At 51.1% G+C, this 57671-nt stretch carries 54 protein-coding genes (1 of these 54 cut by a window edge); 36 read left to right on the top strand and 18 right to left on the bottom strand.

Annotated elements, in window-relative coordinates; all coding sequences use genetic code 11:
* The first annotated feature begins 145 nt into the window (after positions 1–145).
* From AC0VZ8_RS21130 to AC0VZ8_RS21120, 3 genes are all read left to right on the top strand, one after another.
* On the top strand, positions 146–931 hold the full coding sequence (locus tag AC0VZ8_RS21130) for an NUDIX hydrolase (protein WP_475484310.1): 786 nt from the start codon (positions 146–148) through the stop codon (positions 929–931).
* Positions 932–993: 62 nt separating this feature from the next.
* Positions 994–1551: a cysteine hydrolase family protein gene (locus tag AC0VZ8_RS21125; protein ID WP_475484309.1), complete on the top strand. Its 558-nt coding sequence runs from the start codon at positions 994–996 to the stop codon at positions 1549–1551.
* A gap of 57 nt (positions 1552–1608) precedes the next feature.
* Positions 1609–3063 carry a nicotinate phosphoribosyltransferase gene (locus tag AC0VZ8_RS21120; protein WP_475487733.1) on the top strand — a complete coding sequence of 485 codons (1455 nt, stop codon included), beginning with the start codon at positions 1609–1611 and terminating at the stop codon, positions 3061–3063.
* Positions 3064–3143: 80 nt separating this feature from the next.
* Here the strand turns inward: AC0VZ8_RS21120 and AC0VZ8_RS21115 are convergent, their stop codons facing one another.
* Entirely contained in the window at positions 3144–3944 is an 801-nt protein-coding gene (locus AC0VZ8_RS21115) for a hypothetical protein (RefSeq protein WP_475484308.1), read from the bottom strand.
* A gap of 209 nt (positions 3945–4153) precedes the next feature.
* Here AC0VZ8_RS21115 and AC0VZ8_RS21110 point away from each other — a divergent pair, with 209 nt between their 5' ends.
* A complete protein-coding gene (locus AC0VZ8_RS21110) occupies positions 4154–5152 on the top strand; it encodes an NADPH:quinone oxidoreductase family protein (RefSeq protein WP_475484307.1) in 999 nt (332 codons plus the stop codon).
* Between the two features lie 92 nt (positions 5153–5244).
* The gene (locus AC0VZ8_RS21105) at positions 5245–5772 is read left to right on the top strand and encodes a hypothetical protein (RefSeq protein ID WP_475484306.1); all 528 of its coding nucleotides are present in this window, start codon (positions 5245–5247) and stop codon (positions 5770–5772) included.
* A 60-nt stretch (positions 5773–5832) separates the two neighbouring features.
* Here the strand turns inward: AC0VZ8_RS21105 and AC0VZ8_RS21100 are convergent, their stop codons facing one another.
* A complete protein-coding gene (locus AC0VZ8_RS21100; RefSeq protein WP_475484305.1) occupies positions 5833–6351 on the bottom strand; it encodes a MogA/MoaB family molybdenum cofactor biosynthesis protein in 519 nt (172 codons plus the stop codon).
* A gap of 107 nt (positions 6352–6458) precedes the next feature.
* Here AC0VZ8_RS21100 and AC0VZ8_RS21095 point away from each other — a divergent pair, with 107 nt between their 5' ends.
* The 25 genes from AC0VZ8_RS21095 to AC0VZ8_RS20975 all read left to right on the top strand — a co-directional run bounded on the left by AC0VZ8_RS21095 (position 6459) and on the right by AC0VZ8_RS20975 (position 38981).
* Entirely contained in the window at positions 6459–7514 is a 1056-nt protein-coding gene (locus AC0VZ8_RS21095; protein ID WP_475484304.1) for a CobW family GTP-binding protein, read from the top strand.
* Positions 7515–7640: 126 nt separating this feature from the next.
* Positions 7641–7979 (top strand): four-helix bundle copper-binding protein, encoded by a 339-nt coding sequence (locus AC0VZ8_RS21090; RefSeq protein ID WP_071220165.1) that lies wholly within the window; start codon positions 7641–7643, stop codon positions 7977–7979.
* A 166-nt stretch (positions 7980–8145) separates the two neighbouring features.
* The gene (locus AC0VZ8_RS21085; RefSeq protein ID WP_071220166.1) at positions 8146–9366 is read left to right on the top strand and encodes an ROK family protein; all 1221 of its coding nucleotides are present in this window, start codon (positions 8146–8148) and stop codon (positions 9364–9366) included.
* A 195-nt stretch (positions 9367–9561) separates the two neighbouring features.
* The gene (locus tag AC0VZ8_RS21080) at positions 9562–10881 is read left to right on the top strand and encodes an ABC transporter substrate-binding protein (RefSeq protein ID WP_260065211.1); all 1320 of its coding nucleotides are present in this window, start codon (positions 9562–9564) and stop codon (positions 10879–10881) included.
* Between the two features lie 85 nt (positions 10882–10966).
* Positions 10967–11884 (top strand): carbohydrate ABC transporter permease, encoded by a 918-nt coding sequence (locus AC0VZ8_RS21075; RefSeq protein WP_475484303.1) that lies wholly within the window; start codon positions 10967–10969, stop codon positions 11882–11884.
* The gene (locus AC0VZ8_RS21070; RefSeq protein ID WP_083397596.1) at positions 11881–12780 is read left to right on the top strand and encodes a carbohydrate ABC transporter permease; all 900 of its coding nucleotides are present in this window, start codon (positions 11881–11883) and stop codon (positions 12778–12780) included. Before AC0VZ8_RS21075 ends, AC0VZ8_RS21070 begins: the two co-directional genes overlap by 4 nt.
* Before the next feature lie 155 nt (positions 12781–12935).
* The gene (locus AC0VZ8_RS21065) at positions 12936–13595 is read left to right on the top strand and encodes an aspartate/glutamate racemase family protein (RefSeq protein WP_475484302.1); all 660 of its coding nucleotides are present in this window, start codon (positions 12936–12938) and stop codon (positions 13593–13595) included.
* 27 nt (positions 13596–13622) lie between these two features.
* Complete coding sequence (locus AC0VZ8_RS21060; protein WP_071220169.1) at positions 13623–14537, top strand: class II fructose-bisphosphate aldolase; 915 nt, start codon at positions 13623–13625, stop codon at positions 14535–14537.
* A gap of 81 nt (positions 14538–14618) precedes the next feature.
* Positions 14619–17072 carry an alpha-mannosidase gene (locus AC0VZ8_RS21055; RefSeq protein WP_475484301.1) on the top strand — a complete coding sequence of 818 codons (2454 nt, stop codon included), beginning with the start codon at positions 14619–14621 and terminating at the stop codon, positions 17070–17072.
* 46 nt (positions 17073–17118) lie between these two features.
* On the top strand, positions 17119–18606 hold the full coding sequence (locus AC0VZ8_RS21050) for an FGGY-family carbohydrate kinase (RefSeq protein WP_475484300.1): 1488 nt from the start codon (positions 17119–17121) through the stop codon (positions 18604–18606).
* A 24-nt stretch (positions 18607–18630) separates the two neighbouring features.
* Positions 18631–19263 (top strand): D-sedoheptulose-7-phosphate isomerase, encoded by a 633-nt coding sequence (locus tag AC0VZ8_RS21045; RefSeq protein WP_475484299.1) that lies wholly within the window; start codon positions 18631–18633, stop codon positions 19261–19263.
* Positions 19260–20261, top strand: coding sequence for an ROK family protein (locus AC0VZ8_RS21040; RefSeq protein WP_071220173.1), 1002 nt, complete (start codon positions 19260–19262; stop codon positions 20259–20261). The genes AC0VZ8_RS21045 and AC0VZ8_RS21040 overlap by 4 nt, the downstream gene beginning before the upstream one ends.
* A 26-nt stretch (positions 20262–20287) precedes the next feature.
* Positions 20288–22591 carry a Sip1-related alpha-galactosidase gene (locus AC0VZ8_RS21035; protein ID WP_475484298.1) on the top strand — a complete coding sequence of 768 codons (2304 nt, stop codon included), beginning with the start codon at positions 20288–20290 and terminating at the stop codon, positions 22589–22591.
* Positions 22592–22755: 164 nt separating this feature from the next.
* Positions 22756–23757, top strand: a complete 1002-nt coding sequence (locus AC0VZ8_RS21030; RefSeq protein WP_162939115.1) for a LacI family DNA-binding transcriptional regulator — start codon at positions 22756–22758, stop codon at positions 23755–23757.
* Between the two features lie 15 nt (positions 23758–23772).
* Positions 23773–24645 carry a carbohydrate ABC transporter permease gene (locus tag AC0VZ8_RS21025; protein WP_071220176.1) on the top strand — a complete coding sequence of 291 codons (873 nt, stop codon included), beginning with the start codon at positions 23773–23775 and terminating at the stop codon, positions 24643–24645.
* 15 nt (positions 24646–24660) lie between these two features.
* Entirely contained in the window at positions 24661–25512 is an 852-nt protein-coding gene (locus tag AC0VZ8_RS21020) for a carbohydrate ABC transporter permease (protein ID WP_071220177.1), read from the top strand.
* Positions 25513–25642: 130 nt separating this feature from the next.
* Positions 25643–26938 (top strand): ABC transporter substrate-binding protein, encoded by a 1296-nt coding sequence (locus AC0VZ8_RS21015; protein WP_475484297.1) that lies wholly within the window; start codon positions 25643–25645, stop codon positions 26936–26938.
* Between the two features lie 137 nt (positions 26939–27075).
* Entirely contained in the window at positions 27076–28326 is a 1251-nt protein-coding gene (locus tag AC0VZ8_RS21010; protein WP_475484296.1) for an amidohydrolase family protein, read from the top strand.
* Positions 28327–28384: 58 nt separating this feature from the next.
* The gene (locus AC0VZ8_RS21005) at positions 28385–30412 is read left to right on the top strand and encodes a hypothetical protein (protein ID WP_475484295.1); all 2028 of its coding nucleotides are present in this window, start codon (positions 28385–28387) and stop codon (positions 30410–30412) included.
* A 44-nt stretch (positions 30413–30456) separates the two neighbouring features.
* The gene (locus AC0VZ8_RS21000) at positions 30457–33720 is read left to right on the top strand and encodes an FAD-dependent oxidoreductase (RefSeq protein WP_475484294.1); all 3264 of its coding nucleotides are present in this window, start codon (positions 30457–30459) and stop codon (positions 33718–33720) included.
* A 44-nt stretch (positions 33721–33764) separates the two neighbouring features.
* Positions 33765–35132: a sedoheptulokinase gene (locus AC0VZ8_RS20995; RefSeq protein ID WP_475484293.1), complete on the top strand. Its 1368-nt coding sequence runs from the start codon at positions 33765–33767 to the stop codon at positions 35130–35132.
* A gap of 272 nt (positions 35133–35404) precedes the next feature.
* A complete protein-coding gene (locus AC0VZ8_RS20990) occupies positions 35405–36295 on the top strand; it encodes an ATP-binding cassette domain-containing protein (RefSeq protein WP_260065235.1) in 891 nt (296 codons plus the stop codon).
* The gene (locus tag AC0VZ8_RS20985; RefSeq protein WP_244235437.1) at positions 36295–37023 is read left to right on the top strand and encodes a hypothetical protein; all 729 of its coding nucleotides are present in this window, start codon (positions 36295–36297) and stop codon (positions 37021–37023) included. The genes AC0VZ8_RS20990 and AC0VZ8_RS20985 overlap by 1 nt, the downstream gene beginning before the upstream one ends.
* A gap of 79 nt (positions 37024–37102) precedes the next feature.
* On the top strand, positions 37103–37567 hold the full coding sequence (locus AC0VZ8_RS20980) for a hypothetical protein (RefSeq protein ID WP_071220184.1): 465 nt from the start codon (positions 37103–37105) through the stop codon (positions 37565–37567).
* 478 nt (positions 37568–38045) lie between these two features.
* A complete protein-coding gene (locus AC0VZ8_RS20975; protein WP_475484292.1) occupies positions 38046–38981 on the top strand; it encodes an S-layer homology domain-containing protein in 936 nt (311 codons plus the stop codon).
* A 116-nt stretch (positions 38982–39097) separates the two neighbouring features.
* On the opposite strand, the gene AC0VZ8_RS20970 is transcribed toward AC0VZ8_RS20975, so the two are convergent.
* Complete coding sequence (locus AC0VZ8_RS20970) at positions 39098–41203, bottom strand: ABC transporter ATP-binding protein (protein WP_071220186.1); 2106 nt, start codon at positions 41201–41203, stop codon at positions 39098–39100.
* Positions 41204–42961, bottom strand: coding sequence for an ABC transporter ATP-binding protein (locus tag AC0VZ8_RS20965; RefSeq protein WP_475484291.1), 1758 nt, complete (start codon positions 42959–42961; stop codon positions 41204–41206).
* A 584-nt stretch (positions 42962–43545) separates the two neighbouring features.
* Here AC0VZ8_RS20965 and AC0VZ8_RS20960 point away from each other — a divergent pair.
* Both AC0VZ8_RS20960 and AC0VZ8_RS20955 read left to right on the top strand, forming a co-directional pair.
* Positions 43546–43851, top strand: coding sequence for a HesB/YadR/YfhF family protein (locus tag AC0VZ8_RS20960; protein WP_100537990.1), 306 nt, complete (start codon positions 43546–43548; stop codon positions 43849–43851).
* A gap of 46 nt (positions 43852–43897) precedes the next feature.
* A complete protein-coding gene (locus AC0VZ8_RS20955) occupies positions 43898–44347 on the top strand; it encodes an NUDIX domain-containing protein (RefSeq protein ID WP_475484290.1) in 450 nt (149 codons plus the stop codon).
* 142 nt (positions 44348–44489) lie between these two features.
* On the opposite strand, the gene AC0VZ8_RS20950 is transcribed toward AC0VZ8_RS20955, so the two are convergent.
* Positions 44490–45002, bottom strand: coding sequence for an ADP-heptose synthase (locus AC0VZ8_RS20950; protein ID WP_475484289.1), 513 nt, complete (start codon positions 45000–45002; stop codon positions 44490–44492).
* A 249-nt stretch (positions 45003–45251) separates the two neighbouring features.
* Here AC0VZ8_RS20950 and AC0VZ8_RS20945 point away from each other — a divergent pair, with 249 nt between their 5' ends.
* Positions 45252–46997 carry an ABC transporter ATP-binding protein gene (locus AC0VZ8_RS20945; protein ID WP_475484288.1) on the top strand — a complete coding sequence of 582 codons (1746 nt, stop codon included), beginning with the start codon at positions 45252–45254 and terminating at the stop codon, positions 46995–46997.
* A 76-nt stretch (positions 46998–47073) separates the two neighbouring features.
* Here AC0VZ8_RS20945 and AC0VZ8_RS20940 read toward each other — a convergent pair whose 3' ends face one another.
* From AC0VZ8_RS20940 to AC0VZ8_RS20905, 8 genes are all read right to left on the bottom strand, one after another.
* Positions 47074–47685, bottom strand: a complete 612-nt coding sequence (locus AC0VZ8_RS20940; RefSeq protein ID WP_475484287.1) for a DUF6080 domain-containing protein — start codon at positions 47683–47685, stop codon at positions 47074–47076.
* Between the two features lie 34 nt (positions 47686–47719).
* On the bottom strand, positions 47720–48349 hold the full coding sequence (locus tag AC0VZ8_RS20935) for a hypothetical protein (RefSeq protein ID WP_475484286.1): 630 nt from the start codon (positions 48347–48349) through the stop codon (positions 47720–47722).
* Between the two features lie 63 nt (positions 48350–48412).
* Positions 48413–48733: an EamA family transporter gene (locus tag AC0VZ8_RS20930; RefSeq protein ID WP_071220192.1), complete on the bottom strand. Its 321-nt coding sequence runs from the start codon at positions 48731–48733 to the stop codon at positions 48413–48415.
* Positions 48723–49064 (bottom strand): EamA family transporter, encoded by a 342-nt coding sequence (locus AC0VZ8_RS20925; protein ID WP_475484285.1) that lies wholly within the window; start codon positions 49062–49064, stop codon positions 48723–48725. The genes AC0VZ8_RS20930 and AC0VZ8_RS20925 overlap by 11 nt, the downstream gene beginning before the upstream one ends.
* Positions 49052–49684, bottom strand: coding sequence for an HAD family hydrolase (locus AC0VZ8_RS20920; RefSeq protein ID WP_475484284.1), 633 nt, complete (start codon positions 49682–49684; stop codon positions 49052–49054). The genes AC0VZ8_RS20925 and AC0VZ8_RS20920 overlap by 13 nt, the downstream gene beginning before the upstream one ends.
* 29 nt (positions 49685–49713) lie before the next feature.
* A complete protein-coding gene (locus AC0VZ8_RS20915; RefSeq protein WP_071220195.1) occupies positions 49714–50619 on the bottom strand; it encodes a decaprenyl-phosphate phosphoribosyltransferase in 906 nt (301 codons plus the stop codon).
* Between the two features lie 221 nt (positions 50620–50840).
* Positions 50841–51284: a DUF441 domain-containing protein gene (locus AC0VZ8_RS20910; protein WP_071220196.1), complete on the bottom strand. Its 444-nt coding sequence runs from the start codon at positions 51282–51284 to the stop codon at positions 50841–50843.
* Positions 51285–51412: 128 nt separating this feature from the next.
* The gene (locus AC0VZ8_RS20905) at positions 51413–52390 is read right to left on the bottom strand and encodes a YpdA family putative bacillithiol disulfide reductase (RefSeq protein WP_071220197.1); all 978 of its coding nucleotides are present in this window, start codon (positions 52388–52390) and stop codon (positions 51413–51415) included.
* A 217-nt stretch (positions 52391–52607) separates the two neighbouring features.
* On the opposite strand from AC0VZ8_RS20905, the gene AC0VZ8_RS20900 reads away from it, so the two are divergent.
* Positions 52608–52913, top strand: coding sequence for a DUF2087 domain-containing protein (locus AC0VZ8_RS20900; protein WP_475484283.1), 306 nt, complete (start codon positions 52608–52610; stop codon positions 52911–52913).
* 96 nt (positions 52914–53009) lie between these two features.
* Here the strand turns inward: AC0VZ8_RS20900 and AC0VZ8_RS20895 are convergent, their stop codons facing one another.
* The 5 genes from AC0VZ8_RS20895 to AC0VZ8_RS20875 form a co-directional block, all read right to left on the bottom strand.
* Complete coding sequence (locus AC0VZ8_RS20895) at positions 53010–53636, bottom strand: FMN-dependent NADH-azoreductase (RefSeq protein WP_475484282.1); 627 nt, start codon at positions 53634–53636, stop codon at positions 53010–53012.
* A gap of 78 nt (positions 53637–53714) precedes the next feature.
* Positions 53715–54563 (bottom strand): DUF4097 family beta strand repeat-containing protein, encoded by an 849-nt coding sequence (locus tag AC0VZ8_RS20890; protein ID WP_475484281.1) that lies wholly within the window; start codon positions 54561–54563, stop codon positions 53715–53717.
* Positions 54560–55120, bottom strand: a complete 561-nt coding sequence (locus AC0VZ8_RS20885) for a DUF1700 domain-containing protein (RefSeq protein WP_071220201.1) — start codon at positions 55118–55120, stop codon at positions 54560–54562. Before AC0VZ8_RS20885 ends, AC0VZ8_RS20890 begins: the two co-directional genes overlap by 4 nt.
* Positions 55113–55442, bottom strand: a complete 330-nt coding sequence (locus AC0VZ8_RS20880; protein ID WP_071220202.1) for a PadR family transcriptional regulator — start codon at positions 55440–55442, stop codon at positions 55113–55115. Before AC0VZ8_RS20880 ends, AC0VZ8_RS20885 begins: the two co-directional genes overlap by 8 nt.
* A 440-nt stretch (positions 55443–55882) precedes the next feature.
* A complete protein-coding gene (locus AC0VZ8_RS20875) occupies positions 55883–56122 on the bottom strand; it encodes a hypothetical protein (protein ID WP_006211206.1) in 240 nt (79 codons plus the stop codon).
* Between the two features lie 365 nt (positions 56123–56487).
* Here AC0VZ8_RS20875 and AC0VZ8_RS20870 point away from each other — a divergent pair, with 365 nt between their 5' ends.
* A complete protein-coding gene (locus tag AC0VZ8_RS20870; RefSeq protein ID WP_071220203.1) occupies positions 56488–56799 on the top strand; it encodes a hypothetical protein in 312 nt (103 codons plus the stop codon).
* Between the two features lie 89 nt (positions 56800–56888).
* Positions 56889–57671, top strand: the 5' end (the start) of a protein-coding gene (essC, locus tag AC0VZ8_RS20865) for a type VII secretion protein EssC (protein WP_475484280.1). 3207 nt of this gene lie beyond the right edge of the window; the window shows 783 of its 3990 coding nt (coding positions 1–783); its start codon is at positions 56889–56891; its stop codon lies off the right edge, out of view.

The following is a 57671-nucleotide window of genomic DNA, read 5'->3' as shown; positions in this document are numbered from 1 at the left end:
ATGGTTCCGCACCTTTTCTATTCTTGTTATTTCATGTACAGAATGAGAATGAATAGGGCATAGTAAACTTATATAAAGGATGGGGTCAGGAAATCCTTGACATCATTTTTAAATATGTCATAATGAAATTATCAAAATAATAGTTATGGTGATGGAAATGACGGATAGCGAACAGGCTCCAAAGAGCAGTGCCAAGAAATACAGAACACCGGATGGTGTGCCCGCTGATATCGTGATGTTTACCTTAACGAAGCGGGAACGGAAAACCTTCACCAAGACATTGCCCATACGCGAGCTTAAGGTGATGCTGATCAGGCGCAGGTCATGGCCATGTGCGGGTATGTGGGCACTCCCCGGCGGATTTTGCCGTGAGAGTGAGTCGATCTACGATGCCGCCAAACGGGAGCTGAAAGAAGAGACCGGGGTGGATGGCGGCCATTTGGAGTACTTGGGCGTGTACAGCGCACCGGGACGGGATCCAAGGGGCTGGATTATCAGCCATGCATTCTACGCGCTGGTAGAAGAATGGATGCTGGAGCATCGCCAGGCTGCCGATGATGCGGAAGAGGTAGGTCTGTTTACGGTCGCGGAAGCTTTGGAAGAGTTGGAGCTTGCTTTTGACCACAGGGATATCATCATGGATGCGTACCGCAAGATTCAGCAGCAAATGCTGCAGACGACGATTGCGCGGCAGTTTTTACCGGAGCATTTTACACTGAGCGAGTTATATCAGGTCATCCAGACGGTTGTGCCCGAGTTCAACGAGCCCAATTTTATCCGTAAAATCACGTCGACCCGCAGCAGGCAGGGGATACTGGAAGAAGCAAGGGATGAGAACGGCAAGCCGCTAAACTCCAATCAATATTCCCAGCGGCCGGCCCAATTGTATCGGTTTACGGATCATGCACCATTGCTATCGATTTATACGTAGGATGGGATTCACAAGCTGTTTTTTATCGATCACATTAATCATGTCGTAGAGGAGTGTGTCAGATGAAAGCCTTGATCGTGATAGATTTCACGAATGATTTCGTGGATGGCAATCTGCCGGTAGGGAAGCCCGCCATTGACATTCAGAACAACATCGCGGAGCTGACCAAGTTATACAGCGATCGTGGTGATTTTGTTGTCATGGCCGTGGACCTGCATGAGAGCAATGACGCTTACCATCCCGAAACCAAGCTGTTCCCTCCGCATAACATTCGGGGAACCCGGGGTCGGGAATTATACGGTGAACTTCAGCGGGTGTATGAGGAACGAAAAGACGCCATCTACTGGATGGACAAAACGAGATACAGCGCATTTTGTGGTACGGATCTGAACCAGAAGCTGCGGGAACGCGGGATTACCGAAGTCGATCTTATCGGAGTTTGCACCGACATCTGCGTGCTGCATACCGCAGTGGATGCCTATAATTACGGATATCGGATTACCGTTTATGAAGATGCCGTCGCAAGCTTTAATCCGGAAGGACACAAGTGGGCTTTAAGTCACTTTCAAAGCAGTCTCGGGGCATCGGTAGTGCGAAGTAAGGAACTTCTTAATCAATAGACAGCTTGAACCACCCGGAAGCCAAGATGAACCGGGTAACAGTGGAGGATGATCGTGATGCTGACAGCAGGATTAGCACTACACACGGACAAATACCAGATTAACATGATGTACGCTCACTGGATTAATGGCTCTCATCGTACGCGTGCGGTGTTTGAGGCGTATTTCCGTAAGCTGCCATTCGGTAACGGATATGCCGTTTTTGCCGGTCTTGAGCGGATTGTGCATTATATTGAATCCTTGCGTTTCTCGGATGAGGATATCGCGTATTTGGCCAAACAGGAAGAGAAGTATAAACCTGAATTTCTCGAAGAGCTTCGCCGATTCTGTTTTCAAGGGAATATTCATTCCATGAAGGAGGGGGCGCTGGTATTCCCGAATGAGCCGCTCATTCGAGTGGAAGGCACCATTTTCGAGACACAGCTGGTCGAAACGGCACTCTTGAACTTTATGAACTTTCAAACCTTGATCGCTACCAAAGCGTCCCGTATCCGGCAGGTTGCCAGCGGCGATACCTTGCTGGAGTTTGGTACAAGACGTGCACAGGAAGCGGATGCGGCGGTATGGGGGGCGCGTGCTGCGTATCTGGCCGGTTTCCATGCCACGTCGAATATGCTGGCTGGCGAGAAATTCGGCATCCCGACAAAAGGCACGCATGCGCATTCCTGGGTGCAGACCTTCCGGAGCGAGCAGGAGGCCTTTGATATATTTGCCGAGGTTATGCCGGATCAAGTGACGCTGCTGGTGGATACCTTCGATACGTTAAAGAGCGGGATTCCCCATGCCATCGTAACGGCGAAGAAGCTGGAGGCCCAAGGGAAAAGGATGAATGCCATTCGTTTAGATAGCGGGGATTTGGCGTACCTGTCGATTCAGGCAAGGAAGATGCTGGATGAGGCCGGTCTTCATTACGTCGGTATCGTGGCATCGAACGATCTGGATGAAGGCACCATTCTGGATCTCAAGGCGCAAGGGGCCAAAGTAGATACTTGGGGCGTCGGTACCCAATTGATTACGGCAGCCGACCAGCCTGCGCTTGGGGGCGTTTATAAGCTGGTGGAGCGGGAGGTTGACGGGAAGATGGTACCGACCATCAAAATCTCGGGCAACCCCGAAAAAGTATCTACCCCAGGCAAAAAAGAGGTATACCGCATCATATCCAAGGGCAGCGGCAAAGCGATCGCCGATTACATCTGCTTCCCGGAAGAAGAGATGCCGCCGGAAAACGGGAAATTAAAGCTGTTTAATCCGCTGCATCCTTACATGCGCAAGAATGTAAAGAACTTTGAAGCGGTGTCCATGCTTGAACCGGTGTTTGTGAATGGCGAACTGGTGTATGAGCTGCCGAAGCTCGAAGAGATTCGCAGCTATCATGATGCTCAGCTGGGTCAGTTCTGGCCGGAGTATCTGCGTAAGCTGAATCCGGAAATTTACCGTGTGAATCTGAGTGAAGAGGTCTGGGAAGTGAAACAGCGGATGATGGCCGAGTTCATGGAACAGCATGAAGATTAGGTTATAAAATACAGCAATGAAAAAGACGCTTTCCCAATCTTGCCGCTTGGCAGGAGAAGGGGCGTCTTTTTGTACTCGGCCTATAGGTCAAGTCGATCCACTATACTTCCGTTGACGTCACGCGCGGTGAGATGAACCTTGTCCTTGTTCTCTAGCATGTCAGGCTGGCGTTCGTAATACCACATGTACCAATCTTCACTGACATCAGGCCTCAGTTGTTGGTAGGGTATGGTATGTGCCGGCTGACCATTTACATGAATCCGAATGGGTTCTGTGCTCCTATACAGGCCAAACACGAGTGATGAATCCAGGTTTGTCTCCGAGAATACGGACGGAGAAGCGGGATTCTCAGGAGAAGGGTATAATGTAGTTACGGCGGACATATTCCATCCGAACCATCCTTTGGTATAGGTGGATAATTGCAGTCCCAGTCCAGGTGTACCCACGAAAGCATAAACATTCTCAGAGGTTAATTCGGATTGTATGATTTCAGCATGATCTATGCGGAAAGGTGCTTCAAGAAAAGCATGTTTCTCGTTCAATACCGCCGCTTCTACCGAGCGGTGTGTGTTTGTGTATTCGTAGATCCCTGTCATTAAAATGAAGAGGAGGCCGATTAGTACGTACACTTTGAGACCAGACCAGGTAATTAAAGGGAAAACCCAGAAGACCAGTCTAAACAGCGTAAGAATGAGACCCAAACTCAAAAAGAAAACGAGAAACGAGCCGGCAATGCCCCCTGATTGTGTATGAATACCAAGGAATCCAAAAACCTGGCTGATCGGTTTATGGACGACCGGTAACAGAAGTAGTGTTACCAGCGTGAGCAAGTACGAGAAGCGGAAGGATCTACGTGTAGATCCATGATCAAAATGAGTCATAACGTGGATTTCAACTCCTGCTGATCATTTTTTTGTAAAAGTATTCTTTTTCCATAATAACATAATTCTGATTATAAAGATGATACTGGATCATTTCTCGGGAAAGCGCACAAGTCGCCATATTCCGAGAGCATTTATGAAGCTTCGACATTCATGGTGCAGATCAAGATTGATATCCAGTACCTCCACAAACCAAAGGAGTGATCCGAGTGTACAACGACATCGAATTTCAGGCCTACGTGCTACGACAAGATGAGCAAGGGGTTCGCGGCAGCGTGGAGAACCTGAGTTTGGAGCAGCTGCCCGAAGGTGACGTTATTGTGCGGGTGTTATACAGCGGGGTTAACTATAAAGACGGGCTGGCCAGCATACCGGAAGGGAAAATTGTCCGCCGGTACCCGTTTATTCCGGGCATTGATCTGGCAGGAACGGTTGTGCATTCCGCTCATGCTGATTACAAGGAAGGCGATTCCGTTCTTTGTACCGGTTATGAATTAGGCGTATCTCATGAAGGCGGGTTCAGCCAGTATGCACGGATTAAGGGAGAATGGCTTGTCCCGCTGCCGCAGGGCTTGTCTCCGCGTGATGCGATGGCTATCGGAACCGCAGGTTTTACGGCTGCATTATCGATAGAGGCCTTGATACGAAATGGACTGCGACAGGAACAGGGGGCCGTTCTAGTTACGGGGGCAACAGGGGGCGTGGGCAGCTTCGCGGTCTCCATCCTGAGTCAATTATGCTATCGCGTGACGGCATCTACAGGCAAATCAAGTCAGAGGGACTGGCTCTTAAAGCTGGGAGCTCATGAAGTGATAACCAGGGAAGAGGCTGCGGCATCCTCCAAGGGGGCCGTCTCTGCCGAGCGATGGGCAGCGGTAGTAGATCCGGTCGGAGGAAACCAACTGGGTTCACTTCTGAAAAGCGTAAAATATGGCGGAAGCGTCGCTGTTTCCGGTATGACGGGTGGCGGTGCTTTTGATTCGACGGTGTTTCCGTTTATCCTTAGAGGCATCAATCTCCTCGGAATCGATTCGGTATACTGCCCTATGGCCTACCGCCGATCGGTATGGTTGAAACTGGCGGATGAATGGAAGCCGGCATCCGTGCTACAAGAAGGAATTACAGAATACAGTCTACACGATCTGCCTGAAGTGCTGAACACCATTCTGCAGGGCGGAGCGGTTGGAAGAAGCGTCATCGCTCTATAATATTACCTTGATTTCTCATACGCATAATGTTCCTCATCCTCAGGCATTCTAAGGGAAGGCAACCTCTGACACCTAAGGAAGGGTGAGTGAACATGAATTATCGCAGAATCGTTACCGTTTTATTGCTTTGTTCCATTCTTGCTATATCGGTCGGTTGTTCCAGGCAGATAGCCAGGGACGAGATGCGCCTTTATAACATGAGGGCTTACGAGGAAGGGTCCAGGGAGGCCCGGATATCGGGACGTGGTTTGAACGGAAAATTCCTTGAGGATCTCCAAGCCTCGTTTAACCAGGTGGGCATGCCGTTGACCAATGAAACCTATGCGGAGGACAACGTCGGCAATATTACGTATCAATACCGGATCAATTATGATGCAAGCCAGTTCATCACCGTATATGTCTATCAGGATCAAGCGGGCAGGGAAAAAGGGATCGAGGAGATATACGGCGTAACAGAAGGGGATGCCAATGCGGCCGGCGGACATAACCTGATCGTGAGCGACAAGGAAACGTCCATCGTATATACGTCGACGGGCGACAAAACGGATAACTATTATGACCAGGTCAAAAAAATAGCGCCCTCCCTGCTTGCCAAACATCAACGACGTGCCAGCAGTTAGGATACTGCCAAGGCCGGATGCCCATATGCATCCGGCCTTTTGCATGGTGCCTGGCGTTGATTATGATCTGTGTTTATCCAGCTCATATTTGATGTGCCGCAGCTCAGGCAGCAGAATCCGGTTCATCGCAAGCTTGACGGCTCCGCTCGAACCCGGCATGGAGAAGACGGCCGTGTGGCTTAGCGTGCCGCCGATCGCACGGCTCAATATGGCCGCAGACCCAATATCCTCCGTAAAGCTTAGGAAGCGGAAGATTTCGCCGAATCCGGGGAGTTCCTTATCAAGCAGTGAGGATACGGCTTCGTAGGTGGTATCCCGGCTCGATATGCCTGTTCCGCCTGTTAGCAGGACGACATCAATCTCCGGATTGCTGACCGCAGTATAGATCGTTTCGCGGATCGTTTCGTAGTCGTCCTGAACAATGCTGTAAGATACAACGGCATGCCCGGCTTCTTCAAGCAAGCTGATCATCAGTTTGCCGCTCTTGTCCGTGTCCTTGGTCCGCGTATCCGAAACCGTAATCACCTTACAGTTCACAGAAGCGGGGGATTGCTGTTTATGCTCTTGCGATGAATTCATAGAAATGACATCTCCTGTTATAGTTAGTGGCGGCGCGCTTGCAGTAGACGGATGAAATGTAGTACACTCGCTAGCATAATCATGATGCACGCAAAGGAGTATGGAACGTGGAGCACGTAACACCCATTTATATTTTATCAGGTTTTCTTGGCAGTGGAAAAACGACATTGCTTAGCCGACTCATTACCTCCTTCAAGCAGCAGGGATTGCGGCCGGCCATTGTCATGAATGAGATCGGCGAGGTCAACATCGAAGGGCTTGTCGCCGGTGAAGAAGTACCGACGGCGGAGATGCTGAGCGGCTGTATTTGTTGTACCATCCGATCCGATTTATCATCTGAAATCGCGATGCTAATCCAGCGGGAGCAGCCGGATGTCATCGTCATTGAAGCGACGGGGATCGCCAATCCGATGGAAATCCTGGACGCGGCGGCGGAAGCTTCTTTATACATGAGAATCGATGTGAAAAAACTGATCACTGTCGTGGATGCCGCGCATCTGCTGCATTTGAATATAGAGCAGAAAGGGAAAACCTATCGTTTGATGCAGGAGCAGATTCGAGCAGCCTCGGCACTTGTCCTCAATAAGATGGACCAAGTGACGGATCAGGGCAAAGAGACGGTTCAGCAGCTGGTCGAGCGCTGGAATCCGTATGCTCCGATCATGCCTGCGGTGCGCTGCGACATAAAGCTTGAAGATCTGCTGCAGAGCGATCCCCAGGACCGGGATGAGCATTCGATTGCACCTAATCGAGAGGGCAGGGATGCCCATGAGGATACAGACAAGAACAAGCAAGCCAACAGCCATGAGCATGACCACAGCCATGAGCATGGTCATGCTCACGATTCTCATGGTCATGCTCACGATTCTCATGATCATGTAATGTCCTACACATACTATTTCAGCCATCCGGTAAACAGTGTGGAATTCGAACGATTGATAGCCGGGCTGCCAAGGGATGTGTACCGGGCGAAGGGCATTCTCACCTTCAGCGATACGAACAGCCGTTTTTTGTTCCAGTACGCGTTTCGCGAATCCGATTTTATGAAGATTACGCCCCAGGGCCAAGTGCCGGATGTGGTGGTGTTTATTGGGGAGCACTTCCAGAAGTCGCTGCTAAGAGAGCAGCTTGAAAAGCTCGAGGGGAAGACAAGCTGGGCATAAGTCAACCATTTGCCTAGTTAACTTGGGCAATTATACCTTGGGTCTTCTGGCCGGTGTTTGATTCAGAGGGCAGTCGAACGTTTAATACAAAGGCATAGCGTAATAACTACAAGGAGGATCTATCCAATGTTAAATGAACTCAAATATAAAGAATGTATCGAAGCATGTCTCCAATGTATGAACGCTTGCAATGTATGTTATGTGTCCTGCCTGAAAGAGTACGAACTGGCCATGCTTCGCGATTGTATAACCCTCGACAGAGAGTGTGCCGATATATGTGCGTTTGCGGCTCAAGCCATGTCACGAAAAAGCCCTTACGTTAAGGAGATTTGCGAGCTGTGCATCAAGGCATGCCTCGCTTGCGCGGAAGAGTGTGGGAAGCATGAGCACGAGCATTGCAAACAATGCGCAGATGCATGCCGGAAATGTGCCGAAGCATGCCGCGAAATGCTGAGCCACGTTTAAGTTAAACAAACGCAATTGTGCGATATCATTAGGCCTGATTTCCCATGAGGAGATCAGGCTTTTCATTTGCAGACTGAGGAAGGGGTTTTACTAACTCCGAATTTTCCCCTATGATAGATGTGTTAGAGGGCAAGTACAATTATTGGTAAAAGAATGAGGTTGTAACATGAATAATTCCGTTGGAAAGAACAATCGGCATGTCCGAAACCTGAATCGTATCGGCATTATTGCGCTGCTCCGCGACTATGGCAGTTTAACGAAAGCGGAAATCGCAGCCAAGATGAATTTGACGTTTACCGCCGTTAACAATTTGGTGGAAGAGCTGATGAGGGATCGGCTGATTGCTGAAGCCGGGTTTTATGACGAGTCCAGCCGGGGCAGGAAGCCCAAACTCCTCTCCTTGAATTCCGGTGATATCTACGCGGTCGGCGTTCATATCAGCGCCTCCTCCGTAAGAGCGGCAGTCATTAATTTGCAGGGGAAAGCGATGATGGAGAAACGCTCCATCTTCGAAGATAACGCGAATCGCGGCAGCGTGGTGAATGTCATTATTTCCACGATCCAAGCCGTATTGGACGAGTCGGGCCTGAAGTCCCAAATCATCGGCATAGGCGTGGGAGCTCCCGGACCGCTGGATCCGGTCCAAGGCAAGATCCTGTCTCCGCCGAACCTTCCCGGGCTGCATCAGGTGCGATTAAAGGGACTGATCGAGGAGAATACGGAGCTTCCGACCCAAATCGAGAAGGACGCTAACGTGATGGCACTCGGTGAGTTATGGTATGGAAACGGCAGGCATTTCAGCAATTTGGTATACGTGGATGCGGATATCGGAATCGGGAGCGGATTGATCTTCAACCAGAAAATATATCAGGGGTACCCTTTTGGAGCCGGTGAGATCGGGCACTGCACGATCGATATTGACGGTCCGCGCTGCAATTGCGGCAATTATGGCTGCCTGGAAGCGATCGCCTCCGGCATCGCCATCGTCCGCAGGGTCGGAGAAGAGCTGCGGCGCGGAGCTGCGAGTTCTCTTAAATCCTCGTTTGATGGCAATGATCACGGATTGGACGTCACCGATGTGATTACGGCCGGTCTGGAAGGAGATCAATTGGCTGCCAACATGCTGAACGAATCGGCTCGTTATGTCGGCATATCTCTGGCGAATGTCATTAATCTGCTTACCCCGGAGACCATTATCATCGGTGGAGTCCTTGCGAACCGATACCCGGATTTCTTCAAATATGTCAAAGAGACATCCTATAACAGAAGCCTGTCCAGCTTCCACAATAAAATCGTGCTACAGCCATCCGAGCTGGGAGAGTTTGCAGGGATCATCGGTGCCGGAACGATCGTGCTCGAAAAATTTCTGAACGAAATGAGCGAGTAGAGGGGAAATGATTACCCTCACCCCCCTTTATTATTAAAGATAGTTTAATAAATTTAGTGAAATAATTAAAAAAATATAGACATTTTATAATGTAAGCGTTTATAATTCCGATATGACTCCTTAATTATTGAATAAGGTTTAATAATTAATGATCGAATGTTCAAATGTTCACTACTACTCATACAGGGGGCCACGATGATGAAGAAGATAAGGCTTGGCACTATGCTTTTAACCTTTGTACTCTTAATGTCAACTGCTTTAGTAGGCTGCGCAGAGACGGACACGAATACATCGGCGAATCCGGCCGATGCCGGCAAAATCACGCTGGAGTTATGGGATTGGTGGGGTGACGGTACGCATAAGGCTGTCATCGAGCAAATTGTAAGTGATTTCAATGCTTCCCAGGACAAAATCGTTGTCAAGCATGTCCATTATCCTTGGGGTGATGTGTGGACAAAGGCGTTAGCGGCAACCGCGGCAGGCAATCCTCCAGACATTGTCATTCAGGATATTAACAGCGTTCCAACCCGGGCGGACGCCAAGCAATCGATGGATTTGCAGCCTTATATCGATAAGGAGCCGGGCTTTAAAGATAAATTCTATCCTCAGCTGTGGGATGCAACCGTTCATGAGGGCCATTCCTACGGCATTCCGTTTACCACGGATACAAGGCTCCTGTTCTACGATAAAGATATGTTCAAAGAAGCGGGCCTGGATCCGGAAGCTCCTCCGTCAACATGGGACGAATTGATTGAGACCGCCAGAAAGCTCGATAAGGTGAGTGACGACGGAAATATCGAGCGCCTGGGATTCTACCCGTTAACCCATGTCGATTGGGACTTCTGGGCATTGAATGCGTCCGGGGGACAGTCTTTCCTCCAACCTGACGGAACTGTAACCGTGAATACGCCTGAGAAGCTGGCAGCCGTGAAATGGGTGAAGGAGAACTATTTTGATTATTACACCAAAAGAAAACTGGATGCGTTTACAGCCGAGTTCGGCAACGGGATGACCAATCCGTTCGTATCCGGCAAGGTAGCGATGATTGCGCAAACGGCTACCGAGTTCACCAAGGTACGCGATTTCGCGCCGGATAAAAATTACGGCATGGCCTTCATTCCCGAGTTCAAAGAAGGCTCAGGGTACTGGTCCTGGGGCGGCGGCTTTACAGCTGAAATTCCGGTCGGGGCCAAGCATCCGGATGCCTCGTGGGAATTCGTCAAGTATTTGACGGATACGAAGGCTCAAACATATTGGGCGACGCAAGTATACGACAGCGTAGCCAACATCGAAGCCGCGGAGAGCAAGGAGGCGCTCTCTCATCCAGTATTCCAAAAAGCGACCGAGAACATGGAGTGGACCGCGCTGACGCCGTTCCCCGTATTCGCGCCAAGCCACATGGACCTCGTGAAACCGAAGGTGGAGGAAGTATGGATCGGCAAAAAGACGCCGGAAGAAGCCATGGCCGAAGCCCAGAAAGCGGTCGAGGATCTCGTGCAGCGAAATAAGAAGTAAGCATCATAACCGTATGATCCGCAAAAGGGCGCGACTCGGTGTTGCACCCTTTTGCGGATATACCACTAACTAGAAGCGGGAAGTGATGAAAATGCGGAATAAGGCAAGAATCGGCTTAAGAAGCAATTTGGAGGGTTACTTGTTTATCTCGCCGTGGTTGTTGGGGTTCTTCGCTCTAACCGGCGGACCGTTGCTGTTTTCCCTGTATGTCTCATTCACCAACTACAATATTACTTCCAGGCGGGATTGGATCGGCCTCAGCAATTATTCCGAAATGTTCTTTCAGGATACTCTCTTCTGGAAATCGATCTCCAACACGCTGTGGTACGTAGCGGTCGGGGTTCCGTTCTCGGCCATCGCGGCCATCGCCGTATCCGCGCTGCTGAGCCAGAAGGTATGGGGCGGCGGATTTTTCCGGATGCTGTTCTATTTGCCGACCGTACTGGCGGGCGTTGCGATGTATATGCTGTGGATGCAAATGCTTGGTCCCCAGACCGGCCTGATCAATACGGTTCTCCGTTTCTTCGGGATCGAAGGCCCTTCGTGGCTGACGGATCCGGTATGGACGAAACCTTCGCTCGTGCTGATGAGACTGTGGGGAATCGGGACCAGCATGCTTCTTTACCTATCCGCCATCCATTCCGTTCCGAAGCAGCTGTATGAAGCCGCAGAGATCGACGGGGCGGGAAGAATCCGCCGTTTTTTCAAAATTACGATTCCGATGATTACACCCATCATATTCTTTGACGTCGTCACGACGATGATCGGCGCGTTCCAGGTGTTCCAGGAAGCTTACGTCATGTCAGAGAACGGGGCAGGCGGCCCGGCCTCCTCCCTGCTGTTCTACAATCTGCATCTGTTCAACGAGGCGTTCGTGGACTATAGGATGGGATACGCTTCGGCTATGGCATGGTTCCTGTTCGTCATTGTCATGATCATCACGGTCATCAACATGACCGCTTCGAAATATTGGGTTCACTACGAAGGCGGTGACCATCGATGAGCACTCCCCATTATTCCGTACCTGCACCAGAAGCAGCCGCCAAGTTGAAACGGCTGTCGAGCGTGAAAAAGACCAACCGCATGCTGAAGGCGGTCAACTTTATTCTGCTGTCGTTATTCTCGTTAACCGTACTGCTGCCCATGTGGTTCATGTTCATTACAGCGGTAAAGACATCTCAGGAGGTATTCGCCTATCCCCCGACATGGTGGCCTACGGAATTTGTATGGAGCAATTTCGGTGAAGCCTGGCAGGCGGCGCCGTTTAGCGGCTACCTCGGCAATTCGGTCATCGTCGCCGCCTTTGCGGTGGTCGGATCCGTCTTGTCCAACTCGCTCGTTGCATATGGGTTTGCAAAAATGAGGTTTGTCGGACGAAATTTCTGGTTTGCGGTCATCCTGGCCACGATGATGATCCCGGGGTTCGTAACGATGATCCCGCAGTATATTCTTTATGCGAATATTGGGTGGGTAGGTACGTTTCTGCCGCTGATCGTGCCGCCGTTTCTGGGCTCCGCGTTCTTCATCTTCATGCTGAGGCAGTTCTATATGACGATACCTACGGAACTGATCGAATCGGCTTATATTGACGGGGCCAACAATTTTTATATCTGGCGAAAACTGATTGTGCCCATGTCCGCACCGGCTTTGACCACCGTCGGAGTACTGGCTTTCAACGGCAGCTGGAACGATTTTCTCGGCCCCTTGCTGTACTTGACGGACCCGGCAACCTTTACGCTGCCCATCGGTCTGAAGGTATTCATCGGACAGCTGAACACGCAGTGGAACTTTCTGCTGGCCGCATCCTGCATGGTGCTGCTTCCGATTATTATCGTGTTCCTGCTGTTCCAGCGCTATTTCCTAGAAGGCATGAATCTGAATGGGGCCCTGAAGGGTTGAGCCATCTAGATGACGGTTTTCGCAGCTGTAACCCCCATGCTCATGTCCATGGGCATGGGCATCCAGATGTCCATCCGCTCTTTTCCATGCGAACGGGAACGTTCCCAAAAATAAATATGCAATGCCAACTATGGTATCGACAAGGAGGCACGAACGTGAACAAATTAGCCATTATCCATACGACGGCGGTCACGATCCCGCTGTTGAAAGAGCTGGCTTCGGAAATACTGCCCGGCTGCACACTCCTTCATTGGCTGGATGATTCGATCCTGTCGCAGTTGAGGGAGGGGGATGAGGCAGCCGTCCAGACCGTGGCAAACAAATGGTCCACCTATGCCCGGTATGCGGAAGAAGCGGGGGCCGAATGTATACTGTCTGCCTGTTCCTCCGTTGGCGACATCGCCGAGCGGGCCGCTGGAACGGTCAGCGTGCCTGTGGTTCGCATTGATGATGCCATGGCAGATCTGGCCGTATCGAGGGGCCGGAGGATCGGGGTCGCCGCAACGCTGGAGACGACCATGAGGCCCACCCTGAATCTGCTTCACAGAAAGGCCGCCGATCAACAGGATTCCATCCAGCTCATTCCGCTGGTCGTTTCCGAGGCTTACGCCAAATTGATGGACGGGGACCAGAAGGGGCATGATGAGCTTCTTGCGGAGCAGCTCCAGCAGCTGGCGCAGCAATGCGAAGTCGTGGTGTTGGCGCAGGCATCGATGTCATGGGTCATACCGGCCTTGCCGAAGGAAATCGGATCGCGCATATTAACCAGCCCAAGGTTAGGGATGGAGCGGCTAAAGCAGCTTTATTTTACCTAGACAAAAAGGATAGGGAGAGATGAAATCATGACTCGTACAACCAAGCCGGACAACGTACTTACGCTGAAAAAAGCATTGGAGATTGCCGAGGTCAACCGGTTTGCCATCGGTTCCTTCTCGCCACGCTATACGCCCATGATCGCGGCCGTGTTACAAGGAGCCCAGAAGAGCGGCTCACCGGCAATCGTGCAAATTTCACATAAAGAATTGATCCGTTACGGCATAACACCGGCCGAATTCGCGGATGAATTTTACGAGCGGCTGAACACGGACCGCATCACCGTTCCGGTCGTTCTGCATTTGGATCATACCAAGGAACCGGGACCGATTCAGGAAGCGATAGAGGCAGGTTTCACCTCCGTCATGATTGATGCTTCGGAGAAAAGCCTGGAGGATAACATCGCCATTTCCCGGGAGGTGGCGGAGTATGCTCATGCCAAGGGCGTCTCGGTCGAGGCCGAGCTCGGCATGATAGGAACGACGGATTTCGTGGAGACGGACAAGGATGAGGAGCTGTATACGGATCCCGAGGAAGCGGCTTATTTTGTCCGGCAGACCGGTGTGGATGCACTTGCGGTTTCGTGCGGTACAGCTCACGGTGTCTACATGGTAAAGCAGCCCAAAGTGGACTATGAAAGGCTCAGGGCGATTCGTACCCTGACTCCCGTACATCTGGTCCTGCATGGGGGTTCGGGTGTGCCGGCCGATATGGTCCAGAAGGCGGTTAAGCTGCCGGATGGCGGTGTCAGCAAGGTGAATATCGCCACCGATCTGGAGCTGGCGCTGCTGGACGCTTTGAACCGGAAGGAACGGATGACAAACAAGGAATGCCTTCGGTTAAGTCCAGCCCAGCTAGCTTTGGGGCGGGAGGCCGTTGCGGAGACGGTGGTGGAGAAAATTCGCCATGTTCTGAACAGCGAGGGTCAAGGACATCATTTTTAGTAGGCTCATTTGCTGAAATCCGGATGCGTTTGAATTATAGATACACATTCAAATCTTTGAACTTACAGGAGGTTCACACATATGAAGCAAAAGCAGAAGCTCCACATGATTGGCAATGCCCATCTGGATCCCGTGTGGCTGTGGCAGTGGCAGGAAGGTTTTCAGGAGACAAAGGCGACTTTCCGTTCGGTGCTCGACCGGATGAGCGAGTATGACGATTTCGTCTATACGTCAAGCTCGGCTGCCATGTACGAATGGGTGGAGAACAACGATCCCGCCATGTTTGAAGAGATTCGGCAGCGCATCTCGGAAGGCCGCTGGGAGATCGTGGGCGGCTGGTGGATCCAGCCGGACTGTAACATTCCGAACGGGGAATCCTTTGTCCGCCAAGGTCTGTACGGTCAGCGATATTTTCTGGAGAAATTCGGCGTGACGGCCAAGGTCGGCTACAACGTGGACAGCTTCGGCCATAACGGCATGCTGCCGCAAATTTTGAAGAAAAGCGGGATGGATTCCTATATTTTCATGCGTCCGATGCCAAGCGAGAAGGGATTGCCCGGCCGGTTATTCCTATGGGAGTCCAGCGATGGGAGCCGGGTTACCTCTTACCGCATTCCGTTCGAATATTTGTCCTGGGGCAAGGATTTGGAGCGGCACGTCAGCCGCTGTATGACAGAGCTTAAGGATCCGCATAACGAGATCATGGTGTTTTACGGCGTGGGCAATCATGGGGGCGGACCGACGAAGGAAAACATCGAGAGCATCCGGAGGCTGAATGACGACGAGTCTTTCCCGGAGCTGGTATTCTCTACGCCGAATCAATATTTTGCGGAGATGGAGAGGCTGGAGGTTCCCCTGCCTGTCGTTCATGACGATCTCCAGCACCATGCCAGCGGCTGTTACGCGGCCCATTCCGGCATCAAGCAATGGAACCGGCAAGCCGAGAACAAGCTGAGCGCTGCAGAGAAATGGTCCGCTCTCGCGGAACGTCTGTTGGGTCAGCCTTATCCGCACGATTACGGAACCGCCTGGAAGAACGTATTGTTCAACCAGTTCCATGATATTCTGGCTGGCACAAGCCTGGAATCCGCTTATGAGGATGCCCGGAACATGCATGGGGAAGCCATGTCGATTGCCGAGCGCAATCTGAATTATGCGATACAGAAGTTCTCATGGAACATCGGCATCGAGCATGAGGAGGGAATGAAGCCGTTCGTGGTTTTCAACCCGCATGCCTGGGCAAGCAGCGTCAATGTCGAGGTGGAGATCGGCGGCTTGAAGGAAGGGGCCGTTTTGGTGGATGAAACGGGAAAAACGATCCCTTATCAGACGGTGCAGCCCCATGCCACGTCCAATGGACGCTACCGTTTGAGCTTCGTGGCCGAACTGCCGTCCTTGGGATACCGCGTGTATAAGTTGCTTCAGCTTGCCGGCAGCACCGACGTCAAACCGGAAGGCTTGAAAGCCAACGACTTCGCGATGGAGAACAATCGCTTCCGGCTGGAATTTGATCCGGCAACCGGATGTATCAGCAGCCTCTACGACAAGAAGGTCGGCTTTGAGCTGTTTAAGGGTCCGGCTGCCGTGCCGACCGTCATGAAGGACGAGTCGGATACATGGAGTCATGAGGTGCTGCACTTCCAGGACAAGATCGGCGAATTTCGGGCCGTCTCGGTGAAGCGAGTGGAGCATGGTCCGGTGAAGTCGGTCATCCGGGTGACAAGCGAGTACGGCGCTTCGCGTCTGGTGCAGGATTTTACGATGTACAAGGAGCTTGATTACATCGATGTTAAGGTGCACGCGGACTGGCGCGAGCAGTTCAAAATGCTCAAGCTGGTCTTCCCGATGAATCTGATCTTTACCCGCCACAGCTATGAAATTCCGTTCGGTTACATCGAACGCGAAGGAAACGGGGAAGAGGAGCCTGGCCAAAGCTGGGTCGATTTCAGCGGTATTGTACGTGAGGACGAAAGCGTCTACGGGATGTCGCTGATGAATGACGCGAAGTACAGCTACAGCATCCATAACAAGGAGCTGGCCCTTACCGTACTCCGGAGTCCAATATATGCCCACCATGATCCGCATGTGCCGAAGCGCGACGGGCACTATTCCATCATCGACCAAGGCATTCAGCAGTTCCAATACCGGCTGCTTCCCCATGCAGGGACATGGGAGCATGCCGGCACCGTCAAGCGGGCGCTCGAGCTTAATCAACGGCCGACGATTGTCATCGAGACCTATCACGATGGTGAACTGCCGCAGAAGGACTCACTGCTGGAGGTGGATCAGGACAATATCATCGTGAGCGCCGTGAAACAAGCGGAGGACAATGATGATTTGGTGATCCGTTGTTACGAAAGCAACCGGGTCGGAACCGAGGCCGTCATTCGACTTCCGAAATGGAACCGCAGCATCGAGGCGGCATTCGGGCCAAGCGAGATCAAAACCTTTCGCATCCCGAAAAACCCGGAAGAGCCGGTGAAGGAGACCAACCTGATGGAATGGGATCTGGAGGAAGGCTCCGGATTGAAATAAATCGGTTGTCGGTGGCTGAATTCAACGGATAAGGAGAGGGTTTGGCATGCTCATGATCGGCATTGATATCGGAACGACCAACAGCAAGGTCGGTGTCTTTGATGATACGGGCAGGATGCTGTCCCAAGCGAGCCGTCAAACCAAGCTTTATGTTCACAGGGATGCCAGTACCTACTTTGACCCGCTCCGCATATGGACCGACGTGGCGGACATGATCAAGGAAGCCGCCGGCAAGGTGGAAGCGGCAAGGATCGTTTCCATCGGAATCACCAGCATGGCGGAGAGCGGACTGCTGCTTGACAGGAGAACGGGAGAGCCCATATCGGAGATCGTGCCCTGGTCGGACAGAAGCTCCGCGCCTCAGGCTCAACTGCTGGAAGCGGAGGATGATCCGTTAGCGAGGTTTCTCGCCAGCGGACTGCATCCCTCCTTCAAGCTGAGCCTGGCCAAAATCCTGTGGCTGAAGCAGCGCGATCCGACCGTAATGAGTCATGCGGTATGGCTATCGGTAGCCGGCTACATCGCCTACCGGCTGACGGGCGTGTTGGCCTTCGATTATTCGCTTGCGGCCCGGACCTATGCCTTCGATATCCGGACCAGGACGTGGGATAAGGAGTGGCTAGGCCATTTGAAACTGCCGCTGGACCTGTTTCCGGAGGCATTTCCAAGCGGTCATGCGATCGGGCATGTGACCGGCGCTGCGAACCATCTCGGCCTGCCGCGCTCGGCGCTCGTATGCATCGGCGGCCATGACCATCTCTGCGCCTCGCTGGCGGTGGAAGCGTTAAGACCGGGAGACGTGTACAGTTCCATGGGCACCGCAGAAACGCTGGTGGGCGTTATGGAGGAACGAGGGCTCAAGTCGCGCGATTATGATTCAAAGCTTGCCTTCGGACTCCATCCGGTGGAGGGGCGCATGTTCTGGATGGGCAGCAATTCGGCCTCCGGAGGTTCTGTGGAATGGGCACGCTCGATTATGGGCCATCCTCGTCTCACTTACGAAGCGATGGAACAGGAGGTGATCGGCTGCGGGCCGGGACCGACCGGAATTCTGTACTTTCCGTTTCTGACAGGAAGCGGTCCGCCGGAGCCCGATGCGAATGCCAAAGCTGCGTTCATCGGATTAACCCAAGGCCATACCCGCGGTCATCTGTGCAAAGCGGTGCTGGAAGGGACCTCGTACCAGATGGAACGCGTACGCGAAACGGCAGCGGGCTTGCTGGAAGGGCCGATGGGACGGATCCGCGTGACGGGCGGTGGTGCAAGGCTTGCTTCTTGGCTGCGAATAAAAGCGGCCGTGTCCGGATGCATGCTGGAGGTACCGGATATCCGGGAGGCGTCCATGATGGGAGCGGCGCTGCTCGGCGGCACGGGATCAGGTATCTATTCCTCGCTCCGGGAAGCAGCGGCCAGCGCAAATAACGCAAGGAGCTCTGAATATATCCCGTTTCGGGAGGAGGAGCATTCGGCTTACCGTGATATTTACGAATCTCAATATATTCCGATCAGCCATCATCTTAGATTACGGAAATGAGCTGGATGAGGAGTGAAGGCTAACATGAATGCAATCATGGAAAATATGCAGCGCAAATACCCGGAGCTTGCGGGCTGCGCGGATGATGTTCTGCGTGCTTTTGAAATTATAAAATCTGCTTTTTATAAAGGGAACAAACTGTTGATCTGCGGCAACGGGGGAAGCGCTTCGGATTCGGAGCACATCGTCGGCGAATTGATGAAGGGGTTCCGGATGACGCGTCCGGTGCCCCTGGCGTTTCGAAGGAAACTAATCGAGGTCGACCCGGAGCAGGGGGATTATATGGCCGATCACCTGCAGGGAGCGCTCCCGGCCATATCGCTCGTCAGCCAACAGGGTCTGATCAGCGCGTTCAGCAATGACGTGGAGCCGTCCATGGTGTATGCCCAGCAGGTATACGGGTACGGCAAACCTGGCGATGTTCTGCTGGGACTCAGCACTTCAGGCAATTCCGTCAACGTAATTCGGGCGGTCCAGGTGGCCAAGGCAGCGGGGATGAGCAGCGTCGTCATGACCGGCAAAAGCGGGGGAGTCCTTAAAACGATCAGCGATGTCACGATTGCCGTTCCTTGGGAAGAGACCTCGGACGTTCAGGAACGGCATCTTCCGGTTTATCATGCCTTATGTCTGATGCTGGAGGAGGCGTTCTTTGCATGACCTATTTGTCCGGTTTCGATATTGGAGGGACGAAATGCTCCGTGTCCGTCGGCAGGCAAGAAGCTGACGGAACGCTGACCATCCTGGCCAAAGAACGCTTTCCGACGCCTCATGAACCGGAGGAAGCACTAACCATCATGATGAATGTGCTTGAGCAATTGCTGCAGCAATTGCACCTGCCCGGCGTTGAGGCAATCGGCATCAGCTGCGGCAGTCCGTTGAACAGCGAGCTCGGGCTTGTCCACAGTCCGCCGAATTTGCCGCATTGGAACGGGATTGATGTTGTGAGTCCGGTCAAACAACGTTTCCGGGTACCGGTCGGCCTCCAAAACGATGCCAATGCATGCGCCTTGTCAGAATGGAGATGGGGCGCCGGCCGTGGCACGAAAAACATGCTGTTCCTGACATTCGGAACAGGCATGGGAGCCGGCTTGATCTTGAACGGTCGGCTGTATACGGGAACGAACGATATGGCCGGCGAGATCGGCCATATCCGGCTGGAGCATGACGGTCCGGTCGGGTATGGCAAAGCGGGATCCTTTGAAGGCTTTTGCAGCGGCGGCGGGATCGCCAGACTGGCTGCAACCCATGCGGAAGCGGTGCTGAACGCCGGAGGTACGACCTCCTTTTGCAGCGATAAAGAACAGCTGGCTTCCATCACGGCCCAGTCGGTCGGCGAAGCGGCCCAGGATGGTGACCCAACGGCCCTGAAGGTTTTTCACCTCGTGGGAGAAGAACTGGGGCGGGGACTGTCCGTGCTGGTGGATATTTTGAATCCCGAGATGATTGTCATCGGCAGCATCTACGGCCGTCAGCAAAAACTGCTGGAGCCTGTGGCGCTTGAAGTTCTGAAACGGGAAGCGTTACCTGGGGCTTTGTCGGTATGCAAAGTGGTTCCGGCAGCGCTGGGCGAACGGGTCGGAGATTATGCGGGCCTATCGGTCGCCATGCATGCACTGTCCATGCTGGCAGATGCGGAGACAGTTAATCCACGATGATGAACCAAAGAGGGGGAATATCGGAAATGTCCGCAACCTACACGAATGCAACCAGGCAAGAGCTGCCTCAGCGCAGGCATGTGCTTGATCTGATCCATCAAATGGCGGTTTCCGTCCATGACTATGAACGAGGAATGATTCCCTTGGAGCTCATCGGCGTTCAAGAAATCGGATTCGATCATGACGCTGGTGTGCACAGAGAAGGGAATATACCGGTAACGGTTACGAAAGACACAAGCGTCTCGGAAAAGAGCGTACAGGACGAGGCGGGATCGAATTATACTGCCACGAATCATTCGGGAGCCGCAAACGCAATATGTTGCAACACGGATGGCGGAAGGCTGGACGGTTGTCTTCTCTATGCTTATCGCAGTGCCGATGGAACCGCCTCGGCGGATATTCGAATCGTGATAAAGGAAAAGAGCGTGCTGGCCTATGTGGATGCCAAGCTGGCGAATGAGAGCCTGTTTGGCAAACAAAGCTATTTCAAACCGGAAGCGGCCGTCACTATAAGCTTTGGCCATCCCGTTCATGAGGGGTATATGGCGAATTACCGGCATAAGGACTGGTGGACACGTCCGCATTTCGGACCGGGATGGGATACGCTGCCTCGGCGTACCCAGTCGCTGGTGTGGAGAACGGCCCCGGACCAGTACCTGTATCTGCTCCCGGTCTGCGATGACCGATGCCGAACGGATCTGCAAGGGGATGACAGCGGGCTTCAAGCCGTAGTATCGCCTTTGATCCTCGGTCATGATTCGATCAAAGCGCTGGCGTTTTCGCTATCGTGGGGAAAGGAGCCTTACGAGGTTGCAGAGAAGGCTTCATCAGATAGCCTTCATGCGTTGAACCGGGAGCATCGTAAAGGGAAGGCATACCCGCCGTTGATGGAGTATATCGGTTTTTGCTCCTGGGATGCCTTCTACCATGAGGTTCATGCGGGCGGAATACTGGAGAAGGCCGAGGAGCTGAAGCTCCTGAAGCTGCCGGTCAGGTGGTTCATGATTGATGATGGCTGGCTCGATGTGTCGGAGATGCGGCTCCAGTCGCTGGAGCCGGACGGGAATAAGTTCCCGGAAGGTTTTCTGCCGGTTACGCGTCAGCTCAAAGAAGATTATGGCGTGGACTGGGTCGGAGTATGGCATACCATTGCCGGCTACTGGGGCGGCATTTCCCAAGGAAGCGACTTGGCGGCGCGGTACGGGGAGTTCCTGCACGAAACTCGGAATGGGCGGCTGATTCCATCTCCGGAACAAAGCAAGGGCTTCGGGTTCTGGGATGTTTGGCACCGTGAGCTTAAGGAACAGGGCATCGATTTCGTCAAGGTTGATAGCCAAAATTCCATTACGAACATGACCATGTACAACATGACGGCCGGCGAAGCAGCGGCAGGAGCCCATGAGGCTTTGGAGGCTTCGGTGTATCAACATTTTGAGGGGAACATCATGAACTGCATGGGCATGGGTTCGGAGAACGTATGGCACCGACCCGTCTCTTCCATGTCCCGGAATAGTGACGACTTTGTGCCGCAGGAGGCAGGCAGCTTTAAGGAGCATGCGCTTCAGAATGTATACAATTCCTATTATCATGGACAGTTCTACTGGGGAGATTGGGACATGTTCTGGACATCGCATGAGGATGCGCTGCAGAGCGCCGTGCTCAGGGCAATCAGCGGTGGACCGGTCTATTTCAGCGATCCCGTTGGGACCACCGACCCGGCTCGGGTATGGCCCATGATCTATCGGGATGGCCGGATCGCGAGAGGAGACCTGCCGGCCCAGCCGACAGTGGATTGCCTGTTCCGCAACCCGAACACGGAGCCGATTCCGTTAAAGGTATGGAACCGGGTCGGACCATCGGGCGTCATCGCCGCTTTTAACATCACGCTGGATGACGCGATTGTGAAGGGCACCGTCCGTCCAAGCGATGTACCGGGCCTTGAGGGCGAAGCTTTTGTACTGTTTGAACCGCTTACGCGGAAGGTGCGTACGCTCCAAAGAGGAGAGGAGCTGAGCCTGCATTTACAGCCGGGTGAGGTTGCGGTTTACAACGTGATCCCGGTTCGGAAATTCTGCACGCCTATCGGTTTGACGGATAAGTTTCTATCCACTCACGCTGTGCTGCAGATTGAAGAGCATCCTCAGAAAACGGCGGTTCGCTTGGTTGAAGGCGGCATCTTCGGGTTTACAGCGGACCCTGCCCGCTCCGTTAAGGCTATAGTCAATGGCTTGGAAGCCAGGGTGGTTCGGAGCGGGGAGCTGTGTGAGATTGATTGCTGCGAAATAGAGGGAGAGCCTGTCATCGAGATTTTCCAAGAGTTCAAAGTTTAAGGCCGAATGCGCTTTGGAGAGGTCGCAGTTGCTATCTGGCAGCCAGGACGGATCAGTTAGAAAACGGCCTTTCCTCGGCGATCCCCGTTTTGGGAACGTTCCCAAAAATTTGCTATTGCATGAGTCTGTTCAGCCATCACTTAGAAGAAGGAGCGTTTATCGCTATGGTTCCTACGATTCATGACGTGGCCAAACTGGCGAATACCTCCAAGAGTACGGTATCCCGCTACTTAAACGGCCAAAAGGTTAAGAAAACGACGCAGGCTGCACTCGACAGGGCGATACGGGAGCTGAATTTTCACCGCAACGCCCACGCCCGCCGTTTGGTAACCAGCAAGACGTTCACGATCGGCATCGCCATCGACGACATCTCCAACGTGTTTTACTCCGGGATGATCAAGGGGATCGAGGACGCTGTCAAAAAAGAAGGCTATAACTGCATCTATTACAGCTGGACATCGAATTTCAACCGGGAAATATCGTTTTTGGATCTGCTGTATGAAGGACAGATTGACGGGTTGATTCTCGTCAGCTTCAGGCGCAGGCAAGAGGAAGAACTGCAGAAGATCCGGGAGTCTCCGCTGCCGGTGGTGCTTATCGGCGACCGTGGCGGGAAGGACGGCATCTTCTCCGTCGACGTCGATAATGCGTTCGGCGTGTCCGAGCTGGTTGCTTACCTGCATTCGATCGGACATCGGAACATGGCTTATATTACCGGACCCGATCATGCAGCTGCCAGCAAATACAGACTGAAGGGATACATCGACACGCTTGGGGCGTTGGGAATTCCGTATCGCCCGGAATGGGTGGTGACATCTGATTGGAGCAATCAGGGAGGGTACGAGGCGATGCTGGAGATCAACGGTCTTGAGGGGATTACCGCCGTTCTCGCCTCCAATGACGAGACCGCCGTCGGCGCCATGCGAGCCATCCAGGAAAGCGGCCGCAGCGTGCCGGAGCATATGTCGATTGTCGGATTTGACGACATCTCCATCGCGCAGTGGGTATATCCGGCCTTGACGACAGTTCGCCAGCCATTTTTTGAAATCGGTAACAAGGCGGCGGCCGGCCTGTTCGATAAAATTCACGGCAGGCCGCATGCGGAGAGCGCAAGTCATTTATTAAGACCGAAGCTTATTATTCGGAATTCCTGTGCGAACACGTAAAGGGAGGCACGCCCGGTGAAGACGAAAATCAATAAATCGAATTACGGCTACCTGTTTATTTCACCTTTTTTTATTGGATTCATTATTTTTGGTCTGGTGCCGATTTTATACACCTTGTATCTCAGCTTCACGAAATGGGATGGCTTTGACGATCCCGTGTTTCTGGGCATTGCCAATTATGAGCGGATCCTCCAGGACAGCTTCTTTTATCAGGCGATCGGAAACACGCTGATCATCTGGCTGATGTCGATCATACCGCAGCTAACAATTGCGCTTATATTGGCCATGATCCTGAACGAGAAGTTCATTCGCGGCAAGCATTTTTTCCGCGCGGTCTATTTCTTTCCCCACATCATTACGCCGGTTACGCTCGGCGTCATGTTCAGTCTGATGTTCGACTGGCAGACGGGAAGCATCAACAAAATCATCATGGCGATGGGCTTGGTGGATGATCCGGTCAACTGGTTCAACCATCCTTGGCTCGCCAGGATGATTGTCGCCGGCGTCATCTGCTGGCAATATTTCGGTTACAACATGATCGTCTTTATCGCAGGTCTTCAATCCATTCCGTCCGAGGTGTACGAGGCCGCGGAAGTGGATGGGGCGACGAAGTTCCAAACGGCGCTTCGTATCACGTTCCCGATGCTGCGTCCGGTCTTTCTGTTCACGCTTATTACGTCGGTGATCGGTGGCCTGCAGCTGTTCGATGCGCCGCTGATGCTCGGATCGGGCCCAGGCAACGCGACCCGGACCATGGCGATGTATCTGTACGAAACAGCTTTCCTGAACTTCGATTACAGCTACGGGGCAACGATTGCCTACGCGATCTTCATCGTGATTATGCTGTTCTCGCTGATTACGGCTCGGGCTGCGAGACTGAAGGACTAGGGGGTGCCAGAACTTATGAGAGCTGCAGCGGTTAAACAAAACAACGTCAAGATGATTTTGGGGCGAACGGTGCTCTACCTTTTTCTGCTTGTGATTGCCCTGACCTGTCTCATTCCTTTTTACAGCATGATCATGACCTCGACGCATGCCAATTCGGATATCGCCAGAAGGTTGCTGGTCGTACCGGGAGACCAGTTTCTAGTCAATTATGAGCGGCTGATCGATACGGTCCACATTTGGCGCGGGTTTGCCAATTCGATCATCATTTCCGTAGTATCCACGGCCATTGGCTTATATTTTGCGGCATTGGGCGGCTACGGATTTGCCAAGTACAACTTCAAGCATAAGAACATTCTCTTCGTGGCCGTACTGGGAACGATGATGATTCCGGGACAGCTTGGCATCATCGGTTTCTACAAGCTGATGGATACGTTCAATATGCTGAATACGTACTGGCCGTTGATCTTGCCTTCCATTTCAAGCGCATTCGGCATCTTTTTCCTGCGTCAGATCGCGGACTCTTCGGTGCCGACGGAGATTATGGAATCGGGCCGGATCGACGGCTACGGGGAACTGAGAATTTTCCACCGCCTTGTCATTCCGTTGATGATCCCCGGCATTGCCACGCTCGGCATTTTGAATTTCATCGGCAGCTGGAACGAATTCCTGACCCCGATGATCATTTTGTTCGATAATCAGCTGCAAACGCTTCCGGTGATGATTGCCAGCGTTAAATCCCAGTTCACTTCCGACTTTGGCGCGCAGTACGTCGGCGTTGTGATCTCAACCATCCCGATTCTGATCGTATTTTCGATCATGTCGAAGAAAGTAATCAGCGAAATCGCGGCGGGAGCCGTAAAGGGGTGACGGCCGCAAGGAGTCTGAAAGGAGGGATGCCCTGGCCTAGGCCTGCTTGTCGCTTCTTTATGAAATCATTTCGGATGGGTTTAATCGAGGTTTGTCTAGAAACGAATGAAATGTATAGGGGGAGATTGTTTTGAAAAGGAACAAGTTAATCGGCATGCTGCTGTCCGCCATTCTGTTAACCGGACTTCTCGCCGGATGCTCCGGCGGCAGCGAAGCAAGTCAGGGAGGATCATCTCCGGCCAAGAACGAGAACGGGGAGCTTCAAGGCAAACTGGTGATATGGACATTCTTTGATCAAGTGCAGGACATGGCGGACCAGTTCGAGGCGAAACATCCGGGAGTGACCGTCGAGGTGAAGATGTTCCCGGGCGATCAGTACCAGACGAAGCTGCTGACGGCGCTGCAGACCGGCAAGGATACGCCGGATATCTTCGATTTGGAGCGGGGATACATCGGCAAATTCATCGATTCCAAATTCACGACGGACTTATCGGCGTTGGGCATTGACGAGCTTGTCAAAGATAATATTCCATACGTAACGGAGCTCGGAAGAGGGTCGGACGGCAAAATCCGCGCGGTATCGGATCATTCGTCACCGGGCGGATTCTGGTATCTGCGCGAGACGGCACAGGAATACCTTGGTACCGACGACCCTGACGAAATCAGCGGGATGGTCGACAGCTGGGACAAAATCATCCAGCTTGGAAAGCAGGTCTATGAGGCGAGCGGTGGCAAGATTCACCTGATCGCAAACGCCGGAGACGTATTTGATATTGCTGCCTATAATCTGGAACCATGGGTGAAGGATAACAAGCTTAACGTGGATCCACAGTGGCAGGAATACTATGAGATTCAGAAAGAGATTCGTCAGAACAACGTGGACGCTAAGCTGCCGTTCATGTCGGCGGGATGGGGTAATGCCTTGAATGACGGCAGTGTCGTGCTGACTTCCATGCCGGCATGGGCGGGCTTTATGGTGGATAACAAGGATGGCAAGGCCGAAGGGAAATATGGGGTAGCCAAGACGCCGTTAGGCTTCTACAGCGGAGGCACTTACCGCAGCATATATTCCAAATCCGAGAATCAGGAGCTGGCCTTTGAATTTATTAAATACATCGCTGGACCGGAGTGGCAGCAGCACAATCTTGAGAAGACAGGAAATATGCCGGCTTCCGGCAAAGTTTACGAAGACAACCTGGAACAATTCAAATCCCCGCTGTTCGGTGATCAGAACATACTGGCTCCGTACTATGAAACGGTTAAGCAAATGCCGGGACATACCGCAGACAAGTATGGCGAGGAAATTCTGAGCAAGTGGAGAAAGGTTGCTGGTGAAGGGGTCACCAATAATCGGAGTTATGACGAAGTATTGTCCGATTTTATAAAGGAAGTAAAGAATTCTTTCCCTGAACTGAAATTCGATTAAGCACTTCACATATCATATCTGCGGTTGATGGGGGAGGCTGCTTCCTTCGCGAGGTAGCCTTTTCCTGTCCTTTTTCGTGAAGGATAGACCTTGGATGTAGGAAGAAGACATTGTATAGAGTGGAAGGAGACACCTTGATGAACAGCTTGCAGGAATATGTGCAACAAATCCGTATCATTGACGGGCATGAGCATTTGGCTACGCCGGCCATTAGAAAAAAGGAGAATACCGGTATCTTTGGCTTGCTTCATTACCTGGACTCGGATCTGATTACGGCCGGCATGCCACGGGATGTTTTAAGCCCAAGAAGCAAAACCAGCGACGAAGAGAAAGCTGCCGCCTTCCTGAAATATTGGGACCGTACGAATAATACGACGTATGCCCGGATGTTGAAGACCGCCTTAGAGGATCTGTACGGATTCAGGGATTGGAGCGTACAGGGCATCCTGGAATTGGACGGGAAGGTGAAAGCCGCCTCTGCCAACGATGATTGGTACCGCAAAGTGCTGAACGAGCAATCAGGGATCGACGTGGCGTTTACGCTGATTCAGACAACCGAGATGAACACCGAGCTGCTGAGGCCGATCATGTTCCTGGACTTTGCCTTTAAACTGCGAACATTAAAGGATATTCAGGCGGTGGAGCGTTCCGCTGCCGTTACCGTGCATACCTTGGAGGATTACTTGAATGCGGTGGATTCCTTGCTATATAGATACGTTCAGGAAGGGATGGTTGCCACGAAGCTGGGACATGCGTACTGGCGCAGCCTGGCTTGCGGCAAACCGACTCGATTTGAGGCGGAACAAGCTTTTAACCGAATGATGGTCGGGTCGCTGGATGAGCCGCTGAGTCAAACGGATTGTTTGCCTCTTCAGGATTACCTGATCCATTTCATCGTCCGTCGGTCCATTGCCTATGAATTGCCGATTCAGATCCATACCGGCCATCACGAGACCAGCGTCTCCGGCAACGGGAATATCATTACAAATTCCAGGGTGACAGGCCTGCTGCCGCTTCTGCTTGAATACCCGGAAGCCAAGTTTGTGCTTTTGCACTGCGGCCTTCCATACCAGAATGAATATTTGAGTTTAGCGAAAAATTTCCCGAACGTTTATGCGGATTTCACCTGGGTTTACATTATATCGCCGACGGCGGCCAAGCAAATCTTAAGCCAGATGATCGAAATGGTGCCGGGCACCAAAATTCAGGGCTTCGGCGGTGACTACAATTTCGTTGAAGGCACTTATGCCCATCAGAAGCTGGCACGGCAGATTGCCGCGGATGTTCTCCAAGAGAAAGTCCGTGAAGGCTCGCTAAACGAACGGGAAGCGATGACGTTTGCGGATCGAATATTCCACGATAATCTGATGGAGCTTTATCGACTCTAGCGGCTCTTCCCCGGCTGGATGATGGAACTATAACGAATGATGGAGGCGATATGAATAAATGGAATGGACGACGCAGAATAGAAACGGTGGGACGGAGCTTCATATTCTTGGGGGACAGGCGGGTTCAACCTGTTCCATGCGTTTTGCCGCGCTGTTAAGTTTGCTGGACGATTCCGATCATGCCGTGGATATTCCCGTTGACCGTGTGATTCCGACGAAGGACGGGTTTCAGGTTGAAGGTAAGCATGAAGATTTCGAGATTGTAAGCCGCTGGGTATTGATTCACGATATCACTTCCTATTACGACGTCCATCTGGAGATGTATTATACAGGCAGCGTTGAGAAGGAGGCCGGACTTCGAATTGGCTGCGATCTCCTCGGCGGAGGCAAACCTGACTGGATGATTCCCGGAGCCTTTTATAAGGAGAACCGATTTGAGCATAACTTCCGAAAATACCCCAGGTATGATTATCACGGAGGAAAGGCTGCGGAGATGGTATCGGATCATTGGTCATTTCGGAGCGACAGGGCGGCGCTGCCTGCCGTGTTCGCTTGGAATGACGGCATGTGCGGGGCGCTCTGCACGGACGAAGTCTCGGCGATCGGACTCAGTGGTCTCGGCTTCAGAGGGAACGCGGAAGGGACCCAGATTTGGCTCGATTTCCCTTACCGTGAAGAGCCGGTCACCTTCGTCGGAGAGCCGGTTCCGGATCCGGCGGATGTAAACATGCATTCCTTCAAACCAGGCGAGCAGATCCGATTGAAGTTCAAGCTGTATGCTGGAGCGTCGGACCCGCATGCCTACGATCCGTTTGTACGTCAGATGTACAAACTGCACCAGGAGGACCACGCGTTGAATCCATGGATCGGTTTGAAGGAAGCAGGCGAATTGACAGCACATGGCCTGTATACGTGGCATTATCGCGAAGAATACGGAATCTTGAACGAAACGGCGGCATTTGACCGGGAATTTAACAACAACGTCAAGCAGCAGGGAGACAGACCCCATATGCATGTCGGATGGGTCAGTGGCGCGCCTTATGCTTATGCATTGCTTGCCTATGGGCGAAAACATGGCATATCTAGATATATTCAGGCCGCGCATTCGGTGCTTTCCAAGGTTGCCTCGGGGATTGCGCCAAACGGTACGTTCTGGGCATCCTGGATAGTCGGCAAAGGCTGGACTACCGGATGGAATCCGAAATCGGACTGGCTGCAGGCGCGTACGATCGCCGAAGCGACGCTGTTCATGATCCGGGCGCTGGTCTTGGAGCAATCCTATGGAGATCAGCACAAGGATTGGGAACAAGCGGTTCTGTCCAATCTGGATTTTGCTGAAGCGCACCAACGGGAAGACGGCAATTTCGGCTCGTATTACCACTGCGAGAGTGGTCGGGTAGAGGAATGGGACGGTGCAGGAGGGATGCTGTGGATTGCCGCACTGCTCGAAGGAGCCCAGCTGTTCGGTAACAGCGATTATAAGGAAGCCGCCGTCGCAGGTGGAGCCTATTATGAGAGCTTCATCATCAATGAATATATTTACGGCGCGCCGGAAGACGTGCATCTGACGCCTACGTCGGAGGATGCTTACAATGCAGTGGTCTCCTATGTTCTTTTGTATGAGCACGACAAGCAGGACAAATGGCTGGACTTGGCAAAAAGCGCTGCGGATTGGATGATGACCTTTCGTTGGACGTACAATCTCGATTTTCCCAAGTTTTCGTTTCTGGGTCAGTATGATTTCAAGTCCCGGGGCGCGGACCAGGCGTCAACCTCGAATCAGCACCTGCACAATTACGGATTGTTCTGCGTTCCGGAGATGCTCAGGCTATGGAGGTACAGCGGGGATGATTATTACAAGGACCGGACGAGAGATCATATTGCCTGCTTCCTTCAGTTCGTGGCCAGGGAAGACGGTGATTTTAACGCATATAAAGGGATGGTTACCGAGCGGTTTTACAACACGAATTGTTTCCAGCCCAAAGGCATGATGCTGACGTTATCCCATGCCTGGTGCGTGGGACTTGTATTGTATGCTTCACAAGAAGCGATGGCATACGCGGCCGATCTGGATCTGCCGTTGTGAAGCATCTGTCTGACCAAGACATGATAACTAGGGGGAAGAGCGTGATGAACGTGTTCATGAATGCGGAAACCTTGCCTGTTCTAGGCAGGAGTGATGTGGTTGTCATCGGCGGGAGTTTTGCGGGCATCGCTGCGGCAATCCGTCTGGCAAAGGGGGGCAAGCAGGTCGTATTAATCGAGTCCCGAACGTACCTGGGAACGGAAATGACAGCCAAGCTGATGCCTTGGATCGAGCTTACCGGGGATACGGATTCGGCATTACCCGAACTCATTAAAGCTGTGATGGCTCAGCAGAATATGGGAGCGATGCTCCATGAAAGCTATGCGGGCAGCATCAGGGAGGGGCAGGGGCTGGATGATCAGGCAGCAAGCATTTCTTGTATTCCTATGCACCCAGACCGATTAAAACGGGGCCTGGAGGATCTTCTTCTTGAACGTGGAATTGAGTTTGTATATTCCTCCATACCGATTGCGCTGCATCATGAACATGGCCGCCTGAACGGCATCGTGGTCGCCAACAAATCTGGCCGGCAGGTGATACGCGCCGAATGCATCGTGGATGCCACCGAGACGGCCATCACGGCTGCGCTGATGGGAGAACCGCTTGCCCGGTTTCCTCATGGATCGTCGGCATGTTATTATAGAACCTTGGAATTTACAGGAGCCGTGGATGTGCGGTCAGGTGAGATGTTAATACCGGAAGAGCTAGGCCTTCTGGATAACACGATCCGTGTTCGCTTCGGCTGCCGGGGAGAAGGCCATGTTTACGTTACGTTCGGTCTGTCGCTCCTGAGCGGCAACACGATGAAAGCGGACCGCGACAGGGAAGTGTCCGCACGATTCATCGGCATGAAAGTGGCTTCGTATTTGACGAAGCAGGTACCGGGTTTTGGCAAAGCCGTATTGAGCTTTGCTTCCCATGAATTATCTGGTCCTTATGCTTTCGGTCCGGCGGGAGATTTGTACGGATGGGAAGCCACTTCCGCCAATGAATCCATGCAAGGCCCTTGGCCCGGCCTCCTGTGCTTGTACAGGGATGTCTATGTGAACGGAAATGCCCGCTTGTTGAATCCCGTAAGCGCAGCTGCATTAGGAGAGGCGGCGGCTCTCTTGCTGCTGGAAGGAGAAACGTATGCCCTTGGAAGGACGCTGCAAGTAGCCGAAACGGTTATCATCGAAAGCGGGGCTGATCCTGAAAGAGCTTGGATCAACCGGTCGGCCAATTCCGAAGAGGGTGAAAAGAACGATTATGAAATATCGTCCATTTCCTCTTTTCGGAAGGAATGGGCAGGAGAAGAAGCGGAGGTTGCAGCCATGGGGCTGCCTGTGCTCAAAAAGGCAAACGTGCTGGTCGTCGGAGGAGGCTCCAGCGGGGCAAGTGCTTCCATAACGGCTGGCTTTGAAGGTATGGATACCGTTTTGGTGGAGCTTAATCCCGGTCTCGGAGGAACGGGAACCTACGGCGGGGTGGACAGCTATTGGTTTGGTCGCCGGGGCGGCTATGCGGCACGAATTCATGAAGCCGTTCAACAGGTACAGTCTTCCATCGGGTATAGGGGCCATAAATGGAATATCGAAGCCAAGGCATTTGCGCTGCTGCAGCTGACGGAGGAAGCGGGAACGGATGCGCTGTTCAATTGCACGACCTGGGGTACGGTGAAGCAAGGGAACCGGGTATGCGGAATTGCAGCCGCCACGCGCTGGGGACCTGTTGTACTGTTGGCTGACGTCGTGATCGATGCTTCGGGCGACGGGGATGCAGCCGCTTTTGCCGGCGCGGAATATGTGTACGGCTCCAGCAAGGATCACACCGTGATGTGGTATTCCTTATCCCAATACAAGGCGCCTTCCAAACTGCAGAACAATTTCACCAGCATGGTCGATGTTTCCAGCATTCTCGACTATACCCGGGCTATCCTGGCCGGGCGGCGAAGGGGCGAAGAATGCCATGATCACGGCATCTACGTAGCGACAAGGGAGAGCCGGCATATCGTGGGTGATGCCGTGATGCAGCTTCCAGATCAGCTGCTGCACCGGCGTTGGCCAGACGTTATTAATGTTCATTTCAGCAACCATGACATAAAAGGGGTAAGCGGAGCGGATTGGGTCAACATCGGATTGATCCCTCCGAACCTTGAGATCGAGATCCCGTACCGTATGCTGCTGCCGAAAGGGCTGGACGGCATTCTGGTTGCAGGCAAGGCGGTTTCGGCGACGCATGATGCTCTGCCTGCCATACGCATGCAGTCCGATCTGGAGAATCTGGGCGCCGTTTGCGCGCTGGCAGCCGTACAAGCGGTTGGCTGTTGCCGGTCGCCAAGAGAGATTGACATCAAGCTGCTGCAACAACGTCTTGGCAAGGAGGGGCTCATACCGGAAGACGCCGTTACCCGAAAGCTCTCCCCTTACAGGTACACGGATGAAGAATTGTCCCAACTCGTGGACTCCATCGAAGGTGAAGTGCCGCTCTATGAATATTCGAATATGCGAATGAACGAAATCTATCGGGGACGCCTGCCGTTTGTCGAGATATGCTCGCTGGGACAGCGGAGCATTCCCTATCTGGAATCGGCCTTAACGAAGGCGTCCGAGCGCAAGAAAATCGTGCTCGCTCAGGCTCTGTCCATGCTGGGTGCAAAGTCGGGAGTCCAGGTGCTGATGGATGCGATTACGAAAGAACTCCAAGGCGGCCGGCTGCCGCTGCGTACGGCAGAGATCATGTATGTGCAGCTGCCTCCGGACCACGGAGCAATGCCCGAAGCCGCCAATTGGTTATACTCCCTTGCAGCGGCAAGGGATCCTCGCAGCTTGACGGTATGGCAGCGGGTTGCGGGGTTGCTGCATCCCGGTGAGGAGGATTTCAAGGATACCCTGCAGGGAATCTACTATTATATTGATGCGATATGCCAAGGAGCCGAACGGCTGGGGTCAAGGGATGCCGTCCCGGTGTTGTTAAAGCTCCATAACATCCCCGAGCTGCGGGGACAATCCTGCAAAAGGGGAGCGCAGCCCGATTACTTTTTGGAGAGGCGCTCGATGCTGGAGCTGGCGATTGGGAGGGCTCTGGCCCGATCGGGAAGCATGGCAGGATATGAAATTCTGATCGATTACCTGGATGACAGCCGGTCGCTGTTAGGGAGAAGCGCTCTTCTTGAGCTGCACAGACTCAGCGGCAAACGATATGGGAAGTTGGCGAAGGTATGGCTGGAATGGCTGCACCGGCAGGAGAGTCGTCTGACGCCGCAGCCGCTCGCGATATTGCTGGATATCGAGTGTAACAGCGAAGACATGCTGCGTTGCATCGACTAGCGCGCGGGGTCAAGCAGGAATACGTTGAAGTAGGAGTTATGCCGATGAAATATATTGGTTTGGATATCGGAACAACGAGCATTTGCGGTGTGGTATTCGATGCCGGACTTGGCGAAATATTGTCCACCGCAGCTGAAGCCAACCGGGCCGCACGAGACGGGGCTTACCCGTGGGAACGGCTTCAAGATCCCGAGGCGATTTGGCTGCAGGCAGAAGCGGTAATGAGACAGCTGCAGCAGGAGCATCCGGATATTGGCGGCATTGGCGTAACTGGCCAAATGCATGGCATCCTATACCTGGATGAGCTTGGCAGAGCGGTCAGTCCCTTGTACACATGGCAGGATCAACGCGGAGCGGAGCGCCTTACACAACAGACTTACGCCGAGCGGCTGTCCGAACTCACAGGATATACGCTGTCAACGGGGTACGGCGTTGTAACGCATTTTTTCAACTGGATGAATCATCTAATCCCGTCGTCTGCATGCTGTGTCTGCACGATCCCTGATTATATCGTGATAAAGCTGACCGGTCGTCAAAATCCGTTGATGGATCCGACGCATGCAGCGGGGATCGGCTGCTATTCGTTGCAAAAACAAGACTTTGATGCTGAAGCGATGGAGCAAGCAGGGATAAATCGTAGCTGGTTTCCTTCCGTTCGGGCTTCGGGAACGATGGCTGGATCAACGTCCGGCGGAATTCCGGTGTTTGTATCGCTGGGTGATAACCAGGCCAGCTTCCTGGGCAGCGTAAAAGACATTCACCGCACGGTACTGCTGAATATCGGAACTGGGGGGCAGCTTTCGATCCATGAACCGACGAATGGCCCCGATGTCCCGGAAGGGTTGGAAGCCAGACCGTTTCCAGGGGGCGGCAGGCTGCTTGTCGGCTCTTCCCTTTGCGGCGGAAAAGCTTATGCAATCTTGGAGCAGTTTTTTCGGAAAGTTATCGCCTCCTATACCGGTGAGCCTGTGTCCGCGGGGCAGGTCTACGCCTGGATGGAGCGACTGGCAGCCGAAGATAGCTTATGTGGTGGCGACAGCTTGTCCGTGAATACGCAATTTCTCGGGACAAGGCAAGAACCCGATCGGCGGGGTCAGATTGTCGGCATTTCTGTAGATAACTTTCTCCCCGAATTGTTGGTTGTTGGCTTCCTCCGGGGTATGGTGGAGGAGCTGCATGCGTATTTTGAGCGACTGCCGAGAGCTATTCGTCATAACGTCACTTCTCTGGTTGGAGCCGGAAATGCCATCCGCAGCAACGATAGGCTAAGGGACGAAGCAGTCAGGCAGTTTGGTCTTCCCGTGCATGTACCGACTCATTCCGAGGAAGGCGCGGTAGGCGCTGCGCTAACCGCGGCCGTCGGATCAGGGGAGGTTGTCTCGTTTGAAACCGCGGGTCAACGGCTGGGTTGATTCATTAAGGACGCATCGGGCGGCCGGCAGCATATATTGAAGGCGGGTTGAACATGAATAGCGACATGATACAAAAGGCGGCCCGCGGGGCCGCCTTTGCATTTTATTATGGATTCGAATCACGAAGGAGTCCTTGAAAGCAGATGCGGGCCATGATATTGTCATGTGAGGTACAAATCCGTTGTACGCTGAGCTTGAGATGTTGTGTTTACAGGTAAATTAGCACTACAATACATACAAACACCAGATTATGTGAACAGGAGTTGAAGTGTTTGCAGGAGCTGCTGGAATTAAACGGAGTACATAAGCGTTTCGGCAAGTATGCCGTCCTGCATGACATCACCTGGAGCATCTCCCGCGCTGAGTGCGTTGCGATAACAGGAAGCAATGGCGCAGGAAAGAGCACCATGCTGCATGTGATAGCAGGGCTTGCTAATCCGTCGGTAGGGTCACGGATCGAACATGGAACATCGATGCGCGTCGGCTATGTACCGGAACGTTTTCCTGCGCTGCGGTTTCGTCCTTCCGAATATTTGCGCCACATGGCTGGCATTCAGGGCATGGACAAACAAGAAGCAGCGAAGCGGATCGATGCCATGCTGAATGTGTTTCGATTGCAGGACATGAAGATGACGCTATGCTCCAAGGGGATGCTGCAAAAGGTCAATATCATGCAGGCCCTGCTTCGCCAGCCCGATTTATTGGTTCTGGATGAACCTCTGTCGGGATTGGACGAGCCCTCTCAAATGGAGATGATCGGCATTCTAAGTGAAATCAAAAGACAAGGAACAGCGATCGTGATGTCCGTTCACGAGCCGCTGCTTATTGCTTCGCTGGCCGACCGGGAGACGCAACTCCGCGAGGGGCGGATCGAGCGGGACGGCATGCTGGAAACCGATACGGAGATGGGACGGATGAAGCTGGAATTCACGCGTGTTACTCAAGACAAAATGCTGGAACTGGAACGCCGTTCAGGGTTCCATTATTGGATATCGAGAGGTAATCCTGCATCGATGGTAGTCTCGCGGCAGGTCGCGGATGAAATGCTGCTGGATATTCTACAGTCAGGCGGATCGCTGACACGGCTGGAGCCTTGGAGCATGGAGAAGGCAGAGCAAGTGCAGCCTAACCTTGGTCAATCCATGGAAGGGGAGGGAGCATAATGGGATCATTGATTCATTACATGCTTGCCAGTTATACGAGATCCTATCGGTATTTCGCGCCGATGGCCTTTATGCTGATATCGGTAGTGTTTATCTACTCTTACCGGCCTAACCCGATCATGGACAGCTATGCCGTAACGGCAGCATTTCTGTTTGTCGGCTCCGCTTGGCTTGGTTTGAACTTTCTCAACCATGATCAAGGGCGTCAAACGATGCTGCTGATTGTTCATAGCGGGAAGGCCATACGATATTATGCCGCCCAGTATTTAACCGTAACGCTTCTATCTATCCTGTTCAGCTTATTTGCTGTCCTTTACCCGATCGTGTTTGGAATGTTCGATAAGCCGATTACATTATCCCAGTTTGTTTTGGGTTATCTGGGACATGCTGCTTTGTCCTTGCTCGGCATTTCAATTTCGGTATTTTTTCAGTTTGGCTTTATGGAGAATCAGGGAAGAGCGGCAGGTTTGCTGTTAATCGTTATCGTTATTTCCTTAGCCGGACAATCCATCGTTCAGGATGATTTGGCTTATTTGAGAATGATTCCTTATGTGCTGCCTCCCGTCTCTGTAATGATCGATATGCTCATTCATGCTGACGAGCGTTCCCGGGCCATGTTATTCATGACCCTTACATATACGTTCATATACAGCTTCATTTTGTTGGCTGTTTATCTATGGACGGCCTGCCGCAAGGATGCGGCAACCATGATCCGAAAAGTAGGTTGAAGTAGGAGGTATCTTCCTTTACCATAGGGATATACACAAATAGAAACGGTAAAGACAGCCAATACTAGAGGAGGATACCATGAAACAATCTCGACTGATGGACAGCGACCACTCCAAAGAGCTGTTTGCCTATTTCGGATTAGCGGTGTATTATTCACAGGCGCTTGAGCAGCAGCTGGCGAATCTGTTGATGCTGATCAAGCTTTCCCAGGGGAATGTGCCTTCAGAAGAAGATTTCACCCAATTATATCAGCGGAAATTAAGCAGCTCTCTGGGCCAATTGGTACACGAGATCCAGCATTACTTTCCATTCTCCGAAGAAGAAACACTTCAATTAAAAGAGGTCTGGAAGCAGCGCAACTATATCGTTCATGATTATTTCAAAGAGCGGATTCATGAGACATTCAGCCCGGCCGGCCGATCCCGAATGATTCGGGAGCTGACCGCTTTTAAGGACCAGGCCCAAGCACTGGAGCAGAAGCTGCAGGGTTATTCCCGCGAAATGTATGTGAAGCTTGGCCTGGACAGCGAAAAAAGCGTGTAAGTGCGTGCTCAAAAAGGTCGATTTTCTTCAGCACCGAAGCTTATGCTCCCGATGTGCGTTTTTTCAAAACGCTTCAGCTGGATGTAGCTAGGGAGTGAGGAGCGGAGCTACACGTTTTCGCAGAAAACGACTTCGAAAGCATCCGCTGTTTTGGATACGTGAGCACCTGAAATGTTTCCGCAGGAAACATGCTTCGGAAGCTTCTACTTAGGCCCGGCTGAATTCAAGATTCGATGCCGAGCTGCTTCCTGATTCGCTTCGTGTTAGATATAGAATTTATGAGTTATCAGTGGAGCTGATGAAATTCTATATCGCAAGAAAACCTACCTATGCATCGCGGTCGCTCATCCTTGAAGTGGCCTCGACAGAGGTTTTCTTATCAAAAGCGGACTTTTTGAACAACCTCTATAAAAGAAATTAGGGCTGAGATGAAACATATTCCAGCACCTCTGCGTCAGAAAGAATAGGAGGTGTAATTATGAAAAAAACTGCGAAATTGTTAACCGCATTGCTTGTCACTTCGTCATTGCTCGGTGCCGGCGCCGCCTCTGCTTTCCAGGATGTTCAAGAGGGGAAGCCTTTGCAAATGGTGAAGGAGCTGCAAGCGAAAGGTATAATCCAAGGGGTTAGCGCCGACAAATTCGCTCCGGCCAAAACAATAACGACCGCACAAGCGGTGCAGATGATTGTGAATATCGCCGACCTGAAGGTACAACCGAACTTTACGGGCCGTTCGTTTGACAGTGTGCCGAAGAATGCCTGGTTTGCTGAAGCTGTGAATATAGCGGCTCAGAACGGATTGTCCGTATCCGCAGACATGAAATGGAATGAGCCGATAACGCGTGAAGGGTTCGCGACATTGCTCTCGGAAGCGATTCAGAAGACCGGGAATTATCCCGTGGTTATGATGTATTTGCATGTAGCCGACGAGGATCTGATGAAAGAGGAGAGCCGGGGAGCGGTGCAGTTCCTGCTGTTAACCAAGATCGCTGAGCTCGACGTTAACGCCAAGTTCCATCCAACGAAGAATTTAACGCGAATAGAAGCGGCAGAGCTTGCGTACCATTCGATCCGATTCATTGAGGAGCATCAGAAGAACATGATACCCCAGAAGCCGGGACAATCTGAACCGGATGTAAGTACAAAAGTTGTTAAGGTGGATGAATCGCAGAACAAAGTTACGGTAACCAAGGAAGACCTGCCGAATCCGGGGTACGGCATTAAAATTACGTCGGTCGACTATGTTAGCGATACCGAAGCCGTGATCCACTACAAAGTTCTTCAACCCGATCCGGACAAAATGTACCCGCAAGTCATCTCGAAATCTTCCGATGACGTGCTCGTGCCTTCCAAGTACACCAAAATCACGGTCAAAGCAGAAGGTACAGAAGGTACTCTTGATTCGACAAAGTAATTTTTGTAATATACTGCCAGCATACCATGTTAAAAAGGCTGTTCCCAAGCGAATGTTACATTCGACCGGGGGACAGCCTTCTTGTTTAATCCTACATTTATCTAACGCAGCTGGTACTACACATGACCACCGGCCAGCTTGCTGTTGGAGGTGGCAAGCACCGTTTCCTTGGTCTCTGCAATCGAAGCCGTGCTGCCCTGCTGGAGCTGGTACATTTTAAAATACCTTCCGCCCAGGGCCATCAACTCGTCATGGGAGCCCTGCTCCACAATTTCTCCACGGTGAAGGACCAAAATCTGATCGGCGCTGCGAATCGTGGATAGGCGGTGAGCGATGATAAAGGTCGTGCGCCCACGCTTCAGTACCTCCAGGGCTTCCTGGATTAAGGCTTCCGTCTCCGTATCGATGTTAGCGGTGGCTTCGTCGAGAATCAGTATGGCCGGATTGAATGCTAGAGCCCGGGCAAACGAGATTAACTGGCGCTGTCCTGCCGACAGCGTACTGCCCTTCTCCAGTACCGGCTCATCAAAGCCTTGCGGAAGATGAGCGAGCAGCCGGTCGGCCCCGACGTCGCGAAGCGCCTGCTCCACCTGTTCCCGTGTGATCCCGGGATCACCGAGGCTGACATTCGAAGCAATCGTGCCGGTGAACAGGTAAGGGTCTTGCAGCACGATGCCCATATGCTTGCGGAGCCATTGCTTCGGAATATCGGTAACGGGCTGCCCATCAATGGTAATCGTGCCTTTCTGCGGGTCATAGAAACGGAACAACAGATTGATGATGGAACTTTTGCCGGAGCCGGTATGACCGACAAGCGCCACGGTTTGGCCCTGCTTCGCTTCAAATGTAATGTCTTTTAGCACATAGTCCTTCTTGTATGCGAAGGAGACATTCTGAAACTCCACATTTCCTAAATACCGCGGCATGCTGCCGTCCGTTACTTTTTCGCCCGTTTCATCCATCAGCTCGAATACCCGTTTGGCGGAGACGATGGAGGTATCGAGCGCGGCCAGCTGGTTAACCATGCCCGTAATCGGCTGGAACATGCGGCCAAGCAGATCAACGAAGGCGTAGAGGACGCCGATCGATACGATGCCGGCACCGTTCAATGATGCCGAACCGAAATACCAAAGAACGACCACAAAAGATACGTTACGCAGCACATTCACCAGATTGTGCGTGGTGAAGGAGTTCAGATTGAGCATTTTGTTCTGATGGGCCATATAGTCCGCATTCAGGGACTCGAACTCTTCTTGGGTCGCTTTTTGGCGGCGGAATACACGAATGATGGCCATGCCCTGAATGGATTCATTAATAATGGCGTTGATCTCGCTCAGCCGGGAGCGGATGACCGTATTGTATTTGGTTGCGAATTTACGGTACAGGATGGTCCATACAATCAGCATTGGAATAACAAACAAACTGATTAAGCCCAATCGAACGTCCAGAAGGAACAAGGCAACATAGACACCCGTGATATATACGGCGCCAGAGCTGAAGTTGGATAATACCGCAACAAACAGGTCCTTTACCGCTTCGGTATCATTGGTTACCCGGGAAACGACTTTGCCCGCCGGTAAATTATCAAAGAAGTTGACGGGCAGCCGCTGAATATGGGCATATACATCGGTACGCAGCTTCTGAATGACCCGGTTGGCTGCCGATTGCAGCCAGTAGGTTCTGCCGAATACCGTAATCATGGAGATCAGCAGACAGATCAGGAACAGGCCGACGAGCTTGTAAATGCTGGGCAGCTCGGGTTTATAAAATTCAAACAGCTGTTCTTTGGTTAATTTGACGGCCGGATATTGCAATTCTTCCGAGGCATAGGAAATCGTCAATACACCGTCCTGGAAGGAACGGTTTCCTTCCGTTCGGGCTACCGGCTCATTAATGAAATAGAAGCTGCGGCCTGCCTGGACGAGGCGTACTTCCTGTCCTCGCGTCTCGCCTTCTTGAAAGCGATCCTCCCGTTTATAATAAGTTCCATTATAGGATGCAGCACCTTGGGCTTGCGTCGTCTCATAATAGGGACGCTCGATGCCCAGGATATGCTCGTCGATCATCGTTTTTGCGATGAAGGGCCCAGCAAGCTCTGCGGCAACACCGATGGCCAGCAGAATCAAAGCGGTAATGAAGGTGCCCTTGGCCGTTAAGGCATAGCGGAACAGCCGTTTGGCAATTCCGGATTCATTCGAGATGGTTGTATCGTTTGGAGTCAATTAAGACACCTCCTCGGAGGTCAGATTGTTTTCTACCTGCTGGCGTTCGAATTGCTCACGGTACCAGCCGCCGAGCTCCAGCAGTTCATCATGGGTTCCCTGCTCCGTGATTCGGCCGTCCTCCAGCACCACGATGATATCGGCATGCTGAACGGCCGAGAGTCGATGCGTGGAGATCAGCGTCGTTTTGCCGGCGCGTTTGCTCCGGATATTATCGATGATTCTGGCTTCCGTCCGGGCATCCACAGCGGACAAGGAATCGTCCAAAATTAAGATGTCAGGGTCGCTGATAAAAGCTCGGGCCAGTGAGACCCTTTGTTTTTGTCCGCCGGATAACGCCACCCCTTTTTCGCCGACAATGGTATCCAGGCCATCGGACAGGGTAACCAGATCGCGGTCAAAAGCGGCAGTTGTAATGGCATCCATTATCAGTTCGTCGCTGGCATCCTTTTTGCCGAATTGGATGTTCTGGCGCACCGTCTTGGAGAACAAAATCTGCTCCTGGGGAACGTACCCGATCCAGCTGTGGAGCTGATCGGTCGCCAGCATCTCCATGGGGATGTCGGAAATGAGGATTTCGCCGGTTCCGGAAGGGTACTCATGGAGAAGCTGCTTCAAGAGCGTCGATTTGCCGCTGCCCGTGCGCCCTACGACGCCGAGCGTCTGACCTTTTTCCAGTGTAAAGTTAATATTTTTCAAATTATCTATTGTAGAGGTCGGGTAACGGAAAGTGACATCCTTGAATTGAATCGTATCCGGAACCTTCACGTCTACAGGGTTCGCGGCGTCGGTAACATCCGGCGGGGTCTTTAAGGTTTCGTTGACCCGATCCAGTGAAGCGTTTCCGCGCTGCATAATGTTGATCAATTCCCCGATGGCGAACATCGGCCAAATCATCATCCCGAGGTACATGTTGAACGATACGAGATCTCCGAGTGTGATTTGATTCTGGAACACGAGGTACACGCCGTAGGCTAAACCGATGACGTAACTGAGACCAATGGAGAAATTGATGGTCGGTTCGAATAAGGCGTCTACTTTCGCTACCGCCAGATTTTTACGATATACGTCATCCGTAATGTCCTGGAATCGCTGCTGATCGGCGCGTTCTTGTACATATGCGCGGACGACGCGCACACCGGCTACTGACTCCAGAACCTGATCGTTCATGTCACCGAAGGCATCCTGCGCCAGTGTGTAGCGCTTATGAATGGCTCTTCCATAGATGACCATGCCAATGGCAATGATCGGCATGGGCAGAATAGCCGCCAGCGTCAGCTGCCAGCTGACAATGAAGCCCATGGCGAAGAGGACGACAATCAAGTATATGGTAGAGTCAGTCATGACGAGCATCCCGAAGCCGGCAGTTGCTGCCACGGAGCGAAGATCATTCGTGGCTTTTGCCATGAGGTCTCCGGTACGGTTGCGTTCGAAAAACGGCGGAAGCATCCGCAGCAAATGGTTCATGTACCGGGTACGGAGCAGGCGTTCCACGAGGTTCGCTCCTCCGAATAAACGGTGCATCCATATGTAAGTGGCGCCGTATACGACAGCAACGATGCCGAGAATCATGAGCAGATATTGAACGAGGGAAGTCCACGTTATGGAACTGCTGACGATATCGTCAATGGCGTTTCCGAGCAGAAGCGGCGGCAGTAGCTCAACCAGTCCGCAAAAGATGAGAAGCGCAAGGCCGATCAAGTAACGCTTTTTTTCTTGCTTGAAAAACCAGCCTAGATTTTTAAGTACGGCAAACACATTATCCCTTCCTTTCGTAGGTCGTTCTGGCATCATATCATCCGCAAAAACCAAAAAAAGCACATCATCCGACGACGGACGATATGCTTCATTAATTTTGAACTTATCATACGCACGGTGATCCTGACTTCCGTGCAACGGTTAGCAGCTTCGTTCAGATCATTCTGGCAACGAATGAACGAGGCTTGATGATGATGAGACAGCACCATTGGGGAGTCGATCCATATTTAATTGTAGGAAATGATGATCAAGATGATCTTGATCCATTGCAAACAGTTTCAACATGTCACTCACCCTTTCTTCGTAATTTACATTTTATTCAAATCGATCTCGTATGGACTGAATTTTATCACCATGAACTGGAATGTGTCAAACTTATTTTTCAGGATCACTCGCAAGATATTCGATAGTGAAGGTAGGTTAGAACCTTATGTCACTATTTTATTATCAAAATGATTTGTATCCTAACGTATGTATGCGTTATGATAATATTGCAGCTAAATATGGATACCGTCCCTAAGATCTCCGGTCTGCTAACAGATTGGGGTCAACATATTATGACGTCTAAGGAGGGTGTACGATACATGCAAATTCAAGTCAGCGATCAGGCGGCACGTTGGTACAAGAAGGAACTTGACCTTCAGGCAGGCACGTTCGTTCGCTTCTTTCCACGATATAGCTCAGGCGGAGGCCTCCATCCTGGCTTTTCGCTCGGTATTTCGGTAGAAGAACCAAGAGAAGCGGGACTGACGGAGCGTTCCGAAGAGGTAACATTCTTTATGGAAGAACAGGATCTGTGGTATTTGAAGGGATATACGCTACGCGTGAAATATGAGGAATCCTTGGATGACATTTCGTATATTTATGAAGAAGAGGGCGCAGTAAATTAACCTGATGAGAGACTGCAGCGCCATCTAGGGAAAGGAGGTTCCCAAGATGAGCGTATATCACCGTGATATTCGCCAATACATCGGCAAACGTTCGGTGGTTCGTGTGAAAGCGGCGGTTCTTGTGCTGAACGATAATGGAGAGATTCTGCTCCTGAAACGGCAGAACAAGGACGAGTGGGGACTTCCCATCGGAACCCTGAAGCCCGGCGAAGCTCTTGAAGACACAGCGTCCAGAGAGCTGTGGGAGGAGAGCGGCCAGACAGCGGATGATATGCGACTCTTGGACCTTGTATCTGGTCCGGAGTATATGAAGAAGCAAATTGGTGGAGATGAAGTGTATTATGTGATAGGTGTGTATGAGGCAACCGGTCTGCACAGTGCCATTCATTTGTCCCCTAATACGGAAGTATCTCTTAAATATTTTGATTTTCAAGCATTGCCCGCAATGGATGCGCTCACGGTCCGCTTGCTGGACAAGATTAAAAAGAACAGCTGAGGCTTCGTTAGTGGTGGCAGTTTTATACGCTTTAAATTCCCCGCATGGGGAATTTTTTTCGGTCAACATGAGGAGTCCCTGCCCCATTCAAACCGGGGGGAAGGGACTCCTTTTGCCATGCGAAGGTGAGCACATATGATCGTTATGGCTGCCCGGACAGCGGGACCTCCAATGCAAAGTCAAAATCGTCGATATCATATACCTGAACGGGAAGAGCGCTTTCGACGATACGCTGAATCAGTTCGTATTGATCGGTCAGTAAGGGAGCCTCGGCTCTTTGGGATGCCAGGAGCAGCTCAGTTTCAACAGGATCAAAGGATTCCCCATAAGGTGCGGTGTCCATGGTGTTCATGACCGAGACCCGGGTAGTTTCACTAACGGGAATGGTAGGGCTTTTGGACCAGGGAACCTGCAGGGCACGTTCAATTTTCTTTTTGTTCAGCGGCTCTTCAAAATAGGAAATCAATTCGCCGATCTTTATCTTGACGTGCTGGTCATCAGCACTGCTATTCATGAGATGTTCTTCGGTGGTATGAAGCTCATATAATTCCAAAATGGTTGTGTACGGAATGATATACTCGACGGGTTTCGGCGGTACTAACAGCTGACCGTAAATAGCCAGCATGACGGCCTCCGTCACGAAAATTCTGGTCATGACTAAATCCTCCTGCAAGACATGATACAATTCATAAGTTTAGAACTAATAAAGCATTGAAGTTCATAAATGTCAACTGCTCTTCGCCTAACAACCGCGTGGATCTTACTTAACAATAACATCCATCGACGTACTTTCACAGAAGACAGACCGCGGGTTAAAGGTGTTATTCTTGCGATTATTGAATGGATTCAGCTTCGCAGAAAACTCGTAAATTCTATAATCTAAAGAAAGGGGCTTTAATCACCTTTGAAATCATGGAAAATCTATTATCCGTTTGTTAAGCCGTACATGAAGTGGATCATTCTGACCCTTATTATCGGCATGATCAAATTTGCAATCCCGTTATTGCTGCCCATGATCATGAAATATGTCGTGGATGATCTGCTGATCAACCAGCAGATGACGATCGAACAGAAAATTCAGGATCTGATGTGGATTCTTGCCGGGACGCTGGTGCTGTTTGTCGTGGTGCGTGGTCCGGTGGAATACTTGCGGCAGTATTTTGCCCAATTCATTACCAGCCGTATTTTATTCGATATGCGTAACCGGTTATATGCCCATTTGCAGCGCTTATCTCTCCGCTACTATCAGAATACCAAGGTAGGCGAGGCGATATCGCGCTTTATCAATGACGTGGAACAATCCAAGAACCTGGTGGAAGTCGGCATGATGAACATCTGGCTGGATATGTTTACACTGCTGTTCGTGTTAATTGTCATGTTCTTCATGAATCCCGTATTGACGCTGGTTGCCATTTCGATTCTTCCTCTATATGGACTAGCGGTGAATTTGTTGTATAAGCGGCTTAAACGTCTGACTAAGGACCGGTCGCAGGCTCTCGCCGGTATCCAGGCGTATCTGCATGAACGGATTCAGGGGATCTCGGTTATCCGCAGTTTTACTCTGGAGCGTTGCGACCAGAAGAAATTCGAAGGGATCAACGGCAATTTCCTGAAAAAAGCGATGGCCCAGACCCGCTGGAATGCGCTCACCTTTTCCATTATCAACACGCTCACCGACATTGCGCCTATCCTGGTTATCGGTTATGGGGGATACCGGGTAATTCAGGGAGATCTGACATTAGGTACGTTTGTTGCCTTCTTTGGCTATCTCGACAGGCTGTATGCGCCCCTTCGCCGTCTGATCAACTCGTCAACGGTGCTAACGCAGGCTTCAGCGTCGCTGGAGCGGGTCAAGGAGCTCATGGACGAGCCGTATGACATTGTGGACCGTCCGGATGCCAAAACGCTTAAGACAGCGGGACAGATCGAATTCGACCGTGTCTCCTTCAAGTACAACGACGCTGCCGGTTGGGTGCTTCAAGATATAAACTTAACCATTCGGCAGGGGCAGACGGTTGCGTTTGTCGGCATGAGCGGCGGCGGTAAATCGTCCCTGATCGGACTGATTCCGAGATTCTACGATGTACAGCAGGGCGCGGTGAAGATTAACGGTCATGACGTCAGGGATTTGACGCTGGACAGCCTGCGCGGATCGGTGGGCATGGTCCTGCAGGACAACTTCCTGTTCAGCGGCACCGTCCGTGAGAATATTCTGTTCGGCAATCCGGAGGCGGATGAAGAGAGAATCGTCGCCGCTGCCAAAGCCGCCAATGCGCATGATTTCATCACCCAGCTGCCGCAAGGCTATGAGACGGAAGTGGGTGAACGCGGCGTCAAGCTATCAGGCGGACAGAAACAGAGACTGGCGATTGCGCGTGTCTTCCTTAAGGATCCGGACATCCTGGTGCTGGATGAAGCGACGTCGGCGCTGGATTTGGAGTCCGAGCATCTGATACAGCAGGCGCTGCAATCCCTGTCCAACAACCGCACCACATTGATCGTGGCCCATCGCCTGTCAACGATTACGCACGCCGATCAAATCGTTGTGCTGGAGAATGGCAGAATTACAGAGCAGGGAAGGCACGGCGAGCTGATGAATCTGGATGGAAGTTATGCCAGACTGTATAACGTGCAGCATCTGGAGACTTAATACGAAAGACCCGTCCTTCTGTGGCATGGTGTTGGGCCATGCTTCAGGGAACGGGTCTTTATTTTAGGGTAAAGGCTTATTTCTCGATATTCTTGAACACCGTGTCATAGGTCATCTGAATATACTCAAGCGTCTGTCCGTGCAATACGATATTGTTCACTAAGGTGATCAGCAGGAACAGGATCATGATGCCGGTCAGAGCTTGTTGAATCCGGAGGTTCTTCGTTTTGGCAATAAACAGCGCTGCAAGCACAAACACGGCAAACAGATAATGTCCTGCGTACAAGTACAGATCGTAAGCGTAAGTAGCCAAACCGAACCCAACGATGATGTGCAGCAGAATCGCGAACAGGATATAGATGGCAAATGCCCAGGTATCGCGGGATCGGATGCCCTTAATGAAGGACAGAATCGCGAGAATAAGCATCCCGATCCCGACGATATGGACATGAATCGGATACGGCTTGGCCAAATTCGTCACGAATGCCGCGATCCCCGGATCAATCATGGCAAGCTCCGGCGACAGGATCGGGCTTACAAACAGCATGTAGAAGACCCGGGAATGGTGCTCGAATGAAAAAGGAGAAACATAGCTGAGCGCACCGTTTTGTACGCTTGAAAACACGTTCGCGATCCAGGATTTACCTGAGAACAGCAAGTGTTGAAGCAGGGTTACGATAATCACCATCCCCAGAAAAGCCAGCATAATGAGGATGAAGCGTTTAAAGGCATCCTTCCAGCGTCGATTGAACAGGCTGATCAGGAGCGCACCTGCGAACGTTGCTGCCGAAATTAATCAGGGCCAGGGAGGCATTCGGCATGACGGCATATCGATTCGTAAGCCGGCAATAGTGCAAGTAAGCGGCTGATAAGATGATCATGAACTGCGCATAAGCATAGGAATCCGGTATGAACGCCGTGAACAGCGTATACGAGCTGATACCGAAAAAAGCCGCCGTTACGAAGGACAACAACCAGCCGGCTCCGCTTCTTCGGACGATATAGTAGACCAGCGCAGCGCTTAAGGCATTCAAGACCGATTGAATCAGAAGATAAGGGAGGTTCGCACTCCCGATCATCGTCGTTAACGGACTGGTCAGGAAATTAATGAATGGATGGATGATCGAGATATTCTCCGGTCCATATTCCATGGAAGGATCGAAGTTGAACAGATTCAATGTGAAAGGCGCGCCATAGAACGGGCTGTGCGGCATCAACTCGGCTGCATGATCCTTGATGTAGGTCACGAACGGAAGGTTCATGAAAACATACCATAGGACAATACAGATACTTAGGCCGATCGCCGTGTAATTATCTTTTTTATGTCGGAATAAATAACTGAAAAAAGTCATGTTTTACGCTCCACCAATCTTTCCATTATATATGTACTGTGAATAGGCTTAAGCTGCGTTCGCTTACCAGATCAGCAGAAGCAATCCGGAAATAATGAAAGCGACGCCGGCGATTTTGCGGATCCCGATGGTTTCCTTGAATACCCATTTGGCAAACAACAAGGCCCACAGGAACGTCAGTGCATTGGCAGGCATAACCAGCGTATAGGGAAGCTCCCCTAGAAGGTATATGTTTAACAAGGCTCCCAATCCGTAACTAAGGAAACCGATCAGCAGCAGCTTGATTTGTTTGTTTGCGGTATACCCCTTGAAGAATACGCTCCCCAGCGAGCCAAGCAAAGTCATCAGAAGCAGGAGCAAGTATAGGAATCCGTCATTTTTCATAGGACGTTAATGTCACCCCGATTCCGAGCAGGGCGACGGCTGCCAGCTTTTGCAGGGTTAACGGTTCATCCAGAAAAAAGTCACCATAAAACAGAGCCACAATATAGCTGATGCACATTAGGGGATAGGCAACGGACAGTTTCTCCAATGAAAACGATTTGATCATGAGTATGGCTCCGAGGCCGTAACAGATAAAGCCGATTCCCATGTACAGCAAGTTGTCGTGTCCCCATTTCCAGAACAGCTGGCCGGTAGCCGTCAAAAATGCCGATAAGACCATGAACAGCTTGCCCAAGTGGCGCGGGGCGTTCTGCGCTTTTATCTGTTCCATGTTAATCCCTCGCATCCCTGAGCGGATTTGTGATTGATCAAATACTTGTGTTTGACGAGCCCGAGCATCGGGAGATCGGACAAGGAATCGGAGTAAGCGCAGGAAGCTGCATAGTCAATGGTCAGTTTCCGCTCGTTCAAGTACTGCTGAATCCGGTTCACTTTTTCCTCCCCCTTACAATTGTTCCCTTCGATCATCGACGTAAAGCGTCCGTCCTGTACGGAAAGCTTGGTAGCGATCACCGTGTCGACACAAGGAAGCTCTGCAAAGTATCTCATGTAAGCATCGGGGGACGCCGTTACAAGGAGCACATGATAGCCCTCGCTTTTTTTTCGTTGCATTTCCTTCAGCGCAGCCGGGAAGATCGCAGGTTTCAATTCCGTTTCGTAAAAATGTTTCAGGTCGGCATCATCCATATGGCGCATCGCATGAAAATAAGCGCTCTTTGCTTTTTCAGCTCCCAGAAGACGGAGCTTGTACAGTACGGAGTGAAGCAGGACTTTCAGTATGACGGGGGCCGTGGACGGTTTTTTTCGTATGCCATACTTTAAAAATTGAAACATGGAGTCCGAGTGGATGACCGTTTTGTCGATGTCAAAGATTGCGAATTTCTGATTCATATCATTTCCCTCAATTTACCGATTCTGTATTATTCAAAGTATACCAAAATTCCGATGACGCAGATGACATAAAGGATCACGGTGACCAGGATGTGAGCGTCCTCCAGGAGCACCCGGTCCGGAGCCCCGCCTTTTTTCTCGATGTGAATCAGATAAAGATAGCGGAACATCCCGTAAATAACGAGCGGTATGGTCCACATGAGATGAACGGTTCTGCCGGACGTAAAAGTAAACAGCGAATAACTGATGATGGTTGCTGTGGTGACAATGCTGCTCATCTGATCCAGCAGATCGAACGAATATTGATCGAGCACCTTGCGGTGAGAGCCCTTGTCATGCTGCAGCAGATGAAGCTCATGCCGTCTCTTGCCGATCGCCAGGAAGAGCGATAACAGCATCGTACAGAGAAGAAACCATGGCGTGAACGGGACGTGGATGACCAGTCCGCCTGCGATGGCGCGCAGCACAAACCCGGCCGCGATAATCATGATGTCAATGATGACAACATGCTTCAGCCGGAAGGAATAAGCTACGTTCATGGCAAAATAGAGCACCAATAATACGGTAAACAGCGGATTGAGCAAATAAGATATGACCAGCGAAGCTGTCAGCAGCAGCGCGCCAAATCCAATAGCCAGCTTAGGAGGAAGAGCTCCCGAGGCCATCGGTCGGTATTTTTTCACCGGATGATTGCGATCCGCTTCGCGATCGGCATAATCGTTCACAATGTAGACGCAGCCGGACACGAATGACAACAGAAAAAAACCGATCAGGGTGTCGAAGAGCACGCCGGGATTCACCCCTTCAAAGGAGAAGAGGGGGGCTGCGAATATGAGCAGGTTTTTGGTCCATTGCTTTGGCCTCAGCTGCCTGAAGAGCAGCAAGGGAAGCTGTTTAAGCGGAGCAGCGACCGATTCGGTATTCGTTGAAGACAATGGTGTTACCTCCTGATACTTCATATTTCATAAGGGATTGCGGGAAATAGCGCTAAAACACGATAGCTATCATACCATAAAATAGACTATATATGGTAACGATCCGTTGGTTGCGAAGCTTACATATAGAACAAATAAACCTCCCCAAGCGTTCACGATCCGGCAGGGAGGTTATGTTTCTACTTAATTAATTGTAAAAAAAGAAGGCTGTATTCGTTTCATCATGATTTGCCGATCAGCAGGGACAGCAGACCGGCCGCAATGAGCGGCCCGACGGGTACGCCTCGGAACAGGGCTACCCCAAGCACCGTGCCAACGAGAAGACCCGCAACCACGGTGGGATTGGTTCCCATCAGCGTGGCCCCCCGGCCGCCTAGATATGCGACAAGCATGCCGACGGCGATGGCCAACAGCGATTTCCAGTTCAGGAATGATTCGCCGATCGTTTGCAGACTCATCTTTCCGCTGGCCAGTGGTGACATGACACCTATGGTGAGAATGATAATGCCGAGTGTCAGACCGTATTTCTCCAGCCATGGAAATGCTTGCTGAAAGCCGGTTACGCGGATGAGAAGCAATGCCAGCATCGCAATGGTCACGGCAGAATTGCTGCTGATAATACCAAGTCCCGCCATAGCCAGCAGGATGAGTGAAGTTACGTCCATGGGGAATCACTCCTTATGTTTAAGATATCAGAAAGTTTAGACTACGAAGCGTATGCCTTCCTGATATCGTAAGAAAAACATCATCAAAAAAACCGGTCCGTCCTCTGGGAAAGCACGTTGGTAATCGTTTAAGCGTTCGAGACCAGATGCTCGGCAATCAGACGACCGTGTAGTCTGCCTGTCTCAATGAACACCTCATTGGCGTTGCGGCCGGATGCAATGACGCCTGCGACATAGAGTCCCGGAACGTTGGTCTCCATCGTATCCGGATTATAAAGCGGCTTCTCCATGTCTTCATTCAGTTCAACGCCGGAGGAGGCAAGCAACTTTCGGTCAGGACGGAATCCGGTCAATGCCAGTACAAAATCATTCTCAATGATTGTTTCCTGGCCTTGATTCGAAAGAACGGTAACGGAAGATTCCGCGATTTGTACGACACGCGAGTTCAGGTGAAGCTGGATATGACCTTTTTGCACCATGCTGTCAAACAGAGGACGTACCCAAGGTTTGATGTTTTGTGAAACTTCCTCACCCCGGTATACCATCGTCACCTCGGCTCCGACACGGATAAGCTCCATGGCAGCATCCACGGCGGAATTACTGCCGCCGATGATCGCGGTTTTCATTCCTGCATATGGATGGGCTTCCCGGAAATAATGGGTTACTTTCTCCAAGTCTTCTCCAGGAATGCCAATATAATTCGGATGATCAAAATAACCCGTAGCAATGACTACGTGTTTAGCTTCTCGTATGGACTCTGCACCACCGCGGCGCTGGGTCTTCACCTGAAAGCTCCCGTCGGGCTGCTTGGTTATGGTGAGTGCTTCTTCGTATGGGGAGATTTTCAGATTAAAGTGTCTGGCAACTCTGCGATAATAGGCCAGCGCCTCGTGCCGAAACGGTTTATCATTCGATATGGCGAACGGAACATCTCCGATTTCAAGCATTTCGGCCGTACTGAAAAACTGCATATGTGTTGGATAGAGATAAATGGAATGAACTACATTGTGTTTATCGATGATCTCGCAGCTGAGGCCCTGGTTGCGGCATTCAATAGCAGCTGAGAGACCGCATGGGCCTGCGCCGATAATTAAGACGTCGAGCATGGTGAACCTCCTTATGTATTAACCTTACGTATAGATCAGCATTATAATCCTACAGCAAATAAGAGGATAAATCCAGATTAGGCGGTATGGAGCCTGGCTGAATTGACTTCAAGCAGAAAGAATTTGACAAACACCATTAATTTGATTACCATCTAATTAGATAAATATTAAATTAGATGATTACGAAACTTGTGATTAGGAGGGAGGAAGAAAAAAGATGGAAACGTCTGCTAGCGAAGCTTATAAAACAACCGTTCTCCGGAATTTTATAGCGAAAGACGGAACACTGCGCTCCATTCCGGCCCAGTACAAGAAGAAACTCGTCATATTGGAATACCTGGTTGAGCAGCTTGAAGCGGGGAAGGAATATCCGGAAAAGGATATCAATGCGTTTATCAAGCGTTATTATGCGGATTATGCGACCATTCGGCGGGAATTTATCATTCATCAATATATGAGCCGTGATCATGAAATCTATATACGTAACCCGCGCGAGTTATGGACCCAATGGGAAAAGGTTTAAATGGGATTATCACAAAAAGCCACCTTTCACTGCCTAAGACAGTTGAAGGTGGCTATTGTATATAACGATCCGTGTTATTATTCCGTATAAGTTCGATTAGAAACCGGCAGCAGCCTTTTTAACGAGCTCAAGTCCGTTCTGAACGATCATTTCTGCTTCATTAGGGAATTGGTTGTGGCCTTCAATGATCAGGGTTTCGATATCCTGTACGCCCCATTGACGAAGATTGCCCATCACGAAGTTAACAGCCATCTCAGCCGCAGCCATAGGTCCTTCGGAATAGTTGCCGCCGCGCGCATTCAGGATGACGACTTTTTTGCCAGTCACGAGACCTACAACGCCTTGAGGGGTATATTTGAACGTTTTGCCTGCTTGGTTCAGATAGTCGATATACGTATGAAGAACGGCAGGTACGGTCATGTTCCACAATGGGAAAGCAAGCACGATTTTGTCTGCTGCAAGAAACTGGTCAAGATATTTGCTCACATTCGAAGCAGCCGCCTGCTCTTCCGGTGTAGCTTCCAATCCTTGGGCAGCTTTAAACATGCCGTTGATGGCAGTGCTATCATAATAAGGAAGATTCTCTGCAAATAGGTCAAGCTCCGTGATTTGGTCTTCCGGATGGCTTTCTTTGAAGGACTCCAAAAACACGTGGTACATTTTTACGCTGACCGATTGTTCGATGGCTCTGTTGTTTGCTTTGATGAATAGTACATTAGACATGTATGAAAACACTCCTTGTTGTTAGGTTTACTTTATAAAGTATAGTATATTTCATTTTTATCGTTTGTCAACAACGTCTCAATGTACGATATCGATATTACCGGAGTACGTTTCCACTTGGATGGTATCGGTTGTTTCTTTCAGTGACTCCGGCGCCGAGACGGATCCCGACAGTGTCTTAAGGTCATAGAAACCGCGGAATGACGGGTCAGGCTGTACTTTCACGTTGCCGGATCTGCACAGGATATTAACCGATGAAACGCCAAGCAAACCTGCGTTTACGTTACCGGAGGTGACCTCGATGTCCAAGGGACCTTCCATATTTTTCAGCACGACATTTCCCGAATGATTGACGAGCCGGGTGGATGCCCGAATGTCAGAACCGCGAATACTTCCCGAAATGTTCTCAACGCTTAACTGCTCGGCTTGTATTCCGCTCATGTTAATGCTGCCTGACTTCACGGAGATGTCAACCACCTTGGAGGAAGCTCCGCTTACCTGGATGTTATCGGAGTTGGTCGACAAATCGAGTTCGTCCAGTTGCGTGCTTGATGGAAGCACGATGGTCAGTGTTCCTTTTGGTGAACGAAAGTCCACACTCATCAACTGAAAAGTGGAAGGTGTAGTCAGATCCAATTCCACCTCAGGGCCAGATGGATTAAAGTTTTTAAGAATATCGACATGCTCCGGTTTTAATTTGCCGTCAAACGCGATATATCCGTTCGAATCGCCGCTGTCCTCAAACGCGAAGCTGATATTCATATTGCTGGCAATCGTTAATTTCTTCAAATTTACGGCATCCTGAAGATCCCATCGATTCTGATAGCTGACAAGCTCTTCACCGAATTTAAACTTGTTCGCAGCCATGCCGACGATTCCTACCAATATAAGTGCGATTGCTAAACTGAACAACCATTTTCTGTTCACTGTGCGTCACGTCCCTTCAATAAACGCGTATTCCATCTGGAGTACCTCAAGGTTAACGATAACAACCCAACCATGGCTGAGCGTGTGGCATATCCGAGGAAGATGCCGATTCCGATCAAAGAAATGGATAAGAATAATTTGGCCGGATAAAACGTTCCGTTTACGATATAGTCAAGCAGAACGAGCACCGGGCTCAGCAAGGTTGCCAGGGCACCCAGAGCAATAGCGACGCCTCCGGACCATAATGCCGCAAGGAAGGGGACGGCCACCAATGCACAGAAGAACAAACCGACTCCTACTGCATATTTTCCAAAAGAAGACGGTCTTCGGATCGCTGCGGGAGCAGGCATATCCATATCCACATACCGGTCGCCTAACGCTTCCTTTGCCATTTCAAAAGGATCTCCCAGTTCACGGGCGATTTCCTCTTCAGTTCGTCCATTCTGCATGCCAATGACAAAATGGGACGCCACATCATGAATGAATTCCCGCCGTTCGTCGGGAGGAAGCGCGGCAAGACGCGATTCCAAAATTGCAATAAACTGTTTTTTAGTCATACAAATTTCCTTCCTCTATCAGATTGGTCACATTGCCCACAAAAGCTTGCCATTCCTTTACCAAGGCTCTCATATAAATCACTCCGCTGGGCGTCAGCTTATAATATTTACGGGGCGGACCCTCGGTCGATTCCTGGAGATATGTCGTACAATAGCCTTCATTAACAAGTCGGCGAAGGAGAGGGTACAACGCCCCTTCGGCTACCTCAATATGCCTCGATACCGCTTGAGCCAACTCGTAGCCATACTGGTCCTTGCGATGGATTAACACAAGCACGCAGAGTTCAAGAACGCCTTTTTTGAATTGAATACTAACATTCATACGGCAGATACCTCCTTTCATAAGTCCATGTTCATGCTGTAAACATGAGGTAGTGATTAATATTCAGTAGTGGTCTACAATAAGATATCACTAAGTACTGATTAATGCAAGGTACTGAATATAAAATGGGTTATTACCAGAGCATCGTCGAATCATAAGAAGCTTTGTGGAACGTAAGAAAGTCTCGTTTAATCTTGAAAAGGTGCGGTTAATAGAAGTTATCAGAACATAGGGTCGTTTTTCCAAGATATGAATGGAGGGATGAACAGTATGTCCATCGATCGGTTTATATTAAAAAAATTGGACAGTTGCCAGGAGATCACAACGCGGAGAAATCTCGTAAAATTGTTTCAAATCCGAATTCAGAGAGCGCAGATAGCCGAGGATCGTCATCACGGGTTATAATGGAGTTAAACAAAAAAAGGGCTATCCCTCTTTTTTTAAAAGAGAGATAGCGCAAGAGAGTCGTTTTCGCTTTTGCTGTGAAGAATTGCCTCGGATCCCTCGATTTCAATGCTGATCAGGGAGTTGAGGCATTTTTGCAGCGCCTTTTTGCCGGTTTGAATTTTATGGTCAAGCGCGCTGGTTAGCAGTTTTAATACTTTCTGTACCGGCTGCTTGCTATCCGTTGTAAAGTATACGGGAACCGGCTTATTTTGGAACATGATAAGTGTTTTCATATCAATCACCTCACGAAAGATTTTTCATGATATTTGCATTATAAATTGCCAATCTTAAAATAACCTTAAATTCATAGAATTAATCAGCATCATTTTTCAGAGCGTGACATTTTTGTGAACGGCGTTATTTTACCGACGAAAAACCCGGATTTACCCTATAATCAATATATAAATAGTCCCTCAGGACTAACAAACCCGCATGAAAAATAGGAAATAGGAAATATGACACAAATTGACAGAACTGACCCTGGGATGATATTATTACAATAATGTAACTATTTTTTGTAACTATTGAAATAGGTGATTGGACTTTGCATATGGAATTAACATAAGGATTACCATGTTTGGGAAGGCAGGTTGACTAGATGATACTCACCGTGATCAGCGGTCGAAATGAAGATGATTGGTTTGATATCGACGTACCCGATGAGTGCTCCATTGAACGGTTGAATGAGCTGCTGGGGCTACGTCTTTTTCGTGAACCCTCGGGTGAAGGGATTCAATATATATTAGAAGCAAAGTTCCCGGAGGGCTTGTGGTTTACGGTAGGCGGCCATTCTAACCTTGTTGAAGCGGGACTTAGGGAAGGCTCTTATATTCGTTTGCAACGGGCATTCTCAACAACCACCGAGGAAGCTCCTGTCTATGGCAGAAGATCGTTGTTTCAAGAAAGCTGAGATTGGGTAAGTAACCCATTGGTTTTGAATGAAACAGCCAAATACATAATTGTACATTTCAGATGCTCTGGATTAGGAGGAAGTGACTTATGAACGTGTTGTACCAACGTTCGCCGCGTATTAGACCGGCTTTACCGAATGAAGACATGGAGATTCTGAGACCGCCGTCCGAGCCAAGCAAACCGTCGTTTTCGATGATTGCCATCATTATCCCGATTATTATGACGGCTGCGACGGTTGGTTTCTATGTTTATATGAACGTGAGCGGCAAAATGGGGAATCCCAACTACATGATGTTCCAGATGCTCTCCGTCTTTATGATGCTGACATCCTACACGCTCCCGTTCTTCATGTATTTAAGCAACAAGAAGACCTATCAGAAGAATCTGGCCGAGCGTAATCAGAAGTACCGGGCACAGCTTGATCTGCATCGGGAAGAACTGAAGGAGCGGCAGGAAGATCAGGTACACATTCTGTTTGAAATCCATGGCGATCCGGACGTGTGTTACAACGTCGTGAAGAACCGGAGCAGCAGCTTATGGGAACGCTCCCCGGAAGATAAGGACTTTCTGGAGATTTGCGTCGGCAAGGGAGAGGTTCCGTTTTACATTAACGTAAAGCCTCCCCGCGCGGATGGGTATGACAAGGACCCTTTGATCGAAGCAGCTGAATTGCTGTCTTCCGAATTTCAGTCCGTCGACGACGCATCGATTGCGCTGCCGTTATTCGAATCCAAGGTCATAGGGATCGTAGGCGGAAGGGAGCGCGTATTAAATATGCTGCGCGTAATGATGGCCCAAACGGCGGTGCGGCATTCACCCGATGAAGTGAAGATCGCCGCGTTCTACGAAGAGAAAGAAGCGAGCGAGTGG

The sequence above is a fragment of the Paenibacillus sp. QJM3NY_38 genome (assembly GCF_056173265.1).
Note: the sequence above shows the minus strand (reverse complement) of the source record. Positions and strands in the feature narration are given on the sequence as shown.

Coding starts and splice junctions, on each gene's coding strand:
- AC0VZ8_RS21130 (WP_475484310.1), top strand. CDS start 146: ATGGTGATGGAAATGACGGATAGCGAACAGGCTCCAAAGAGCAGTGCC.
- AC0VZ8_RS21125 (WP_475484309.1), top strand. CDS start 994: ATGAAAGCCTTGATCGTGATAGATTTCACGAATGATTTCGTGGATGGC.
- AC0VZ8_RS21120 (WP_475487733.1), top strand. CDS start 1,609: ATGCTGACAGCAGGATTAGCACTACACACGGACAAATACCAGATTAAC.
- AC0VZ8_RS21115 (WP_475484308.1), bottom strand. CDS start 3,944: ATGACTCATTTTGATCATGGATCTACACGTAGATCCTTCCGCTTCTCG.
- AC0VZ8_RS21105 (WP_475484306.1), top strand. CDS start 5,245: ATGAATTATCGCAGAATCGTTACCGTTTTATTGCTTTGTTCCATTCTT.
- AC0VZ8_RS21100 (WP_475484305.1), bottom strand. CDS start 6,351: ATGAATTCATCGCAAGAGCATAAACAGCAATCCCCCGCTTCTGTGAAC.
- AC0VZ8_RS21090 (WP_071220165.1), top strand. CDS start 7,641: ATGTTAAATGAACTCAAATATAAAGAATGTATCGAAGCATGTCTCCAA.
- AC0VZ8_RS21085 (WP_071220166.1), top strand. CDS start 8,146: ATGAATAATTCCGTTGGAAAGAACAATCGGCATGTCCGAAACCTGAAT.
- AC0VZ8_RS21080 (WP_260065211.1), top strand. CDS start 9,562: ATGATGAAGAAGATAAGGCTTGGCACTATGCTTTTAACCTTTGTACTC.
- AC0VZ8_RS21075 (WP_475484303.1), top strand. CDS start 10,967: ATGAAAATGCGGAATAAGGCAAGAATCGGCTTAAGAAGCAATTTGGAG.
- AC0VZ8_RS21070 (WP_083397596.1), top strand. CDS start 11,881: ATGAGCACTCCCCATTATTCCGTACCTGCACCAGAAGCAGCCGCCAAG.
- AC0VZ8_RS21060 (WP_071220169.1), top strand. CDS start 13,623: ATGACTCGTACAACCAAGCCGGACAACGTACTTACGCTGAAAAAAGCA.
- AC0VZ8_RS21055 (WP_475484301.1), top strand. CDS start 14,619: ATGAAGCAAAAGCAGAAGCTCCACATGATTGGCAATGCCCATCTGGAT.
- AC0VZ8_RS21050 (WP_475484300.1), top strand. CDS start 17,119: ATGCTCATGATCGGCATTGATATCGGAACGACCAACAGCAAGGTCGGT.
- AC0VZ8_RS21045 (WP_475484299.1), top strand. CDS start 18,631: ATGAATGCAATCATGGAAAATATGCAGCGCAAATACCCGGAGCTTGCG.
- AC0VZ8_RS21040 (WP_071220173.1), top strand. CDS start 19,260: ATGACCTATTTGTCCGGTTTCGATATTGGAGGGACGAAATGCTCCGTG.
- AC0VZ8_RS21035 (WP_475484298.1), top strand. CDS start 20,288: ATGTCCGCAACCTACACGAATGCAACCAGGCAAGAGCTGCCTCAGCGC.
- AC0VZ8_RS21030 (WP_162939115.1), top strand. CDS start 22,756: ATGGTTCCTACGATTCATGACGTGGCCAAACTGGCGAATACCTCCAAG.
- AC0VZ8_RS21020 (WP_071220177.1), top strand. CDS start 24,661: ATGAGAGCTGCAGCGGTTAAACAAAACAACGTCAAGATGATTTTGGGG.
- AC0VZ8_RS21010 (WP_475484296.1), top strand. CDS start 27,076: ATGAACAGCTTGCAGGAATATGTGCAACAAATCCGTATCATTGACGGG.
- AC0VZ8_RS21005 (WP_475484295.1), top strand. CDS start 28,385: ATGGAATGGACGACGCAGAATAGAAACGGTGGGACGGAGCTTCATATT.
- AC0VZ8_RS21000 (WP_475484294.1), top strand. CDS start 30,457: ATGAACGTGTTCATGAATGCGGAAACCTTGCCTGTTCTAGGCAGGAGT.
- AC0VZ8_RS20995 (WP_475484293.1), top strand. CDS start 33,765: ATGAAATATATTGGTTTGGATATCGGAACAACGAGCATTTGCGGTGTG.
- AC0VZ8_RS20985 (WP_244235437.1), top strand. CDS start 36,295: ATGGGATCATTGATTCATTACATGCTTGCCAGTTATACGAGATCCTAT.
- AC0VZ8_RS20980 (WP_071220184.1), top strand. CDS start 37,103: ATGAAACAATCTCGACTGATGGACAGCGACCACTCCAAAGAGCTGTTT.
- AC0VZ8_RS20975 (WP_475484292.1), top strand. CDS start 38,046: ATGAAAAAAACTGCGAAATTGTTAACCGCATTGCTTGTCACTTCGTCA.
- AC0VZ8_RS20960 (WP_100537990.1), top strand. CDS start 43,546: ATGCAAATTCAAGTCAGCGATCAGGCGGCACGTTGGTACAAGAAGGAA.
- AC0VZ8_RS20955 (WP_475484290.1), top strand. CDS start 43,898: ATGAGCGTATATCACCGTGATATTCGCCAATACATCGGCAAACGTTCG.
- AC0VZ8_RS20950 (WP_475484289.1), bottom strand. CDS start 45,002: ATGACCAGAATTTTCGTGACGGAGGCCGTCATGCTGGCTATTTACGGT.
- AC0VZ8_RS20940 (WP_475484287.1), bottom strand. CDS start 47,685: ATGGTGATTATCGTAACCCTGCTTCAACACTTGCTGTTCTCAGGTAAA.
- AC0VZ8_RS20935 (WP_475484286.1), bottom strand. CDS start 48,349: ATGACTTTTTTCAGTTATTTATTCCGACATAAAAAAGATAATTACACG.
- AC0VZ8_RS20930 (WP_071220192.1), bottom strand. CDS start 48,733: ATGAAAAATGACGGATTCCTATACTTGCTCCTGCTTCTGATGACTTTG.
- AC0VZ8_RS20925 (WP_475484285.1), bottom strand. CDS start 49,064: ATGGAACAGATAAAAGCGCAGAACGCCCCGCGCCACTTGGGCAAGCTG.
- AC0VZ8_RS20920 (WP_475484284.1), bottom strand. CDS start 49,684: ATGAATCAGAAATTCGCAATCTTTGACATCGACAAAACGGTCATCCAC.
- AC0VZ8_RS20910 (WP_071220196.1), bottom strand. CDS start 51,284: ATGGACGTAACTTCACTCATCCTGCTGGCTATGGCGGGACTTGGTATT.
- AC0VZ8_RS20905 (WP_071220197.1), bottom strand. CDS start 52,390: ATGCTCGACGTCTTAATTATCGGCGCAGGCCCATGCGGTCTCTCAGCT.
- AC0VZ8_RS20900 (WP_475484283.1), top strand. CDS start 52,608: ATGGAAACGTCTGCTAGCGAAGCTTATAAAACAACCGTTCTCCGGAAT.
- AC0VZ8_RS20895 (WP_475484282.1), bottom strand. CDS start 53,636: ATGTCTAATGTACTATTCATCAAAGCAAACAACAGAGCCATCGAACAA.
- AC0VZ8_RS20885 (WP_071220201.1), bottom strand. CDS start 55,120: ATGACTAAAAAACAGTTTATTGCAATTTTGGAATCGCGTCTTGCCGCG.
- AC0VZ8_RS20880 (WP_071220202.1), bottom strand. CDS start 55,442: ATGAATGTTAGTATTCAATTCAAAAAAGGCGTTCTTGAACTCTGCGTG.
- AC0VZ8_RS20875 (WP_006211206.1), bottom strand. CDS start 56,122: ATGAAAACACTTATCATGTTCCAAAATAAGCCGGTTCCCGTATACTTT.
- AC0VZ8_RS20870 (WP_071220203.1), top strand. CDS start 56,488: ATGATACTCACCGTGATCAGCGGTCGAAATGAAGATGATTGGTTTGAT.